We start from the raw sequence: 57,671 nt of genomic DNA, 5'->3' as shown, positions 1-57,671 counted from the left end.
AAATAAGATTTTGATGAATATTCTTTTATTGGAAGACGACCTCATTCTTTCTGCGGAACTCTGCAGGTTTCTGGAATCAAACAGCTTTACCTGTGATAAGATCTATGACGGCGAAACATTTCTTCGCCAGATCAAGAACAATACGTATGACCTGTATCTGCTCGATATCAATGTTCCTAAGATAAACGGACTGGATGTCTGCCAGACGATCCGTTCTTTTGATAAAAATACCCCCATCATCATTATTTCCGCTTACGGAGATATTTCGGATAAAAAAGACGCGTTTACCAGGCTTGCCGATGATTATCTGGTAAAACCTTTCCAGTTTGAGGAGCTTCTGTTGAGGATGAATTCGTTGTTAAGGAGAAAAACCCCGTCTGATTCTGCGGATCAGGATATCATCAGGGTAGATGATCTTATCATCAACAAAACTGAACAGAAAGTATATAGAGCAGGGAACGAGATTGCTCTTACTCTTAAAGAATTTCAGCTGTTGGTTTACCTTGCCGAGGCACAGGGAAGAACGGTTTCCAAGCAGCAGATTACAGAACATGTCTGGGAACATAATTTCAATACCAACACCAACACAGTAGAAGTTTATATCAATTTTTTAAGAAAAAAGATTGATAAGGATTTTAAACTTAAGCTCATTCATACCCGCTCCGGTTTCGGATATTATTTAAGCCCTTTGTAAATGTCATTAAAAAGGAGGATCGCATTAACAATAAGTGTTGCCTTTTCCCTGCTTTTTGCAATGGTGATGGCAGTTATTTATATGTCCTTTAACGATTTCAGGAGAGATGAGTTCAAAGAACGGTTCAGGCAGCGTCTTGAATTTACTTCACACTTCATTTCAAAATCCAGAAATTTTGAAGAAGAGGCTCCTATTTTTTTAATGAGAATTCAGACAATATTCTCCTTAATGAAACAATCTTAATTTTCAACAGTGATAAAGAGTTAATCTACAGTACGATTAAAGACCGGAATGTCACTTGGGACAGCAGCCTTCTCAAAGATCTGGACGAAAAGAAAATTATCTATACTGAAAAAACGGTTCCTGAGATTTATGCGGCACTTCGAAACATTAATGGTAAAAATTATTATATCCTTACCAGTGCTTTTGATTCCAATGGAAAATCCAAGCTTGAATACCTGAAATACCTCCTGATTACAGCCTATGTAATGAGTACCCTTCTGATAGGATTTTTCAGCTACTATTTTATGGGCCAGTTCCTGCGTCCGTTAGAAGACCTGAATAAGGAGATTTCAGAAGTTACCGCCCATAAACTGACCACACAGATTGCTGTTCAGGAATCTGATGACGAGATCAACGTTCTGGCAAAGTCTTTTAATACGATGATTGCAAGACTGGATGATGTATTTCAGTCACAGAAAGATTTTACGGCAAGTGCATCGCATGAGATCAGGACGCCTATTACAAGAATGGCATTCCAGCTGGAAAACCTGATCAAATTTGAAAAACATTCTCCTGAAACACTTGCTTCCCTGAAGCAGATTCAAAAAGATGTCTATCAGCTTTCCGATCTTACCAACTCCCTTTTGCTGCTTACCAAATTTGATAAGGAAAATATCCAGAGTATTTATGAAGAAGTAAGGATTGATGAAGTCATATTTGAGGCTTTCGAAGCTGTAGAAAAAAGTTATCCGGCTCTTAAACTTGATTTCCTGATCTCTGAAGATACTTCCGAAAACGGGCTTCTCACAATAAGCGGCATTCAATCTCTGCTGGTGATTGTCTTTATCAACCTCTTTAAAAATGCGGCAGTTTATTCAGATGATGCGGAAGTAGATGTTTTAATAACAGAAACCAACGATCAGCTAACTGTTGATGTCACTTCCCACGGAAATACCATTCCTGAAGAGGAACAGGCAAAACTGTTTGAAGCTTTTATGAGAGGGCATAATTCTCAGAATATCTCAGGTTCCGGACTTGGCCTTCGGATTGTCAAAAGGATCCTTGAATACCATAACGCAAAAATCAGCTATTCTGCTCCGGCTGATCATACCAATAATTTCAGGATTATTTTTAATAAACATTTTGATTGATTCATTTTTACTATTTCATTTTAATAGTTTAATAAGTGTATATTTTTAATCAATTTTTCTAATAAATACAGTATTTATCAGCATTCCTGAAATAAATTTAATTTTTTTTAAGGCTCCTTTAAGGTCATTTTAATCGTATAAAGGCAATTTTGTATCATAAAAAAGATAGAATGAACAAAATTGCGGGGCTGTTTATTGCCATCTCCTCATTCATGGCGGGACAACAGCAGATGTCACTTTTGGACTGTGAAGAGGCCTTTCAGAAAAACAATCTTCAGCTTCTTGCAGAACAATACAACATCAATATGGCCGATGCAGACATTCTGCAGGCTAAGATTTGGGAACTACCACAGCTGAGCGGACAGATCAATGCATACAATCCGGAAGGTAAAAAAGCCTTCGATATTGGGCATGCCAAAGGAGCAGGGATCACCCAGCTGATCTATATGGGTGGTAAAAAGAAAAACGAGATCGCCTTTGCAAAATCAAATAAAGAACTGGCTCAGCTTCAGTTTTCACAGCTTTTGGTGGATTTAAGAGCACAGCTCAGGGGTGCTTATTTCAATTTATATTACGAAAAGCAGAAACTGGACAATACCAATAAGCAACTGGGATACATGAATGATCTGCTGGATGCTTACCGCGTACAGTCGGCAAAGGGAAACGTTTCCCTTAAAGACGAAGTCAGATTACAGAGCCTGGTTATTCAGCTTAATAATGATAAACTGGGCATTAATAAAAATATCCTTGAATTTGAACAGAATCTGAAAGTGCTGACGGGAATTTCAGATGATATAGAACCGCAGCTTTCCGATGCGGATGCAAAAGAAATTCTTGCTGCACAGCCATTCGGAGACGAAGATGAACTAAAAAGAAAAGCACTGGAAAATAACTCCGATTACCAATATTTTCTAAAGCTGATTGATAATAGCAAGCTGTATGCCCAGTGGCAAAAATCCCTCAATGTTCCGGATCTTAATGTTGGGGCCGGATGGGACCAGAACGGGGGTACTTTTAAAAATGAAGTCAATCTTATGCTTGGTATTCCGTTGCCCTTATGGAAATCCAACCAGGGAAATGTTGAGAAAGCGAATTATGCTATTCAGCAGAACCAGAAAAATGCAGATTACCAAAAGCTGACGCTTGAAACCAAGGTCCAGGCAGCTTACAAAACATGGAAAAGTCAGTATGATCAACTGGCGGAAATCAAAACAACAGATCTCACCAATATGGAACTGGTGTACGACGGAATGCTGAAAAACTTCAGAAAAGGAAACATCAACCTTATTGAATTTACAGACTTCATGGACAGTTACAGACAAACGGCGCTCCAGATATATGATATGAAGAACGAGATTATGCAGTCGGCGGAGCAACTTAATCAACTTATACAAACGAAAATCTTCTATTAAGCAATGAAAAAATATATAATACCTGTACTGATAGCCTTGTCTTTATTGTCATGTGCCAAAAAAGAAGAAGAAAAAACACCACAAGCCAAAAAAGGCTTTGAGCTGAGTAATACGATGCTCAATTCCATTTCTCTGGCTAAAGTTGAAAGAAAAATGTAGAAGATCAATACAGTTTTTACGGGAAAATATCTGCCGATAAAAACAGCTATATCGATGTATATCCTTTGGTAGGCGGAAATGTTCTAAGCGTTAATGCCGAGCTTGGTGACTATGTAAAAAAGGTCAGGTGCTGGCCACGATCAGAAGTACCGAGTTGGCAGAAGTCCAAAAAGATGTAAGTGATGCAAAAACCGATTTAGTGGTTGCTCAAAATAACCTTCGTGTAGCCAAAGAAATGTACGAGGGAAAACTAAATACGGAAAGAGAAGTCCTTGAAGCTAAAAGCGTACTTCAGAAAGCGCAGGACCAGATGCAGAGAGCTACCGCCGTAAGTACCGTTTATAATGTGAAAAAAGGAAATATCTACAGTGTTGTAGCTCCCATCAGCGGGTATATTGTTCAGAAAAACATCAATAAAGATATGCAGCTGAGAAGTGACAGAAGCGAAAATATTTTTGATGTAGCGAATACAACAAACGTATGGGCGATCATGAACGTGAATGAATCGGACATTGAAAAAATAAGTCTTGGAATGAAAGCGCAGGTTTCCACCCTGTCTTATCCGGATAAAGTTTTTGATGGAAGAATAGATAAGATATTCAAGATTATTGATCCCGAAACCAATGCCATGCAGGCAAGAGTGGTACTGGATAATGCCAACGGTCTTTTGATCCCGGAAAGCAAAGCAACCATCAAGGTTTCAAGTTCAGAGAACAATACTGCTCTCACGGTACCTTCAAAAGCCGTGATTTTTGATGATAATAGAAGTTTTGTAGTGGTTTTCAAATCCAGAACAGATATAAAAATCAAGGAAATAAAAATATTAAAACAGGTGGGAGATATTACTTATGTGGACGGAGGGCTGTCTGAAGGGGAAGAAGTGATCACCAACAACCAGCTGCTGATCTACCGTTCCCTGAACAGTTAAATTCTTATTGTCAACCATTAAGATTTTCAGGATTATCTGATTTTGTTTGTGGTGGCTTTATAATTCATAAACCCTTAAATCTTCTTAATGGTTTGGAAAACTATTTAAAATTTAAATGTTCAAAATAAATTTTATAAAAATTTCTTTCAACGGCTTTTTTAGGTCATCAATTTAACCGATCATGAATAAATTCATTAAAAATATAATTGCTTTCTCGTTAAAAAATAAAGCATTTACCTTTATCTGGGTAGCGATTTTGGCCATTGCCGGCTTTATAAGCTTCAAAAATATGCCCATTGAAGCTTTTCCCGATGTGACCAATACCCAGATCGTTATTATAACCCAATGGAATGGACGGAGCGCAGAAGAAGTGGAACGTTTTGTGACTACGCCCATCGAATTGGCCATGAGCCCGGTCCAGAAGAAAACCAGTGTGAGAAGCACCACCATGTTTGGTCTCTCTATTGTTAAAATTCTTTTCGACGACGGGGTGGATGATACTTTTGCCAGAAATCAGGTCAATAACCAATTAAGAACCGTAAGCCTTCCTGATGAGGTGGATCCGGAAGTTCAGCCACCCTACGGGCCTACCGGGGAGATTTTCAGATATACCCTGGAAAGTAAAACAAAAGATTCAAGAGAATTGCTCACTCTTCAGAACTGGGTGATCGATCGTGCGTTGAGAGGAGTTCCGGGAGTGGCGGATATTAATGTTTTTGGCGGGCAGGACAAAGTTTTCGAATTGAGCATTGATCCGAGAGCCCTGGACAAATACAACCTTACACCGCTTCAGGTATATGATGCCGTTACCAAAAGCAATTTAAATGTAGGTGGCGATGTGATTGAAAAAAATGGCCAGGCCTATGTAGTCCGTGGAATAGGATTGGTGAAATCCATAAACGATATCGGAAACATTACGATTCAGAACGACAGCGGAAATCCGGTGCTGGTAAAAAATGTGGCGGATGTTCACGAAAGTTCCATGCCAAGGGTAGGGCAGGCAGGTCTCAATAATCATGAAGATACTGTGGAAGGAATTGTTGTGATGAGAAAAGGGAGAACCCGAGAGAAGTTCTGGTAGGCGTAAAAGCAAAGATTAAAGAGCTGAACGAAAAAATCCTTCCAAAAGATGTGAAAATGGTTACCTTCTACGACCGCGATAACCTGATGGATTTCACAACCCACACTGTAATGCACAACCTTATTGAAGGAATCATCCTGGTTACCGTGATCGTCCTGATCTTTATGGCAGACTGGAGAACAACTCTGATCGTTTCCATCATTATTCCACTTTCCCTGTTGTTTGCCTTTTTATGCTTAAAACTGGCAGGAATGAGTGCCAACCTGCTTTCATTGGGAGCGGTGGATTTCGGGATCATTATTGACGGAGCCGTCGTCATGGTGGAAGGGCTCTTTGTGATGCTCGATCATAAAGCACTCAAATACGGAACAGAAAAATTCAACAAGCTGGCCAAAGGAGGCTGGATCAGGCAGACCGGAACAGGTTTGGGAAAAGCGATCTTCTTTTCAAAGTTAATCATCATCACCTCCCTGATTCCTATCTTCTCGTTTCAGAAAGTAGAAGGGAAAATGTTTTCACCTTTAGCTTTCACTTTAGGATTTGCGCTGATAGGTGCCCTGATATTCACATTAACTCTGGTTCCTGTTCTTTCCCATATTTTATTAAACAAGAATGTAAAAGAAAAAAACAACCCGTTTGTGAATTTCTGGGACAGGATCGTACTGAAAGGATTCAACTATACTTTTAAACATAAAAGAATGAGTTTAGTGGTTGCTATTTCCTTCATGGTCGTTACCTTATTTTCAGGAAAATTCCTGGGAACGGAATTCCTGCCGCAGCTGAACGAAGGTTCCCTTTGGATCACTGCAGAAATGCCGATGAGCTCATCCCTGAAGGAATCCCTGAAAACAGCAGATCTTCTGAAGAAAGACATTATGAGCTTTCCAGAAGTGACCGATGTTCTTGCCCAGACAGGGCGAAGCAATGACGGAACAGACCCGAACGGTTTCGGATTTGTACAGTTTGCCGTAAATCTTAAGCCCAAGGAGGAATGGAAGCGCAGTATCAGCTATGAAGAGCTCATTGAAGAGATTGATAAAAAACTTAGAAGTTACCAGGGGATTACCTTCAATTATTCCCAGCCGATTTCGGATAATGTAGCGGAAGCCGTAGCCGGCTTCAAAGCGGAAAACGGAATCAAGATCTATGGAGATAACCTTGAAACACTGGATAAACTGGCTGATGAGGTTTTAAAACAAATCAAAGATGTAGACGGGGTAAAAGATCCGGGAATCATTAAAAATATCGGTCAGCCGGAAGTAAGTGTAGTTCTGGACAGGGATAAAATGGCAGCTTACGGAGTGATGCCCGATGATGCACAGTCTGTGCTGGAAATGGCCTTCGGAGGTAAAACCGCTTCAGAAATGTTTGATGGCGAGAGGAAATTCCCGATCCGCCTCAGATATTCCCAGGAATACAGGAAAGACGAAAATGATATCGCTTCCCTGATGGTTCCTACCCAGGACGGAACAAAAATTCCTCTGAAGGAGATCAGCAGTATTGTGAAAGATAACGGGGCAGCCTTTATTTACAGAGATGATATTAAAAGGTATATCGGCGTTAAATTCTCCATTCGCGACCGGGATTTGGGAAGCACCATTGCTGATGCACAGAAAAAAGTAGCCAATATTGAGCTTCCGGACGGTTACTCTATCGGTTGGACAGGCCAGTTTGAAAACCAGCAGAGAGCCTCACACAGGCTGGCGCAGGTAGTACCGATCAGTATTCTGGGGATTTTCTTCTTACTGTTCATCCTTTTTGGAAACATGAAAGATTCATTGCTTGTATTGGCAAACGTACCTTTTGCACTGATCGGAGGAATTATTGCCCTGCATCTTACAAGGATGAATTTCGGAATCTCGGCAGGGGTGGGGATGATCGCCTTACTCGGAATCTGTATTCAGAACGGGGTAATCCTTATTACGGAATTCCACCAGAATGTCAAGAACGGATTCAGTTTAGATGATGCCATACTCAATGGAGTGAAATCAAGAACGCGTCCGGTGATTATGACAGCTTTAATGGCCTCAATAGGATTAATGCCTGCTGCATTATCTACAGGAATCGGCTCCGAATCCCAAAAGCCTTTGGCGATTGTAATTATCGGAGGATTGATTACAGCAACTGTATTGACGCTGCTTATTTTCCCGATTATCTTCTGGATCTTCAACAGGACCAGGAAGTCCCAGCAGATTTAATATTTCTTCTATTCTATATTTTTATAAGTGAGGCGCGGCAAACGTAGTTTGCCGCGCTTCCTGCATCTAAATAATGTGTTTTCTTAAAGTCTAGTCCTAAACTTCCTTATATTATCTTCGGATATTATCTTCAAAATATCTCTGCAAAGGAGATCAAAAGGAACTTTATTATACGGGTTTTATAATATATACGGGAAAACAGCGGTTGCGGTTTTGTCTAATGGAATTTAAGGCAAATGAAATATTTTTCCATCCTATACCATTCATAATTAGCCAGATACTTTATGCTGCATCATAAAAACGTTAATATTCATTTTTTTCAATCCGGAAATTTGTGTAAATTTGCAGTCTCAATACATCGAAATATAAGGTTTGTGCTTCTTTGATTGAATATTGAAACTTTTTTAAATAAAAAGGTTTTGGTATTTAAAAAATCATTATATTTGCACACCGAAAAATTGAAAAATAATAAAATAAATAATTTTAAATCATGGCAAAGGAAACGTTTAATCGTAACAAACCACACTTGAACATTGGTACTATTGGTCACGTTGACCATGGTAAAACTACACTTACAGCTGCTATTTCTGCTGTATTAGCTAGCAAAGGTCTTGCTGAGAAAAAAGACTTCTCTGCGATTGACTCTGCTCCAGAAGAAAAAGAAAGAGGTATTACTATCAATACTGCTCACATTGAATACGAAACTGTAAAAAGACACTATGCTCACGTTGACTGTCCAGGTCACGCCGACTATGTTAAGAACATGGTAACTGGTGCTGCTCAGATGGATGGAGCTATCGTAGTATGTGCTGCAACTGACGGTCCAATGCCTCAGACAAGAGAACATATCCTACTTTGCCGTCAGGTAAACGTACCTAAGATCGTTGTTTTCATGAACAAAGTTGACATGGTGGATGATCCAGAATTGTTAGAGCTTGTTGAAATGGAACTTAGAGATCTGTTAGCTACTTATGATTTCGACGGAGATAACTCTCCAGTAATTCAAGGTTCTGCTCTTGGTGCACTTACTGCTGCTACTGAAGGTAACTCTGAAGATAAGTGGTTCAAAACTGTTGAAGCTCTAATGGATGCAGTTGATGAGTGGATCGACGAGCCGGTAAGAGATACTGATAAGCCATTCTTGATGCCTATCGAAGACGTATTCTCTATTACAGGTAGAGGTACTGTTGCTACAGGTAGAATCGAAGCTGGTATTATCAACACTGGTGACCCAGTTGATATCGTAGGTATGGGTGATGAAAAATTAACTTCTACTATTACAGGAGTTGAGATGTTCAGAAAAATCCTAGACAGAGGTGAAGCTGGTGATAACGTAGGTCTATTGTTGAGAGGTATTGAAAAAACTGACATCAAGAGAGGTATGGTTATCGCTAAGAAAGACTCTGTGAAGCCACACAAAAAATTCAAAGCTTCTGTTTATATCCTTTCTAAAGAAGAAGGTGGACGTCACACTCCATTCCACAACAAGTACCGTCCTCAGTTCTACGTAAGAACTACTGACGTTACAGGTGAGATCTTCTTACCAGAAGGTGTAGAAATGGTAATGCCTGGTGATAACTTGGAAATTACTGTAGAATTGCTACAACCAATCGCTCTTAACGAGGGTCTTAGATTCGCGATCAGAGAAGGAGGTAGAACAGTAGGTTCTGGTCAGGTTACTGAAATCCTAGACTAATCATCTTAAAATAAATAAAGCTTCCGGAAGGAAACTCTCGGAAGCTTTTTATCTACGGGCATCGTCCAATGGTAGGATACCGGTCTCCAAAACCGTTGATCAGGGTTCGAATCCTTGTGCCCGTGCAAATATTAATTATGAGTTCATTTGTCGATTTTTTAAAAGGTTCTTATAACGAATTCAGACATAAAGTTGAATGGCCAAAGTGGGCTGATCTTCAGTCTTCTACTATTGTAGTAACTATTGCTACAGTGATTTTGGCATTATTTACCTTTGGAGTTGATGAATTGTTTTCAAAAGCAATCAGCAACATAATAGGAATGCTAATTAACGTGTTCAACTAATAAAAGTGTTTTCCCATAATGAGCGAATTGAAATGGTATGTGCTGAAAGCAATCAGCGGACAGGAAAATAAAGTGAAAAACTACATTGAGACGGAAATCAAACGTTTAGGGTTTGAGCAGTACGTTACTCAGGTGGTTATTCCTATGGAAAAGGTTATTCAGATCAGAAACGGAAAAAAAGTTCCTAAAGAGAAGCCTTACTATCCTGGATACTTAATGATAGAAGCTGATCTGATGGGAGAGATTCCTCACGTGATTAAAAATATTCCGGGAGTAATATCTTTCTTAAGTTTAACCAAAGGAGGTGATCCTGTTCCAATGAGAAAATCTGAAGTAAACAGAATGTTGGGAAGAATGGATGAACTTTCAGAATTTGCAACAGATGTTGAGATCCCATACATTGTAGGTGAAAATGTTAAAGTAATTGACGGACCTTTCAATGGATTCAACGGAACAGTTGAGAAGATTCTTGAAGACAAAAAGAAAATTGAAGTTTCTGTACTGATCTTCGGTAGAAAAACTCCAATGGAGCTTAGCTATATGCAAGTAGAAAAAGTATAATCATTACTTTTAAAATATAAAGACTGCTGAAAAGCGGTCTTTTTTTATGTCCAAATTATAATACTGTGCCCAGCCTTCAACACAGAAGCTACAAATGGTTGTATAATATCTTTGAATTATCAGGCTGCAAGAACAAATCCTGGTGCTTCACATAACTGCAGTTAAAAAAATATTCTGAATTCTTTCTAAAAATCAGTGCATTCCATTTGCTATTTCAAAAATATTTTATAATTTTGCAGTCCGAAAAGTAGATTTACTGTATGTGAGTCGGTAATCTGCTGAATAATAAATGCTTCCAAACTCATTAATTATTCAAACTAAAAAAATTAAAAATGGCTAAGAAAGTCTTTAAAATGGTAAAGCTTCAGGTGAAAGGTGGCGCAGCTAACCCTTCTCCACCGGTAGGTCCAGCATTGGGTTCCGCAGGTGTGAACATCATGGAGTTTTGTAAGCAATTTAACGGGAGAACCCAAGATAAGCCAGGGCAAGTTTTACCTGTAGTAATTACAGTATACGAAGACAAATCTTTTGAATTCGTTATCAAAACTCCACCTGCAGCAATTCAGTTGATGGATGCGGCTAAAATCAAAGGGGTTCCGGAGAACCAAACAGAAACAAAGTAGGTTCTGTATCTTGGGATCAGGTGAAGAAAATCGCTGAGGATAAAATGACTGACCTTAACTGCTTTACAATGGATTCTGCAGTTTCTATGGTTGCAGGTACTGCTAGATCTATGGGATTAAGAGTAACAGGAACTAAACCAACTTTTAACGCTTAAAACTATTAGAAATGGCAAAATTGACTAAAAAGCAAAAGGAAGCTTTAAGCAAAGTAGAAAAAGGAAGAATCTATAACCTTGAAGAAGGTTCTGCTCTTGTAAAAGAAGTAAACACTACAAAATTTGATGCTTCTGTAGATATCGCTGTAAGATTGGGTGTAGATCCAAGAAAAGCAAACCAGATGGTAAGAGGGGTAGTATCTCTTCCTCACGGTACTGGTAAAGATGTTAAAGTTTTAGCATTGGTTACACCAGATAAAGAAGCTGAAGCAAAAGAAGCTGGAGCTGATTATGTAGGTCTTGACGAATATTTACAAAAAATAAAAGAAGGCTGGACAGATGTTGACGTTATCGTTACTATGCCGGCTGTTATGGGTAAATTAGGTCCATTAGGTAGAGTATTAGGTCCAAGAGGTCTTATGCCAAACCCTAAATCAGGTACTGTAACTATGGAAATTGGTAAAGCGGTAACTGAAGTGAAAGCAGGTAAAATTGATTTCAAAGTTGACAAATACGGTATTATCCACGCTGGTATTGGTAAAGTATCTTTCGATGCTGCTAAAATCAAGGAAAATGCTCAGGAATTGATCCAGACTTTGATCAAAATGAAGCCTACTGCTGCTAAAGGGACTTATGTAAAAAGCATTTACTTGTCTTCTACAATGAGCCCGGGTATTGCAATTGATACTAAATCTGTTAACTAATAATAATCCTTAAGACAATGACAAAAGACCAAAAAGTTGTAGCAATACAAGAGATCAAAGATTTGCTTCAGGATGCTAAAGTAGTTTATGTAGCAGATCTAGAAGGTTTGAACGCTGCTAAATCATCTGATTTCAGAAGACAAGCTTTCAAACAAAATATCAAAGTGAAAGTAGTAAAAAATACACTTTTACAAAAAGCAATGGAGCAGATTGAAGGAGTAGATTACTCTGAAATGTTTGATACTTTCAAAGGTAACTCTGCTTTAATGGTTGCTGAAACAGCTAACGCTCCAGCAAAATTAATCAAAGACTTCAGAAAGAAAGATGAGAAGCCTGCTTTGAAATCTGCTTTCGTACAGGAAACTTTCTATGTTGGTGACAACAACCTTGATGCCCTAGTAAGCATTAAGTCTAGAGAAGAAATGATCGGTGAAATCATCGGATTACTTCAGTCTCCAATTCAAAGAGTTGTTTCTGCTCTTCAAAACAAACCTGAAACAGTAGAAGCTAAAGCTGAAGAAGCTGCTGCACCTGCTGTAGAAGAAACTCCTGCTGAAGCGGCTCCTGAAGCTCCTGCAGCAGAAAGCACTGACGAAACGCCAGCTGCTGAATAATTACACTCAAAAAATTAAATAAATAATCAACAAAAACATTACAACAATGTCAGATTTAAAAAATTTAGCTGAAACGCTAGTAAACTTAACAGTAAAAGACGTAAATGAATTAGCTACTATCCTTAAGGATGAGTACGGAATTGAGCCAGCTGCTGCTGCTGTAGTAGTTGCTGCAGGTGGTGCAGGTGAAGCTGCTGAAGAAAAAACTGAATTCGACGTAATTCTTAAGTCTGCAGGTGCTTCTAAATTGGCTATCGTTAAATTAGTAAAAGATTTAACTGGTGCTGGTCTTAAAGAAGCTAAAGATATCGTAGACGGTGCTCCTGCTCCAATCAAGCAAGGTGTATCTAAAGACGAAGCTGAAGCTCTTAAGAAGCAATTAGAAGAAGCTGGTGCTGAAGTAGAATTGAAATAATTCAATTTACCCATAAATAAGAAGCCCGGACAGCAATGTCCGGGCTTTTTTTGTTTTTATCAGTTTTAAAAATCATCAATAATTCATAAATGTATTTAAATATGTTTGATTTTAATAATTTAATATTTAATTATCATTGATGATTATTTAAATTTTAATCCTTTAATGTATTTATTATTCATAGAATTCTTTATTTTTTATAAAAATTTAATATAAAAATTTGTTTTGATTGTAAAATTGCTATATTTGTACTCGAAAAAACACACATAGATAATTTGAAAAGAAGTTACTTTTTCTTCTATGGCTATGCTATAGCATGTTGTATCAATATGTTGCTCGCATGGCAGATAGAAAATTCCAGCAATACGTATTTAACAGTAAAGAGCTCTGCTGTTTCATCGTGGTGCTTTTATTCCTCAGGCTTTAATTGCAAAGCTGACAATTCCAGAAAGTATTCAGAAAAAGATAGAACTCCTGTTTTCAGTAAGGCAACTATAAAGATGAGCAGGCTTTATGTAGGGGTCAGATGGCAGAAATCACTTTGTGATATTGCTGCACAGCCGGGTATATCCGGACCGCATTACAGTAAAGATTCGAAAAAATTGAAGGTTTTAGCAGTATCACCGAATTTCCGGATAAGCTATCTTAATTGAATAAACTGCCGTTCGCTGGCGGGAAAAATATTTCCATTCTTAAAAGAATGATTCCATAAAATAAAACACACAAAAAAAACATATTAACAAAGATGAAAAACAGATTATTTATGATGGCACTACCTTTATAAAATTCAGCATAAGCCCAAATAGGAATCAGTACATGTTTGAAGATCAATATCTTCATACAATTCCCCCTTTGCCTGAAAGGAAAACGGCTCCTCTTCTAAATAAAAACACACACAAAAAATAAAAACACACAAAAAAAGACAAATATCACTAAAAATGAAAAACAGATTATTTACGATTGCAGCTATGTCCATATGTTTTGGCATAAACGCACAAGTTGGAATAAATACTAATCAGGGGCAGGCAACTCTTGATGTAGTAGGATTTCCGACTGATACCAGTAAGGCTGACGGTATTATTGCTCCAAGGCTTTCATTAAGCCAGCTAGCCGCTAAAACGTATGCTGCAGCTCAAACAGGAGCCTTAGTATATGTTAATTCAATTAATGCCACTCCTTCAGGTGTTACGATTAATGTAACAACTCCGGGGTATTATTATTTCGATGGATCTCTATGGCAAAAACAAACAGGCACAGAATGGCAGATTAAAGGTAATGCGGCAGGGGAAATTTCTACTACAACAGAAGTTTTAGGTGCTGCGCCGGCTTCTGCTAATTATCTGGGGCCTAAAGGAGCGGCTGATCTGGTAATGATAAGCGCTAATAAGGTGCATGCCGTTCTTGATGCTACAGGAGGATTGTCAGGAGGAGGTGAAACCACTTCAAGTCTTTCCTGGGGAAGTTCAAATGTTATTAACAATACTTCAAATAATATCGCTCTTGGTAAAGGGAATACAGCTACTACTTCAGCTGTCAATTTCCCGGCTGTTGCTATTGGTTCCAATAACAGTGCAGTAGGAGGAGGTAAGGTTTTTGGTAATAATAATTCAACTTTATCAAATGCCAATTTCGCTTTTGGTGCTTTTAATACCACAGGTAATTCAATTGCTGTAGCAGTAGGGCATACAAATAATGCTACGAATGGAGGATTTGCCTTTGGAGCTAATAACGTTGTTACCTTAAATAATTTTGCTTTCGGAAGCAATAATACAGTTGGGGGACGTCAGGTTCTATTGCGATCGGGATTAGCGGGACGTCACAGGCCAATCAATCAACTTATGCCAATACCAGTCATGTTTTTTCCGGACAGGGAGCTGTAGGTACGGCTATTTCAGATGTAGGAATTAATGTAACTCCTAATTTGACAAACTTTGCAGATTTAGAAGTAAGCAAGGCTGTTCAAATAAAAGCTACAGGCCCGAGACCAACATGTGATGCATCCAATGCGGGAACAATAATATATGAGGTAACTACCACTGCGGGGATAACAACGGGTAATTTTGTTGGCTGCAGGCAGACCGGTAATGCTGTGTTTGGATGGCAGACATTATAATAAGGCACAAACTTTTAACGAAAATAAAACAAAAACAAAAAAATGGCAAAAAAATTATTCGAGAAACTGGCAGTCATGCTGATGATATTTATGATGTCATCGGCGGTATTTGCTCAGAAAGGTTATGAACCTATCCGAGGGATGGGCGTAGAGGCTAAGCCTGTGAACAATTCAGGTATTTGTCTGGCATGTTATAACGGAAGTATGAATCCGGTAATCGATGCGAATCTGGATAATAGTGTAAGCATGGGTAACTTTGCCTCATTGGTAAGCGGAAACGGTATTTCTGTGAAAAATACAAATACCACTTATCCTGCTGGTTATATTACAGGATTTAATGTTGATTTGGGAACCAGCTTTATTACAGTAGATCTGTTAAGCTCATTAAGAATCAGCACGTATAAAGACGGAGTGCTTCAGGAATCTACTACAAGCAGTACTTTATTGTCAGTTCCTGCATTCGGAGGAAGCAAAAACAGGATCTTCCTTCATTTTAAAACAACAAAGGAATTTAACGAAGTAAGATTATACCAAACCAATGTACTGTCTATATTCAGTGCAATGAATGTATATTATGCTTTTGCGTTCGATCCAACTAAAGTTCCTGTGGACAACAATGGAATCTGTGATGACATCATTGCGGGAAGCGGTGTGGATGGAAACGTTTCAGGAAGCAGCAGCTTTATTGCTCCACTTTCTTTTGTTCAAAACAGAGAGAGAATAGGAGATGGAGATAAGAATTCTTACGGATCTATCGTATTGCCGGCCGGACTTCTTGGATCTTATTCAGTGGGAGTTTTAGATAAAAACCAGGTGTATCCTGCAGGAAACAGAGCCGGTTTTGTAATCTCTCCTGACGATGAAGGAAAACTTTTAAGTGCAGAATTCTTAAAAAATATTACAGTAGAAACCTATTTATATGGCCAGCTTCAGGATTCTAAAACGTTATCTGATGGTGGTGGTTTAATTAATATCAAAGTTTTAGGCTTTGGTTCCGGAAAACAAAAAGTGTCTGTTAATACAACGAAGCCTTTTAACGAAGTGCGTTTAAAAGTGACTCAGACTTTAGGAGTTAACATCGGATCTTTAAAAGTATATTATGCATTTGAAGAACCTGCTTCTTGCGACTGTAATGATAAAATTCAGACAAGCGGATCTGCAATTCCCGGAAATATAGTATCAGGTTCCAGCTGGACTTCAGGTCCTGGACTTTTTGGTCTTATCTTGGCAAAAATGGTTAATCCAGGAAATATTGTAGATACCAATACTTCTAACTATGCTACAGCAACTATTCCTGCTGCTTCGCTTTTAAGTATTTTCTCAGCATATACAACAGTAAGTACAAACAGTTTGCTTCCTGCTAACACTTATGCGGGTTTTACATTAGAGAAAGCTGCAAACTTAATTGGAGTAAATGTTCTTCAGAACATTACAGTAACCCTTTACAATGGTAATACTCAAACAGATACTTTCACAAGTACTGGAAGTCTAATCAGCGGAAACTTCTTCACTACGGATTCTAATAAATTTTACGTAGGAGGTAAGGCAACTAAACCTTTTAACCGTATTAAAGTTACTTTCTACAGTGGTACGGGAATAGGTTTTCCTCAAAACTACTATATCTATAATGCATTTGCCAGCAGAGACGATGATAATGATGGAGTGCCAAACTGCTTCGATCAATGTCCTAACGGTAATGACAGTATTGATAATAACGGTAACGGTATCCCTGATTGTGCAGAAGGATGTACAGCAGTAAATGACAAATCTCCTACTATCGATACAGATGGTGACGGAATTATGGATGCATGTGACCTTGATTCTGATAACGATGGTATTCCAGATGCTTTAGAAGATCTTGATAACAATGGTAAATTTGAAGATGATGATTTAGAAGGGGTATTTGGTCCTGTTCAGGTATTAGGTGACGGAATTTCCAGCTATTTGGATCTGGATTCCGATAACGATGGTATTTTGGATTTATTTGAATCTGGTATTCCAACATCAGTAATCAACCAGATAGACACAGACCATAACGGTGTTATTGATGCTGGTGTAGCTGTAGGAACTAATGGTATTGCAGATATTTTGGAAACTTCTCCGGATTCTGGAGTATTAAAATATCCTCTTAAAAATACGGATGGAGATGACAAGCCGGACTTCGTTGACTTAAATTCAAACGGAACTGATTATGACCTGTGGGCTATCGGTAAAGATAATCTGGATGACTTTGGAGTAGGATTTATTTCCAGAATCAATGATGCTGATAAAGACGGTATCCAGGCTGTAGTAGATACAGATCTTGTAAAGAGAGGAGCGCCTAATTCTCCGCTTTCGCCTTATGCTGCATTCGCTAAAAACGGATTGACATCTGCTGCAAAAGGAATTACTGGTTCTGATGTTACTTCAGCTGCAAGCGATATCAATGTATATCCTAACCCGGTAAAATCTGGCGAAAACTTAAATGTTAAGTCTAAAGAGGAGGGAACTTACACACTATTCTCAGCTCAGGGGCAGCTTGTTAAGTCAGGTAAATTCTCAGGGAATGCCGAAATTAGCACAGCTTCACTACCTGCAGGTATTTATATTGTGAAGATAGAAACCAAATCAACAATGAAATCTTACAAGATCATTGTAAAATAATTTCAAAACTCTATATAACTACAGGCCGTCCCTAGGGACGGCCTTTTTTATTTAAATAACTTTTAACGGTCTCAAAATGAATAAGTTTTATTTGTCTATATGATAGAAATTTTGTACCTTTGTCCCTCTTTTGGCGCGAATAATTGTTTGTAAATCTATAAAATATTGAAAATCAGCTCTTTCATGAAAAATAATGAAAGGGGTTTCTTGTATATAGATACTGCGGCGAATTCTGCCTCAAAAGTAAATAAAAATATTTTGCATTACGCTGTGAAAAGATATACCAGCGTTGCAGTTAGAAGTTAGATCAAAGACTTTTTAGAATAAAGAACAAAGAATAAAGACCGATAATTGCGCCAAAATTTTCCCACATATTCTTTTCTCTTTCATCTTTTCTCTTTTTGTCTTCTTCTGATATTTTTGAATAAATCAAAATATTTTTTAACCCTTTCTTAAAAGTTTTATGAGTAAAACAACAGCAACAACAAGGGGGAATCAGAGAATTAACTTCTCATCAGCTAAAGGAAAAATCATCACTCCTGACTTTCTGGACATCCAGCTTGAGTCATTCAGAGATTTTTTCCAGCTTGATACCCTTCCAGAAGACAGAACAGACGAAGGTTTATACAGAACCTTCCAGGAAAACTTCCCAATTACCGATTCCAGAAATCAGTTCGTATTGGAATTTCTTGATTATCTGGTAGATTCTCCACGTTATTCAATTGACGAGTGTGTGGAAAGAGGATTAACGTATTCCGTGCCTCTTAAAGCAAGACTTAAATTGTATTGTACAGACCCTGAGCACGAGGATTTCCAGACTGTGGTTCAGGATGTATACTTAGGCCCGGTTCCTTACATGACGCCTAGCGGATCTTTCATCATCAATGGTGCAGAGAGAGTTATCGTTACGCAGCTTCACCGTTCACCTGGTGTATTCTTCGGACAGACTTACCACGCAAACGGAACCAAACTGTACTATTCAAGAATTATTCCTTTCAAAGGATCTTGGATGGAATTTACAACCGATATCAACAGCGTAATGTACGCTTATATCGACCGTAAGAAAAAGTTACCATTAACTACCCTTTTAAGAGCTATCGGTTACGAATCTGATAAAGATATCCTTCAGATCTTCGACCTTGCTGAAGAAGTGAAAGTTTCTAAAGCTGCCCTTAAAAAAGTAGAAGGAAGAACATTGGCTGCGAGAGTATTGAACACTTGGTTCGAGGATTTCGTAGATGAAGATACAGGAGAAGTAGTTTCTATCGAAAGAAACGAAATCATCCTGGATAGAGAAACCATTCTTGAAAAAGAACATTTAGATCTGATTCTTGATGCTGGTGTGAAATCGATCCTGATCCACAAAGAAAACAGCAATGAATTCTCTATCATCCAGAATACATTACAGAAAGACCCTACAAACTCTGAAAAAGAAGCTGTAGAGTACATCTACCGTCAGTTAAGAAATGCAGATCCGCCAGATGAGGAAACGGCAAGAGGAATCATTGAAAAATTATTCTTCTCTGAGCAAAGATATTCTCTTGGTGAAGTAGGACGTTACAGACTAAACAAAAAGCTAGGTCTTAATATCCCGACTACTACTGAAGTTCTTACAAAAGAAGATATCATTGCTATCGTAAGACACCTTATTGAATTGGTAAACTCTAAAGCAGAGGTTGATGATATCGACCACTTATCTAACAGAAGAATCAAAACTGTTGGAGAGCAGTTAGCAGGACAGTTTGGAGTAGGTCTTTCAAGAATTGCAAGAACGATCAAGGAAAGAATGAACGTTAGAGATAACGAAATCTTTACTCCGCTTGATCTTGTTAATGCTAAAACTTTAACATCGGTAATCAACTCGTTCTTCGGTACCAACCAGCTTTCTCAGTTCATGGACCAGACCAACCCGCTTTCAGAAATCACGCACAAGCGTAGACTTTCTGCACTAGGGCCTGGAGGTTTATCAAGAGAAAGAGCAGGTTTCGAGGTTCGTGACGTTCACCATACCCACTACGGAAGAATCTGTCCGATTGAAACTCCGGAAGGACCAAACATCGGTTTGATTTCCTCTTTAGGTATTTATGCTAAGATCAATAACCTTGGTTTCATCGAAACTCCATACAGAAAAGTAGAAGAAGGTAAGATCGATTTATCGGCTGATCCAATTTACTTAAATGCAGAAGATGAAGAAGACAAAGTAATTGCTCAGGCTAACGTAGAACTGAACGATAACGGAGAATTCTTGACAGACAGGATTATTGCAAGATTGGATGGTGACTATCCGGTAGTTGAGCCTTCTCAGGTTAACCTTATCGACGTGGCACCAAACCAGATTTCCGGTATCTCCGCTTCATTGATTCCATTCCTGGAGCATGATGATGCGAACCGTGCATTGATGGGATCCAACATGATGCGTCAGGCCGTTCCTCTATTGAAGCCACAAGCTCCGATCGTGGGTACAGGTCTGGAACAGCAGGTTGCTAAAGATTCAAGAATCCTTATCAATGCTGAAGGTACAGGTATCGTAGAATATGTAGATGCTGATAAGATCACTATCAAATACGAAAGAAGCGAAGACGAAGACTTGGTACAGTTTGAGTCCGCTACGAAAACATACAACCTTACCAAGTTCAGAAAAACCAACCAGAGTACTACCATTACCCTGAGACCAAACGTAAGAGTAGGTGAAACGGTACAGAAAGGACAGGTACTTTGCGACGGTTATGCAACTGAAAACGGAGAACTTGCTCTTGGTAGAAACTTAGTGGTTGCGTTCATGCCTTGGAAAGGATATAACTTCGAGGATGCGATCGTAATCAACGAGAAAGTGGTTCGTGAAGACTGGTTTACTTCAATCCACGTAGACGAATATTCTCTTGAGGTTCGTGATACCAAATTAGGTATGGAAGAGCTTACAGCAGATATTCCTAACGTTTCTGAAGAAGCTACCAAAGATCTTGACGAGAACGGTATGATCAGAATCGGTGCTGAAGTGAAGCCTGGAGACATTATGATCGGTAAGATCACTCCAAAAGGTGAATCTGATCCGACTCCTGAAGAAAAACTTCTTAGAGCCATCTTCGGTGATAAAGCCGGTGATGTAAAAGATGCTTCATTAAAAGCAGACTCTTCACTAAGAGGCGTTGTGATCAACAAAAAATTGTTCTCAAGAAACATTAAAGATAAAAAGAAGAGAACTGAAGAAAAACTTAAGCTTGAAGAAATTGAAAACACTTACAAGGCTAAGTTTGATGAGTTGAGAAATACTTTAATTGAAAAATTAAATACACTGGTAGGCGGTAAGACTTCTCAGGGAGTTACCAACGACCTTGATGAGGAAATCATCGGAAAAGGTGTGAAATTCACTCATAAATTACTGACTTCAGTTGAAGATTACGTTAACGTAAGCGGTGCAGACTGGACTGTAGATAATGATAAGAATGAATTGGTTAAACAATTGATTCACAACTATAAAATCAAGTACAACGATATCCAGGGAGTTAAAAACCGTGAGAAATTTGCTATTTCAATCGGAGATGAGCTTCCGGCAGGTATCATGAAGTTGGCTAAAGTTTATATCGCTAAAAAACGTAAGCTGAATGTAGGGGATAAAATGGCAGGACGTCACGGTAACAAAGGTATCGTTTCAAGAATCGTTCGTGAAGAAGATATGCCATTCCTTGAAGACGGAACACCGGTAGATATCGTATTGAATCCACTTGGGGTACCTTCCCGTATGAACATCGGACAGATTTATGAAACAGTTCTTGGATGGGCTGGTCAGAAATTGGGTATGAAGTTCGCTACACCGATCTTCGATGGAGCAACTCTTGATCAGATCACTGAATACACAGAGAAAGCAGGTCTTCCTAAATTCGGTAACACCCACCTTTATGATGGAGGTACCGGGGAAAGATTTACACAGCCGGCTACAGTTGGGGTAATCTACATGCTGAAACTGGGACACATGGTTGATGATAAGATGCACGCACGTTCTATCGGACCTTACTCATTGATTACTCAGCAGCCGTTAGGAGGTAAAGCTCAGTTCGGTGGTCAGAGATTCGGAGAGATGGAGGTTTGGGCTCTTGAAGCATTCGGAGCTTCCAACATCCTGAGAGAGATCCTTACAGTGAAGTCGGATGACGTGATTGGTAGAGCGAAAACTTATGAAGCAATTGCAAAAGGTGAATCTATGCCTGAACCAGGTATTCCGGAATCATTCAATGTATTACTTCACGAGCTACAGGGTCTTGGATTAGACGTAAGACTAGAGGAATAATTTTAAATTTTAAATTATAAATGTTGAATGGTAACATTCAAAAATTAATCTAAAATCTAAAATCTAAAATTTAAAATCTAACAAATGTCAAATAAAAATAAATCAAGTAGATTTAATAAAATAACCATCGGTTTAGCTTCACCGGAATCGATTCTTCAGGAATCAAGAGGGGAAGTTTTAAAACCGGAAACTATTAACTACAGAACGCATAAGCCTGAAAGAGACGGTTTGTTCTGTGAAAAAATCTTTGGTCCGGTAAAGGATTACGAATGTGCTTGTGGTAAATACAAGAGAATTCGTTACAAAGGAATTGTGTGTGACCGTTGTGGAGTAGAAGTTACTGAGAAAAAAGTAAGAAGAGAGAGAATCGGGCACATCAACCTTGTCGTTCCAATTGCACACATCTGGTATTTCCGTTCATTGCCAAACAAGATCGGTTACCTTTTAGGAATTCCTTCTAAGAAATTAGACATGATCATCTACTACGAAAGATATGTGGTGATCCAGCAGGGTATTGCTAAAAAATTAGACGGTTCCGACTTTGATGCTATGGAATTCTTAACAGAAGAAGAATATCTGGACATCATGGAAACTCTTCCTGTGGAAAACCAGTATCTTGATGATTCCGATCCGAACAAATTCATCGCCAGAATGGGTGCTGAAGCTGTGGAAGATCTGTTAAAAAGAATCGATCTTGATGCATTGTCTTTCGATTTAAGACACAAAGCTCACAATGAAGGTTCAAAACAAAGAAGAACTGAAGCTCTGAAAAGATTGAACGTTGTAGAAGCATTAAGAGGTGCTAATACAAGAATGATCAACAGACCGGAGTGGATGATCATGCGTGTACTTCCTGTTATCCCACCAGAACTAAGACCATTGGTTCCATTGGATGGAGGACGTTTCGCTACTTCTGACTTGAATGACCTTTATAGAAGAGTTATCATCAGAAACAACCGTCTGAAAAGACTATTGGAGATCAAAGCTCCTGAAGTAATCTTGAGAAACGAGAAGCGTATGCTTCAGGAATCAGTAGATTCATTATTCGATAACACAAGAAAATCTTCTGCTGTAAAATCTGAATCAAACAGACCATTGAAATCACTTTCAGATTCATTGAAAGGTAAGCAAGGTCGTTTCCGTCAGAACTTACTAGGGAAAAGGGTAGATTACTCTGCGCGTTCCGTAATTGTTGTAGGTCCGAACTTACAGCTTCACGAATGTGGTATTCCTAAAGATATGGCAGCAGAACTTTACAAACCGTTCATCATCAGAAAGCTGATTGAAAGAGGAATTGTAAAAACTGTAAAATCTGCCAAGAGAATCATCGACAGAAAAGAGCCTGTAGTATATGATATCCTTGAAAACGTGATGAAAGGTCACCCGGTACTATTGAACAGGGCACCTACGCTTCACAGACTGGGTATTCAGGCATTCCAGCCGAAGATGATCGAAGGTAAAGCGATTCAGCTTCACCCGTTGGTAACAACAGCATTCAACGCCGATTTCGATGGTGACCAGATGGCGGTACACTTACCGTTAGGCCCTGAGGCGATCCTTGAAGCTCAGTTACTAATGCTAGGTTCTCAGAACATCCTGAACCCTGCAAACGGTTCTCCTATTACCGTACCTTCTCAGGACATGGTTCTTGGTCTTTATTTCATGACTAAAGAACTGAGCTCTACAGAAGATATGAAAGTAAAAGGAGAAGGTCTTGCATTCTATTCTCCTGAAGAAGCGGAAATCGCTTATGCAGAAGGTAGAGTATCTTTAAATGCTAAAGTAAGATGTAGACTTCCTGTTAAAGAAGACGGAGAAATCGTTACAAGATTAATCGAAACTTCTGTGGGTAGAATCTTATTCAACCAGATTGTACCTAAGCAGGTAGGATATATTAATGAACTTCTTACCAAGAAATCATTAAGAAATGTTATCGGTAAGATCCTTGCTGATACAGACTTCCCTACAACGGTGAAGTTCCTTGATGCAATGAAAGATTTAGGATATTCAAACGCATTCAAAGGAGGTCTTTCCTTCTCACTGGGAGACATTGTGGTTCCTGTTGAGAAAAAACAGATGATTGCACAATCAATCGAAACTGTAGACGAAATTAGAGCCAACTATAACATGGGTCTGATTACCGATACAGAACGTTATAACCAGGTAATCGACGTTTGGACTAACACCAACGCTGGATTAACTGAAATGATCATGAGCAGAATGAAATCTGACCAAGGTGGATTCAACTCTGTATATATGATGCTTGATTCCGGAGCGAGGGGTTCTAAAGAACAGATCCGTCAGCTATCCGGAATGAGAGGTTTGATGGCAAAACCGCAAAAAGCCGGTTCTACCGGAGCGGAGATCATCGAAAACCCGATCCTTGCGAACTTTAAAGAAGGTCTTTCCATCCTTGAGTACTTTATCTCTACTCACGGTGCCCGTAAAGGTCTTGCGGATACCGCTCTTAAGACAGCGGATGCCGGTTACTTAACAAGAAGATTGGTAGACGTTGCTCAGGACGTTATCGTTACAGAAGACGACTGTGGTACTTTAAGAGGTACTGAAGTAACTGCACTTAAGAAAAATGACGAGATTGTTGAAAAGATCTCTGAAAGAATCTTAGGTAGAGTTTCCCTTCACAATGTATATGATCCTGAAACAGACGAATTAATTGCTGAAGCAGATCAGGTAATCAATGAAGTATTGGCGAAGAGAATCGAAGAAGCAGGTTTAGAATCTGTAGAAGTTCGTTCACCGCTTACTTGTGAAACCAAGAAAGGAATCTGTGCGAAATGTTACGGTAGAAACTTAGCAACAGGTAAGATGATCCATATGGGTGAGGCAGTAGGAGTAATTGCAGCACAGTCCATTGGAGAGCCTGGTACTCAGCTTACGTTGAGAACCTTCCACCAGGGGGTACTGCAGGTAACGTTTCCGAAAATCCATCTATCGTTGCAAGAAGAGACGGTATCGTTGAAATGGACGAAGTAAGAACCATTACTTCTGAAGATGAAAACGGTAACACAGCAGAAGTTGTGGTTTCCCGTTCAACGGAATTCAGATTGGTGGCGGATAACGAAACGAGAACGCCGTTAATGGTTGCTAACGTACCTTATGGTTCAGTATTAGCTGTTAAGCCGGGTGATAAAGTGAAGAAAGGAGATGTAATCTGTAAGTGGGATCCGTATAACGCGGTAATCATTGCAGAAACCTCAGGTAAGGTTGAATACGAAGACATTATCCAGGGTATCTCATTCCAGCTTGAAATTGACGAACAGACAGGATTCGAAGAGAAAGTAATCTCCGAATCAAGAAATAAGAAAGCCGTACCTACCTTGAAGGTGGTAGATTCTAAAGGAGTTGAGCAAAAAGCTTACAACTTACCGGTAGGAGCTCACTTGATGGTAAACGATGGTGAAAAAATCAAGGCTGGTAAAGTCCTGATCAAGATCCCGAGAAAATCTGCAAAAGCAGGGGATATCACCGGAGGTCTTCCGAGAGTTACCGAATTATTCGAAGCAAGAAACCCTTCAAACCCAGCGGTTGTTACTGAAATCGACGGGGTAGTTTCTTACGGAAAAATCAAGAGAGGTAACCGTGAATTGATCGTAGAAGCAAAAACTGGTGAAAGAAAGATTTACCTTGTAAAACTTTCCAACCAGATCCTTGTTCAGGAGAATGACTTCGTAAGAGCTGGTTCTCCGCTTTCTGACGGTTCCATTACACCGGATGATATCCTGAGAATCAAAGGTCCAACTGCGGTTCAGGAATATCTTGTAAATGAAATTCAGGAAGTTTACCGTCTTCAGGGGTAAAAATCGACGATAAGCACTTCGAAATCATCGTTAGACAGATGATGACTAAAGTATCTATCGTGGATGGAGGTGATACTCAGTTCCTGGAAGGTGCGTTAGAACATAAATTTGACTTCCTGGAAGAAAACAACAGAGTATTCGGTCTTAAAGTAGTAGTTGACGCTGGTGATTCTAAAGAATTCAAGCCAGGTCAGATGATTACTGCAAGAGAATTAAGAGACGAAAATTCTAAGCTTAAGCGTGAAGATCAGGCTTTAGTTGAAGTAAGAGAAGCTTTACCTGCTACAGCAACGCCTGTACTTCAGGGTATTACAAGAGCGGCTCTTCAGACTAAGTCATTCATGTCTGCAGCATCATTCCAGGAAACCACTAAAGTTCTTAACGAAGCAGCAGTTGCTGGTAAGATAGACTTCTTGAGTGGTCTTAAAGAAAATGTAATTGTAGGACACAGAATCCCGGCAGGTACAGGTCTTAAAGAATACCAGAATGTAATCGTAGGTTCTAAAAAAGAATTTGAAGACCTTAACTAAAATTAATGATTTGAAATTTGAGGTTTGAATTTATTTTTATATTTTCACAATCTCAAATTTCGAATTTAAAAAACATAATTTATAACAATGGACAACAATCAAAATCCACAAGACGGAAACATCAACATCGAATTAAACGAAATGGTAGCTGCTGGAGTATATGCTAACTTAGCTTTGGTAAACCACTCTCCATCTGAATTCGTTGTAGATTTCATCCAATTAATGCCAGGTGTACAACAGGCTAAAGTAAGATCAAGAATTATTCTTGCTCCTCTTCACGCTAAGAGAGTACTTTCTGCTCTTCAACAGAACATCACTAACTACGAGCAGCAATTTGGAGAAATCAAAGAAGTTGAGCCTTTCGTATTAGGTGGAAACAACGTACAAGCTTAAGATTTTTTCAAAATAAATCAGAATGCCTCAAATTAATTTGAGGCATTTTTTTTGTCTTCATTTAACATAATAATGAATTTTTTATACTTTAAGAGCTGTTATTTTATGTAATTTTTAATTTTTTATTCAAATTAATGCAGTTGATGTTGTATTTAAGTATATTTGTAGAAAATATAAAAAAATGAAAAGATATATTATTTTTGGTGTTATGTTGTGCACATCAGCAGGTCTCTATGCACAAGATAATACACTTCATGCTAATCAAAAACACCTTCAGGAATTATATTCTAAATATGATAAGAGTGTAAAAAAGCAGCATAAATTGGGAAAAGCTGCAGGAATCCCGCCTAATCCATATAATGAAGAAGATTACAAAAGGACAATGGATCCTGTTACAGGGCAAACAAATTTTCAAGAACTTGTAAAAGTAAATAAAGACATTACTGCAGGAAAATATGCCCCTACCAAGCAGATGTCTTTTATTTCCGGCAATAATTCTTCTACAGGAAAAATAGTTAATGAACCTTGGGTCGAAAGAGGGCCTTATAGTGTAGGCGGAAGAACCAGAGCGATTATGTATGACCCGAATGATACCACAGGGAAAAGAGTTTTTGCAGGCGGAGTGTCTGGCGGTCTTTGGGTAAATCAGGATCCGTCTGTAGCCAGCAATGAATGGCAACCACTAAGTACATTTTGGGCAAATACTTCCGTTTCATGTATTACGTATGATCCAAATAATCCGCAAATCATCTATGTAGGAACAGGGGAAGCTTCAACGACGGATGCAATAGGTTCGGGAATCTGGAAATCGGCAGACGGAGGAAATACTTGGACACAAATCTTCACCATTCCGGTAACGTATTCCAACGGTGTCCGAGTAGGAAATTTCTATATTAATGATATTAAAGTAAGGAATAATGCAGGGGTTTCAGAAGTTTATGCAGGAGTAAGCGGTAATTATAATGATGGAGTATTTCAGGGATTAAACCAGGCCGGGTTATATAAATCTATAGACGGCGGGGTGACGTTTACTAAAAATACAAGTTTACTGGCACTTAATACAACTACCAATACGACAAGTAATACAGGATATTCTATTCAGCAAATAGAGATTGGGGCAGATAATTCTGTCTGGGTTTCTACAAGAAGTTCAAGATTTACGAGTATAGATTCAGGAGGTCGAATTTTGAAATCGGCGGACGGAAATACTTTTAATCAGGTTTATAATGTTGGAAGTGCTAGTGCAAGGGTAAACTTTACTCTTTCCAGAACAGACGCGAATAAAGTGTATGCTCTTATGCAGGGAGCAAACAGTACTTCGGAGCCGGTACGTATTGCAAGATCTACAGATGGAGGAACTACGTGGCAGGCTACCAATGATACAACACCAACTATTACACTTCCTACAGCTGCTGATACCAGTATTCCTGCCAATGACTTTACAAGGGGGCAGTCTTTCTATGATCTTATTATTGCTACGGATCCTTTAGATGATAATATAGTTTATATCGGAGGTATTGATTTGTATAAATCCACCAACGGAGCAGCAAGCTGGACGCAGATTTCAAAATGGTCGAATAATAATAATATGGCTGCATTACAGGTTTCAACGGTACATTCGGATCAGCATGAAATTATTTTTAATCCTTTTAATAATTATTCTACCAACCAAATGATGTTTGGAAATGATGGTGGAATTTATTTTGCAGCTAATAAAAATAATATTGCAACAACTTCAGGTTTTGCAGCAAGAAATACAAGATACAACGTTACCCAATTCTACGGTGCAATGCTAAATCCTATTAAAAACCCTGCAAATGAAGAACTGTTAGCAGGAGCACAGGATAATGGTTCGTGGTGGTTGTATGGCGTTCCTCAGGCGAACAATTTCTTAACGAGCCAACTTGCAACTTCCGGAGACGGAATGTATACAGAATATGATGATCAGGATAATTACGAAATTGCAAGTTATGTATACAATAATCACTACTTATTAACAACCAGCACGTATTACCTGATTTCAAGTGCGAATAGAAATGCTTACGGGCACTTTGTTAATGAAATTGCTTTAGATAGAATTAATAATGTATTCTATTCTTATCGTTCAGGACTTACATTATTCAGAACGAGTGGATTATCGGCTACAGCTACATCATTTACCAATAATACCGTTACAGTAGGAACCGCACAAACTAACGAGCAGATTTCCTGGATGAAAGTTTCTCCTTATACAACAGCTTCTACAACTCTATTTGTAGGAACGAACTTGGGAAGAATTTTTAAAATTACAAATGCCAATACAACGTCTTATACTTCTACGGCAATTACTTCACCTGCTACAGGTACCATTTCTGATATTGAATTTGGAGCCAACGAAAATGAAATTATTGTAACATTATCCAATTATAACCTTACAAGTATTTTCTATTCTACAGATGGAGGAACAACATGGCAAAACAAAGAAGGAAATCTTCCGGATATGCCTGTAAGAACTGTTCTAAGAAATCCTGATGATGCCAATGAAGTAATTATAGGAACCGAAATGGGAGTTTGGGGAACGACGAATTTTCTTGCTTCATCACCAACGTGGGCTTCAATTACAGGAAATATAGGCAATATCAGAATTACTAATTTAGATTACAGACCTACGACAAGAACAGTTTTGGTATCTACGTACGGAAGAGGAGCTTGGACTAATCAAAATACAATAGTTGCATTAGCAACAGGAGAAGTAAAATCTAAAAAAGACGAAATAAGAATATATCCAAATCCTTCAAAAGGTATCTCTCATTTAAGATTTGATGCTGCTAAATATAATGCGGTTGACATCAGTATTTTTGATGGATCAGGAAGGTTGGCATACAGCAAGAAAAATGTGAAGCCTGACGAAGAATTTGGTCAAAGATTAACTCCCGGAAACTATGTGCTTAAAGCTGAATTCAAAGGACAGATTATTTACAATGGAAACTATCTGGTTTTGGGAAAAGTAAGTGATGACGGTGATGATGATTAAAAAATGAATAATCAGTTATTAATAATGATATTTTGGATGCTGGCGTTTTCTTGTAAAGCGCCGGTTTCCTCATTATATCATGGTAAAATATCTTTGGTTTCTGCAGAAAAAACAGATTGGTTTGGCGGAAGACCGGGTGTGAAAGGAACGGTTTATACCATCAGGTTAAAATTAAAAAACAATAAAGATCTTTTTACTGTAAAATCTTTAAGAGCCGAAGGAAATACCATCAATTTTACGCAAACCATTTCTGGAAATATGATTACTGTAAGGGGTAACCTGCAAAGTACACATCAGCTTGAAAATTTTGGAGATCCACCTTCTAAATCATCTTCTGAAAATCCGAAATTAAATCCTAAAGATAGCTGGATAGAATACACAACAAAAGATTCTAAAAAAACATATAAAATAACCATTCCGGAATTCGTTTCGGTAGAACCTGCCGGGGAATTAATTCCTCAAAGACAATAATCATCTTTTTTGCACAAAAAACTATTCTTTATATTTTTATTTATTCCTTTAATGATCGTATTTCTCAATATGATCCATCCTTTTATTTCCTATATTAAAATTGAGGTTTACGAAAAGACACAATACAATATTTCAAAAAATAAATTTGATAAATCCCAAACAATCTGTTTTTCAGAAAAAGATTTAACAAAAGCAGAATGGAAGGAAGAAAAAGAATTTACACTGAACGGATTTTCTTACGACATTATCAACATTAATGTTATTAACGGAACTAAATATTTTTATTGTTATTTGGATAAAAAGGATTTAGTCATCAATTCAATATTAAAATTCTCAGGATTTTTTACATCTAAAAAAGTATATACATGGCGACATTTCGACTTGCCGATGCATGGAAAAAAATTGATTAAAACATCCAATTCTTTCGCAATATTTGATTACAGGGAATTTAATTTTAATGATTCATTGTATTTAAAATCAAAATCAGATTATTCTAGAAGAATAGAAAATACGTATGATTTGTCGATAATAATTCCGCCACCGGAAAGGAGTTTTAAAATTGAGTCTGTTTAAACTAATTTAAAATTTAACTGCAAAAGAGATTTAAAGCATCTCCAAAAGTCTGTAAATTAAAAAATTTACGTGTTCTTCTTTGCGGTTTATTATTAAACTTAAAATAACTAAAGTGCTAAAATCTTTTGTGTCTTTTGTGGTTAAGTAAAAAGTTTAGACAGTTTTCTTTTATAAAAATTCTTAAACGACAAATAATTAATTTAATCAATGAAAAAATATATATGTGTTGCCGCTTTGTTAGGCTTTGCCATTGCTAATGCGCAACAATCACAGGAAAACACTATCGAAGAAGTGGCTATCCAGGGAAGAAAAAAATAAAACAGGAACGTGCAGAGTTCAAAAGACACGCACAATCTGTAGAAACACTTTCAGAAGAGGAGCTGAATAGAAATAATCCTGCTGCAATAGACCAGACTTTATCCACAATGTCGGGCTTGCAGGTAGATAAGAGAACCAATTTTGGTGGACAAAGACTGGTTGTTCGTGGATACGGAAACGATCAAAAATTCAATAACTGGGGCGTAAAAGCATATTGGAATAATATGCCTTTGACAACCGCGGAAGGAGTTACCATTCTTGATGATATCGATTTTGCGTATGTAAATAATGTTGAGGTAATCAAAGGACCGGCTGCGACGATGTATGGCGGCGGCGTTGGTGGAGTAGTGCGTTTCTACACACGCCCTGATTTTACGAAGGGAGTTACCGTTTCAGAAAATGCTTTGGTTGGAGCTTTCAAGACTTTCCAGTCACGAACGCAATTGAATGTGGCTGACGAAAATTATTCTGTGAATGCAGCTTATGGCCACCTGGAAACTGATGGTTATCGGCCAAACGGAGGTGGGTTGAAAAACTTTTTTAATGTAAACGGAACGGTTAAGCTTGGAAAAAACGATCAGTTAAGTTTCTTTGGAAGTCAGGCATATTCTTACGAACATACTTCGGGACAGATTTCTTACGATGATTATTATGCAGGAATTGATAATGGAAATCCAGCTTATATTCGCAAAAATTCAGGTACAAAAATAAAATCGACTAGAGTAGGATTGAGCAACTCTGTGAATATTCTCCCGAACCTTAGAAACTACACGACATTGTTTTATTACAATGGAAATATAGAAAGTATTTCAGCCGGAGCTTATGGAGTGACAAGTGCACCGAATGTGGGATTACGTTCTACATTTACCTTGAAAAATGATTTCAAAGATTTCGAGAACAGATTGGATTTCGGTACAGAGATTCAGAATTCGATGTCTACTGCTTCAAGTTATCGCTTCACGGGATCAATTACGAATCCTTTAGAAACTACGGGGATTTCCGGAGCAACATATTTTAAGTATAATAATAATCAGGCAACGTATTTTGCAATAGATTACTTAACTTACAAACCTTGGGGTTTAACTTTACTTGCAGGAATTAGTGCGAATAGAACCAACTACGACAGAAAGGATTTGTATGCAATCCCTGCTTTAATTCCGGGTAAAAAAGATCAGTCGTTCGGGAAGCAATACGAAACAGCTTACACACCACACTTTGCATTGCAAAAAGAATGGAAGCATCAGATTTTTAATTTGAGTTATAGTGAAGGATATAATGCACCTACTGCAAGTTCATCTTTTATCAATTATACCAATACAGCTAATAATGATCTGAAACCGGAACGTGCAAAAATGGTAGATTTCAGTGTACATGGATTGCTATTGGATACCAAATTAGATTATCAGGTTTCTTTATTCAGAATTGATTATTCCGATAAACTAACGCAATTAACGATACCAAATTCCGGTAATCAAACGTATTGGGCAAACACAGGAAGTCAGAAAAATAGCGGTTTGGAAATAAGTATCGGCTATCAGTATAAGAACGATAATTCATTCATCAACAGGGTTGTACCGTTTGTGAATTTATCTTATTATGATGCGAAGTATAAGGATTTTAAAACAAGATTATTAGGAGCAGATCAAACCTATGACCATGAAACTGTAGTAGGAGTTCCGAGAAACAAATATGCAATTGGTTTGGATGTATACACAAAATCAGGTTTCTATCTTGTAAATACGTATAATTATTTAGGAAATGTATATACAGATTTTGCCAATACTAATCTTGTAAAAGGTTTTGGATTGCTTAATTCAAAATTAGGGTATAAAAAATCTTTCGGTAAATTTGATCTTGATGCTTACATTATGGGGAATAACTTAACGAATCAGATCAATTATACATTCTTATTTTTAGGAAATAGTATCAACGATGCAGATACGGGAAATGGTTATCCGAAAGGGGTCGCGACGGATCTCAACCCCGGACCGAGCAAAGCGTATTTCTTTTATGGTTTGAATTTAAAATACAGATTATAAATACTCACAAAAAACTGTTTCATGATAAATGAGGCAGTTTTTTATTTAATTCATTAATTGTTAAATGTTTTTACGTATTCTTATATTGATTTTTTTAAATTTGTTTTAGATATGACATAGAGGATATGGTAAATAATCAATTCATTCTTGATAAATTTGGTTTTTTAGGAGAAGATTTTTTAAATGAATTGCATGCTAATGCAATTATTACTGAAATAAAATCAAAAACAGAGATTGTCAGAGAAGGACAGAAAAACAAATATGTCCCTTTTCTTATTAAAGGCTCTATAAAAGTTTTTACACTTAATGACGGCAGGGAACTTATCTATTATTATATAAGACCCAATGACAGCTGTCTCATGACTTTTTCTTCTATATTTACAGATTACACCAGCAGGGTATATGCCGTTGCTGAGGAAGAGTCTGAGGTTATCCTGATTCCGGTTTCTGTTATTCACGGCTGGCTCATCCGCTTTCCGGAGATCAACAGGATATTTTATCATGAATATGATAAACGTTTTTCAGACGTCATGAATATGGTAAATGATGCCGTATTCCACAGACTTGATAAGCGGGTCCTGAATTACATCAAACAACAAATTTCGGTTACGGGAAACCATCCTCTAAAAATTACCCACCGCGAAATAGCCAACAATCTGGGAACTTCAAGGGAAGTAGTAAGCAGAGTCTTAAAAAAATTGAAAGTGATGGCGAAATTCTTCAGACCAAAGAAGGAATCAAAATTGCTGTAAATGAAAATGTTAGACCTGTCTAATATATGATGTTTTAATTCTTTTGTCTTTATCATTGATAAAAACAATTTCTATGGTGACTTTTATCACCGGATTTTGAATGTATAACTCGATAAGTTTGTCATATCATAATTTAATTCAAATTGTATATGACAAAAACTCTCTTATTTTTGTCGGTATTAGCCTCAGGTTTTGTTTCAGCGCAAGAAGACCTGTTGAAAGATATTGACACCCTTAAAACAACTTCAGAAATTTCCCAGCCGGCCTTTAAAGCTTTACAGATTGTCACGGGCCAATCCACAAAACTCTCTGCCAAAAATGAATGGTACATCGTGGTTGCCCACCGCTTTGGAGACATCAGTACCGGATTTAAAAACTTTTTTGGTCTTGATGATGCTTCTACCAAATTAGGCGTGATTTATGGTATTACCGACAATGTTTCAGTCAGTCTTTCCAGGGAAACCAATATGAAAACATTTGAAGGTGCCGTAAAATACAAACTTGTAAAGCAGAGTGAAAATTTCCCGGCAGATATTGTAGGCTATAATGTGATGGCCCTGAATACAGATCTGGATAAGGACAATTATCCCCACCTCAGGTTCAGTGACAGGCTTTCTTATCTTACGCAGGCCTTAATCTCAAGAAGATTCAACGATAAGTTTTCACTGCAGCTGTCACCTTCCTATGTTCACAAAAATCTTTACGATCCGGCTATTGAAGACAAAAATCAGTTCCTGACCGGATTGGGCGGGCGCTATAAAATCTCCAAAAGAATCTCTGTAAATGCAGAATATTTTGTGAATTTTGACAGTCACAGTTTCTACAAGAACCCACTTTCGCTGGGTATGGACATAGAAACCGGGGGACATGTTTTCCAGCTTTTATTCACCAATTCCCAGATCAATTCAGATATAGGATACCTTACCAATGCGGTAGGCAAATGGGGGAAAGGACAGATTTTCTTTGGGTTTAACCTTTACAGAGTTTTTTAAGATGAAAAAGATACTATACATACTATCATCGGCTGCCCTGTTTACTGCCTGTGACAGCAGAACCTACGAGGAGATCTCAGATCAGACCCCTATCACAGTGACTGTTAAATACAATTCCGAGGTAAAATCTATTGTAGACAACAACTGTATCGGGTGCCATTCCACAGGAAGCTTTAAGCCCCTTACAACTTACACCGATGTAAAAAACAATATTGACGGTATTCTCGACAGAATACAGAGACCCAACGGAGACCCGGGAAAAATGCCTCAGGGCGGATCTTTATCCCAGACCCAGATTAACACCTTCATCAAATGGAAAGCCGACGGGCTTGCTGAAAATTAAAAATATTTGATATGAAAAAATTAGTATTAATAAGCAGTATGCTGTTCTTCACAGGCTTCGTTTCAGCCCAGAAATACAGTTCCAAAACAGGTACCGTAACCTTTGAGGCCTCCGTGCCCCTGTTCGAAGATGTTTACGCTAAAGATGACAATAACGTTGTTGTACTGAATGCGGATAACGGTGAAATGGCCTCCGTTTCCGCTGTCAAAAACTTCCATTTTAAAACCAAATTAATGGAAGAACACTTCAACGAAAGCTATGCAGAAACCGCCAAATACCCTAAAGCTACCTTCAAAGGCAAAGTGGTAAATTTTGATAAGACAAAACTCACGGCTTCACCACAGAAATATACCGTTCAGGGAACCCTGAATTTTCATGGAGTAGATAAGGCAGTTACTTCTTCAGCCTCCATTTACGCTAAAGACGGGAAAATATATATGCAGGGAAGCTTTGTGGCAAGACCTGCCGATCACAATGTGACAATTCCGAAAATGGTCACCAAGAAGATTGCCGAAAGTGTTAATGTAGAATACAATTATGTAATGACAAAACAATGAAAAATATCATCTTCATCGTAAGTCTTTTTCTCGGCTTTTCTCTTACGTCTGCCCAGGAAAAAGTGAAAACCATATTTGATATTGCCAGAAGCGGAACAGTAGCTGAGGTGAAAGAACTCATGAAAAAAGATCCGGACATTATCAACAAACCGAATGAAAATGGTTTTTCTCCACTTATTCTGGCCTGTTACAGAGGCAACGATCAGGTAGCTGATTTTTTGATGGATAAAGTAAAAGATATTAATTATGGCAGTGCTCAAGGCTCCGCACTTACGGCTGCTGTTTTTAAAAGCAACAAGCTTCTCACCCAAAAGCTACTGGCCAATGGAGCTGATCCCAACCTTGCTGATGCGAACGGAACTACCCCTTTGATCTATGCAGTTCAGCTCCAGGATAAAGATTTGGTAGAAAGCCTGCTGAAAAATAAAGCCAATAAAGAATTGGCCGATAAAAAAGGCAAAACGGCATTTGAATATGCCATATTCTCTAAAAATCACGAAATCATTAACTTATTAAAAAATTAGGCATGAAAAAAGTACTATCTTCTTTACTATTAATCGTAGGATTTTTAGCCTTTTCACAGCAAAAATCCACAGGAGTTATGACATGTACGGTGGGAACAAGAACAGTAACAGGCAAAATTACCCTGAATAATACAACAAACAAAGTACGGCTGGACCTTACGGGACCTTCGGACCGATGGTTCGGGTTTACATTCAGAAGCGCTGCCAATTCCGGGATGTCAGGAGCTCCCACAGATGCTCTGACATACAGTAGTGAAGGCTTCGTTGACAGACATCTGGGCGGAATCGGAGTGTATGATGCAGATACTCAGGACTGGACGGTAATCAATGCGCCGACAATATCAGGATCCACAGTTTCAATGGCTTATGAACGTAATATGACAACAGCAGACGGCGCTAATGATAATCAGTTTAATTATGCCACTGCAACCAGTATCAGTGCCAAATGTGTAATTACCGGAACGGCAGGTTTAACAATAACCCCACACGGAGGAGCTGCCAATACATCTGTTACCAGCGGATCTTTTGCCGTGCTGGGAACCAATGATGTAGAAGCTGTAAACCATAAAGTCGTTCTTTATCCAAACCCTGCCAAAGAAACCGTAACCATTAAAAATGCAGATAAAATAAAATCTGTTGACATCTATGAATCCGCAGGAAGAAAAATAAAATCTGTAAAACCTGACGGGGAAACCATCAATGTGAGAGATCTGAAGCCAGGAATTTATTATTTTGAGATCACCCTGAAAGATGGAAACCTTTCTTATGAAAAGCTGATTAAAGAATAATTAAATGTAAATATTGCTTATCAATACCTCCGATATCCGGAGGTATTTTTTGTGTCTAAAATGAATAAAGAATCTGATTTCAAAATTTCTATCTGTTTTTAATATACTTTTAATCTTATAAACTTTTCCGGGAGAAATTTAGACCGTAACTTTGCCAAAATTTCTATAATGAAGCGAGGACTGCATTTTTTACTGCTTATTTTTTCTTTAACACTTTTTGCCCAGAAAGCACCGGTGGATACCGCCCAGATCGTTGTTCCCAACCGGTATAACAGTGTTGACGCCCAGACGAAACCTTATGTAATCATGATCTCAACGGATGGCTTCCGCTATGATTATGCTAAAAAATACAATGCAGAAAACCTCTTAAAGCTTTCCAATGAAGGAGTTAAGGCAAAAGCAATGATTCCAAGCTATCCAAGCATAACATTCCCTAACCACTGGAGTCTTGCTACCGGTTTATATCCTTCACATCACGGGTTAATCGATAACTTTTTTACGATTACAAGAGAAAAGAATTCTATGCCATGAACGATAAAAAAAATGCTGAAGACGGAAGCTGGTATGGCGGAACACCTTTGTGGGGACTGGCCGAAAAACAGGGAATGATCTCGGCTTCTATGATGTGGGTAGGCTCTGCCAGTGATGCCGGAGGAAAAAGACCTACTTACTACTATCCTTATCATGAAAAATTCACCCCTTCTGAAAAGGTTGATAAAGTGATCGACTGGCTGAAATTGCCGATGGATAAAAGACCTCATTTTATTTCACTGTATTTTCCTGAAGTGGATGGAAGCGGGCATCACTTCGGCCCCGAAGCTAAAGAAACAGAAGACGCAGTTCATCTGATAGATAAGGCAATAGGTGATCTGGTTCAGAAAGTCAATAACCTGGGATTGAAAAATGTAAATTTCGTTTTTGTTTCCGACCATGGAATGATAAAAGTAGATGGTGGAGCTCCTTTAGAGATTCCTTCCATACTTTTTAATAAAGACAGATTCGATTTTTATAATTCCCAGACCTTATTAAGGGTAGTGGTGAAGAATCCTGATGAGGTACAATCAGTATACAGAGAACTAAAAGCAGGAAAAACAGATGATTACGATGTGTATTTAGATAAGAGGCTTCCTAAATATCTGCATTTCGGCACTAAAGATGATCAGTACGGCAGAATAGGCCAGATTCTCCTTGTTCCAAAGGCTCCTAAGATTTTCCTTGAAAAAGGAAAGAAAACTTCGGTAGGAAAACATGGTTATAACCCAAGGCTGGTTCCTGAAATGAAGGCTACTTTCTTTGCCTGGGGACCACAGTTCAGAAATAATGTAGTGGTGGATGAATTTTCCAATGTCAATGTTTATCCCCTGGTTGCTGAAATCCTGGGATTGAAGATTGATCAGCCTATCGACGGGAAAATCAAAGTTTTAAAAGGGACTTTGAAAGAGAAAAAATAGTTTTATTCAGGCTTTTTTATTTTGAATAGCTTGTTGAAGATAAAGTTTCGGCGGACCTTTGGTCCGCCGAAACTTTTTATAGAAATCCAAAATTAGAACTTGGAAGCAAATTCTTTGGCAAAATCCTCTAATTTAATTTCGCCGTCAACCGGAGATCCCTGCTCAATAAAATCCTTCTGAATGACACCGGTTTTCATTCCTCTGCCCATTTCAACATACAGTTCGGCCATCTCTTTTGGGAGCCCTGCCTGCACCATTCCGTCAAAAGATTGTTCATCTGTAAATTCAACCCACGGTAATTCCGGATTTCCGGTAGCAGTACCTAAAACTTTCGCGAAATCTGCCGGCGGACGGGAATCGCTTATCACATAACGGACATTTTTCCCTGTTGTATTGTTTACCAGTTCTTCAGCTGCAGCTTTGGCAATATCTTTTGGATGGGTTAATGGAATACTGACATTCGCAGGATAATTTCCACCGATGATTCCTGCATTTTTGATTAACGGAATATCATTGAAAAAATTAATATAAAAATAACCTGCTCTCAAAAAAGAAACAGAAGTATTTTCCAGTTCATTATAAATTTTTTCAATATGATAAAGTCCTTTAATCGGACCGTTCTCAACAGGAGAATCAGCACCCACGCTGCTTAGCATGACAACCTTTTTTACATTGTTTCTTCTAATGGCTTCAGCGTAATTTTTTCCTGCTTCAGCTGTATTTTCTACAATATGATTTTCACCCATAACTGGAGGAGTCATGGCAAATACGGCATCGGCACCTTCGAATGTCTTAGTCAAAAAATTAATATCTGTAATAGAACCGATGGCAGCCTTTGCTCCCAAGGCTTCAATTTCACTTTTCTTTGCTTCACTGCTGCTGATTACAGTAATATCATGACCTTCTGCAATCAGTTGCTGTGCTAATGGTTTTGCTGTATTCCCTAAAGAACCTGTTACAATAATTTTCATATTAAATGTTGTTTGTTTACTGATACAAAGTTATATTTGTACTTACTTTTGTACAAGTACTTACCCTAAAGTATGTATCATGACAGCAATTAAAGAAACCTCTACCATCCAGCAGAACAGAAAAAGTGTATTGGAACAGTGTCCCGTAATGTATGTTATGGAAAAAATAGGCGGTTTCTGGAAGCCGATCATTTTGTTTAATCTTTCCACAGGAGAAAAAAGATATAGCGAATTAAAAAGAGCGATTCCGGAAGTAACGGAAAAAATGCTGATCCAGCATCTTAAGCAGTTAGAAGCTGACGGATTGATCATCAGAACTGCAAAACCTGTAGTTCCACCTCATGTTACTTATGAACTGAGTAATGCTGGTCTCAAGCTGGCTCCGGTAATTGATGCAATGGCAGACTGGGCTTTTCAGGATATGAAAAAAGCGTATTAAATAAAAAAAGACTCTTCGTATGAAGAGTCTTTTTTTATTTGATCGAAAAAATGCTATAAAGACTGCATGTCAATAACAAAACGGTACTTCACATCACTCTTGATCATTCTTTCATAAGCCTGATTAATATCCTGCATCTTGATCAGCTCAATTTCCGAAACAATATTATGTTTTCCACAGAAATCAAGCAGTTCCTGAGTTTCAGCGATACCTCCGATTAACGATCCGGCCACAGAACGGCGCTGGAAAATCATAGGTCTTGTGCTTACTTCCGCATTCTGGAATTCCCCCACAAATCCTACAAGAACAAGAGTTCCGTTCAGACTAAGTGTCTGCATATAAGGGTTAATTTCATGCTCATAAGGAACTGTATCAATGATCAGGTCAAATTTACCTTTTACAGTATCCATTTGCGCATCATCAGTAGAAATAACGACGTGGTCAGCTCCCAGCTGTTTGGCATCCTCAGTTTTCCCCGGAGTTCTTGAAAATAAAGTAACTTCCGCTCCTAATCCTTTTGCTAATTTGATCGCCATATGTCCCAGTCCACCCAAACCTACTACCGCAACTTTAGAGTTAGGACCAACATTCCAGTGTCTTAGTGGAGACCATGTCGTAATACCGGCACAAAGAAGTGGTGCTACTGCCGCCAGATCCAGGTTTTCCGGTACGCTCAAAACAAAATGTTCATCTACAACTACTTTCTCGGAATATCCTCCAAAAGTATGACCTCCCAAATGTTTGTCTTTTCCGTTATATGTTCCTGTAAATCCGTTCAGGCAATACTGCTCAAGATCCTCTTTACAGCTGTCGCAATGTCCGCAGGAATCTACCATACAGCCTACTGCTGCAAGATCTCCCACTTTAAATTTGGTAACTTCACTTCCTACGTTGGTAATTCTTCCCACAATTTCATGTCCCGGAACTACAGGATATAAAGATCCGCCCCAGTCGTTTCTGGCGGTATGAAGGTCAGAGTGGCATACTCCGCAGTATAGAATCTCAATTTCTACATCTTTGGGCGTAGCTGCTCTTCTTTCGATGTTCATTTCTTTCAGATCTGCCGTGGCTGATTCAGCGCCATAGGCTTTTACTGTTAATGTGCTCATTGGTTTATTTAATTTAAGTTAATAAGATATTTAATAGTCAGTATTCATAACGGTACAAAAATCGATACTTTTAAATAAATGCAGCTTATACAGATTACCGAAATACTTACCAATTTTACAGACATTATACAAGGTACGCAGGAAAGTGGTAATTTTGAATAAGATTAAAATGAAATTCATGGAAGATCAGGAAGTTGAAATTTACAACAGTGTATCCGAATACAATAAAATGGCCAGGCAGGAAACCCTGCATCCGCTGGTAAGTGTGATTGATTTTTCAAAATCCGGTCCTGTTTGCCAGCATAAAAGAACGTTCGGCTTTTATACCGTTTTTTTGAAGGACGTGATGTGCGGAGATATGTTTTATGGAAAAAACAGTTATGATTATCAGGAAGGAACACTGGTTTTCATCGCACCTGGCCAGACGTATGGAATTTACAATAAAGGAAAATGGATTCAGCCGGCAGGGTATGCCTTAATCTTTCATCCGGATCTCATCAAAGGAACCAATTTAGGGAAGAACATAAAAGATTATTCATTTTTCTCTTATGAAGTGCATGAAGCATTACATCTTTCTGAAAAAGAGAGGAAATCATTTTAGAGTGTTTTAAAAATATAAAGTTCGAGCTTGAGCAGTCTATCGATAAACATAGCAAGTCATTGATTGTTAATAATATCGAATTGTTCTTAAATTACTGCATGCGATTCTACGACCGTCAGTTTATCACAAGAGATCATATCAACCAGGGAGTTATCGGGAAGTTCGAAAATCTCGTCGATGATTATTTGAAATCAGACAACCCGAAAAATATAGGCTTTCCAATGGTGAATTACTTTGCAGAAAAGCTAAACCTGTCCGCCAATTATTTCGGAGACCTGATCAAAAAAGAATTAGGCATTTCCGCCCAGGAATTTATTCATAATAAACTGATCGACGTGGCTAAAGAACAGATTCTGGATCCTGCAAAATCAATCAGCGAAATTTCTTATGACCTGGGCTTTAAATATCCGCAGCATTTTACCAGGTTATTCAAAACTAAAGTCGGCATTTCTCCAAGTGAATACAAAACTTTGAACTGATCTTTTTGAAAATAAACAGTACATTTTTATACAATATCATTCGTGAAAATTAGTGCTAAAATTAGTGTCATTTGTGTTTAATATTAAGTATTAAAACTCAGTCAAAAATTTTCTCATTCCAAAAAACTGAGTTAATTTTAATAGATTGAATTTTCAAAGCTTCTCAATGACAGCCGGACAAACCACAACCCATATTTTTCAGACTTCTTTCGGTAAAATTATAGCCTTAAAAAGTAACGGCATCATCAAGGCCGGAAGCATCCGCTATGCCCACTCTGAAAGATTTCAGAAACCTGTGGCAGAGCAGCCGTCTCCTTCCGAAATCATTTTTCCGGATAAAACTCCTGTTTGTCCGCAGGCCATCAGTCCGCTGGTAGAAAAAATGATTGGTCCCACCCACATTGAAAACTTTAATCCGGATGAATCAACCCAGTATCTCTCCATCTTTCGTCCCGTCCACTTTACAGACCACGGAAAACTTCCTGTAGTAGTATGGATTCATGGAGGTTCTCATGAAATCGGATGTGGTGATCTTCCTACTTCTGATCCCAGTGAATGGGTAAAAGAGCAGCAAATCATCGTGGTAACTGTTTCTTACAGGCTCGGGCTTTTCGGTTTTTTGGGAGGTGACGATAACAGACCGCCGAATTTAGGGCTGTTTGATATGATTGAGGCATTAAAATGGATCAAAACCTATATTGCGGAATTTGGAGGTGATCCTGAAAATATTACCCTGTTAGGCCAGTCGTCAGGAGGTGATGCTATTGCCCATCTTATGATTTCCGAAGGCGTTGATGGCTTGTTTAAGAGAGTGATCATTCAGAGTGCGCCGCTGGGATTACGTCATAAAAGACAGAAAATGTCCGCCGAATTCCTGAAAAAAACCGAAGGATTAAAAGATGAAACCGATGTTTTAAAAATGATGGATGAGTATGGAAAATTCGTACCTTCTGTCATCAGGTATGGTTTAAAAGCGGCTATGCCTTTTGGCGTTCAGTATGGCTTTCCGCCCTTATGCAAAGAAGAGGAATCGATAGATAAATGGAACGCCGCTGCTGAAAAATATGATGTGCTGATTGGTTTGAATAATGATGAAACTGCTTTTTACCTTAAAACTTCGGATGCCTTAAACAAATACTTTGGAAAAGGTTTAGGGTTGAAGATCATGGATAAAACCGTTGAAAAAACTACTGAGCTCATCTATGGAACCCCTGCAAAGGTATTTGCAGAAAATTATGCAAAAGCAGGGGGAAATGTGTATTTATTCAGAATTCATTCCGGTTTGGAAAACAGTCATGTCGGGGCTCCGCACTGCATTGATCTTCCTCTGATTTTCGGAAATGAATCAGCCTGGAAATCCTCCGGCATGCTCAAGGATATTCCCTGGTCTTATATTCATGAAAACGGCAAAAAACTGAGAGCGCTTTGGGCAGAGTTTGCCCGAAGCGGACATATTTCCGATCATTCGGAAAGGCCGGAAATTCTAAAAATCCGGAAAATAAGCTTTCAATAATAAATTACTGATTTTAAGGTTCAGCAATCCATACACTTACATTTCCTGCAGGAACCGGAAAATTTCCCCATCCGTTTTCATCAATGGTTACTGTTTCCTCTGATCTTTTGAGGAGGTCTCTGAAATTCTTGCCTGCATATTGTTTTCCCATTTCCATTGGTTTGTTATACGCCTCCTTATTACTGAGGACCACAGCACATCCTGAATGCTCGTCATCTCCCTCACGGGTCCATCCAAGGCAGTTGGCATCTTCGAAATAATCTCTTTGCATACCGTAGGCGTGATCTTTTCTTGCTTGAAGCAATTCCTCGATACCATCCACTTTCTCAAGGAAAATCTCCTGATCGTTGCCTTCTTTATCCTTATCGATGTAATGGGCGCCATACAGGTCAGGATAAAAAACACATGGATAGCCGTCCTCGCGAAGCAGGATCAGTGCATAGGCTATGGGCTTGAACCAGGCTTCTACCGGAGCTTCAAGGTCCTGAAGAGGCTGGGTATCATGGTTATCCACAAGGCTTACGGAATGCATGGGATCCGCCTGTGTAAGAGCTTCGTCGAAGATTCTGCGGAGGTCATAAGAGCCACCTTCCCTGGAGGCGGTGTAGAAATTATTCTGTAGTGAGCTGTCAAAAAGACTCATGCAGCCTTCGGTTACCTCAATATACTTCTGAAGAAGATTAAGCTGTCCCGGAGCCCAGTATTCGCCTACGGCAAAAATATTTTTACCGGAATTCGAGCGGAGCATGGTGAGCCATTCTTTATAAAAGTCAAATGAAATATGTTTCAGGGCGTCCAGCCTTACCCCGTCAAAATCAGTCAGTTTAAAATACCATTCTGCCCAGGTGTTCAGCTCTTCGCGTACAAAAGGATTGCGGTGCTCGATATCGTTGTACATCAGGTAATCATAATTTCCTTTCTCGTCATCAATCATTTCTTCCCAGTCATTACCGTATTCCGACTGTATCTTAAAAATATGGGAATCCATGCCTTCGGCATAATCCACCCCGCTGAAGCAGGTGAAATTCCATTCAAAATCAGAATATTTTTTTCCTCTTCCGGGAAATGTGAATTTAGTATAAGATTCTATTTCGATGACATCGGAAATGACTTTTTCCCTGTTGTTTTCGTCTACTTTTACAGCTTTGAATTTTTCCAGCTCGTCTCCTCCGGCTTTGTGGCCCAGGACAATATCTACTATGATCTCTATATTCTCCTTCTTTAACGCCTTGATAGCATTAATATAATCCGTGTTGGTTCCGTATTTGGTAGGAAGGCTTCCTTTCTGGTCAAATTCACCGAGATCATACAGGTCGTAAGCATCATATCCCACTGAGTAGCCTCCGTTGGTCCCTTTATAGGCGGGGGAAACCATACGGATGTGATTCCTAATTTTGCCAGATATGCAGCCTGTTTTTCTGCTTCTTTCCATAATTTTCCTTCGCCTTCAGAATACCAGTGGAAAAACTGAATCATTGTTTGGTTCATAAAAATAGGGTTTGGTTCCTACAAGATAGTGAAAAATTTTCACCTGTCAATTCTCAAATTCTTCAAACGGGATTTTTAGTTGAATGGAAACCTGTTTTTTTTCTTCCGTATTGAGATGGGAGAGAGAAAGCCCGAGCAACCTTACAGGCTTATCGAAAGGTCTTAGCTCCCATAATTTTTTTCCGGTATTAAAATACTGCTCAGGTGAGGTAAAATACTCTTCCTTGGTAAAGCTTCTTGTAAAAAGGAGAAATCTTTATACTTGATCTTTAAAGTTAAAGCCCTTCCCAGGATATTGTTTTTTTGCAGCCGCTGGTGAAGTTCCTGGCTCAGGTGTTCCAGCTTTTCATTAATGGCCTGATCGTCAAAAAGATCTTCAAAAAAGTTCTTTCCACAGCAACGCTTTTCTGGATGCGGTGTGGTTTTACTTCAGAATGATGAATACCGCGTACAACATTATAATAGTAAGAACCGGATTTTCCAAAAAGCTTCACTAATTCTTCCAGTGTTTTTTTCTTTAAATCTTTTCCTTTATAAATCCCTAAACTAAACATTTTGTTCGCAGTAACCTTACCTACGCCATAAAATTTTTCTACCGGCAGCTCCTCAAGAAAACCTTCAATTCTATCTGGATGAATTGTTTTCTGGCCATTCGGTTTGTTGATATCTGATGCTACTTTTGCCAGAAATTTGTTTACGGAAATTCCTGCTGAAGCGGTCAGACCGGTTTTTTTAAATATTTTCTGGCGGATTTCCTTCGCAATCTGATTGGCAGATTCTATGTCTTTCTTATTTTCAGTGACATCAAGGTAGGCCTCATCTAAGGAAAGAGGCTCTACAAGATCGGTATATTCATGAAAAATTTCCCGGATCTGTTTTGATATTTCCTTATACCTTGCAAAACGGGGATGTACAAAAATAATGTGCGGGCATTTTTCTTTAGCTGTTTTACTGGGCATGGCAGAACGGACCCCATATTTTCTGGCTTCATAACTTGCCGCCGAAACCACGCCACGGTGTTCTCCCCTACAGCAATAGGTTTTCCCTTTAACGAGGGATTGTCATGCTGCTCCACAGAAGCATAAAATGCATCCATATCCACATGAATAATCTTACGGATGGGAAAAGAAGAATCCATACCGCAAAGATATGGATTCATTTATTTTTGAATTGAGTTCTGATTATATTTTCATCCTCATCGTGGTAAGTAATGAGTCAAATCCGGCTTTTTCATAAGCCTTTACAGCAGATTCATTGTGGGAATAAACATCCAGTCTTACTTCTGAAATATCTTTAGACTTTGCCCATCTCATCAATTCATCAAGAATCAATTTATTGACTCCTTTTCCTCTGTGTTCAGGTTTTACATACATAAAGCCCAGATAAGCATAACAGTCGAAATTAGAGTAATTATTATCCGGCTTTTTAATCCTTGCATATCCGGAGGCTACGATTTCATCATTTTCTTCAGCAACGATTACAAATGCATCTTCAGCCTGTATCAGCTTAAGCAGATCATAATAATGAATTTCTCCATCAATAAGCGTGCTGTTGAATGGTCTTTCCGCAGTAACAATTCCCTGTTCAAATTCAAGAAGGACCTTCAGATCCTGTTCTGTGGCTTCTCTTGTAATCATTATTGCAAAAGTCGGTTGATGGTTTGCTGAAGTTCCGGATCTTCCGGGGAAATAGCATAATATTTTGCGATAGATGATTTCTGATCTATAACCATATATCTTGGGATCCAGTTGAGGTCGATGTAATTATTGAAATCATTTTTCCAGCCGGAAGCAAACCAGTAATTATCCTTATCCTTCATATTGAATCTTTCCAGGCTTTTATCAAAACCTTCTTTCGATCTTTCCAGGGAAAGGAATACGAAATCTACATTCGGGTTATTCTTTTCAAGTTCTTCAGCTTTTGGAAGTGCTTTTAAACAGTCTCTGCACCATCCGGCCCAGAAATCAATCACTAAAACTTTTCCTTTATGGTGATCAAGAATCTGCTGGATGGTAATGCTTTTTCCTTCCTCGTCTTCAAGTTTCTGTACCAGGGCTTCTTTTGTGAAGCTGGTTTTAAGCACTTTCGGCTGCTGCTGTGCAAAGCTCAACCCAAAAATACTGATCGTAAGAATTAATGCTAACTTTTTCATTCTTTCAGTTTCATGTATACAAATCTAAACAATGAAACGCAATTTATAATTGATTTCTTGTGAATTAGGAAAAATTTAAGAGATTGAGAATTTCTATAGAACTCTATTGGTAGTTTCTGATCAGACCTTTTACTACGGCAATCACATTTGGCATTGCTTTATTAGCCGCATTCAGAACTTCTTCATGGGAAACGGAAAAGGCAATATCCGGCCCGCCGAGATCTGTAACCACCGAGATGCAGAAAACATCCATGCTCATATGTCTGGCAACAATTACTTCGGGTACGGTGCTCATTCCTACCATGTCACCACCAATAGCTTTAAGCATACCATATTCTGCGGGTGTTTCAAAAGTCGGTCCCTGCAGTGCTACATAAACTCCCTGATGAACTTTAATATGATGATCAGCGGCAGCTTTTTCAGCGGTTTCGATCATTTTTTTGTTGTACGGTTCACTCATATCCACGAAACGCGGCCCGAATGATTCGATATTTTTACCACGAAGCGGATGTTCAGGCATCATATTGATATGGTCTTTCAAAATAACAAGGTCTGCAATACGATATGCGGGGTTGATGCCTCCACAGGCATTGGAAAGTATGAGGTTCTTAATCCCCAGCAGATGAAAAACTCTTATAGGAAAAGTAACCGTTTCCATAGAATGACCTTCGTAATAGTGGAAACGTCCGCTCATCATCAGGACTTTTTTGCCTTCGAGGATTCCGTAAATCAGTTTTCCTCCGTGTCCCGCAACGGTCGTTTGAGGAAAATGAGGGATTTCAGGATAGTCTAAAATGTGAATAGCTTCTACTTCATCCTGTAGCTTTCCCAGTCCGGATCCCAAAACAATCGCAAAGTCCGGAGTTTCTTTGATAATATTGTGAATGAAATCTGCAGTCTGCTTAATTTTTTCTAACATAATCTAAGATGATTTGGTTGAATTCTTCCTTTTTATCAATAATGACATTGATAGGCCAGTAGTAAACAATTTCTCTAAGATAGTCAAAAGTTTTCAGACGTACATAATCTTTCTCTGTGGTCAGGATCAGTTTGTATTCGCCCAATTTTTTATATTCTGCAGTAATTTTTTTGATGTCATCATCTGTAAAATTATGATGATCCCTGAATTTTAAATGGGTAACTCTTTGGGAAAACTTGGCCAGATGCTCAAGAAGCGGCTTTGGATTGGCAATTCCCGTAATCAGAAGGATATCGTAATAGTTCAGGTTGTTGTCCGGAAGCATTTTATCTTTTCCGTACACATTTTCGTCATAACCGATGGATGAAAAGAATACTTTTTGGTTATAAGAAGGTCTGATCCTTGAAATATAGTAACGTTTGGTTTCTTCGGTGAGCTCATCAGGACATTTGCTAACCATGATGATATCTGCCCTTTTGGAGCCGTTTCTGGATTCTCTCAGATCTCCAGCAGGCAGAAGGTGGTCTTTAAAATAAGGATCATTAAAATCCGTCATCAGAATATTGAAACCTGCCTTGATGGCCCTGTGCTGCATGGCATCGTCCAAGACAAGGACACCAAGATCCATATCTTCGATCACCTTTTTTGCTCCGGGAACTCTTTCTTCCGAAACTGCAATAACGAAACGGTTTTTGAAGCGTTCAAAAAGCTGCATCGCCTCATCGCCTACAATTTTATAATTGCTTTCGTAATTCGTTACTTCATAACCTTTCGTCAGCCTGCCATAGCCACGTGAAAGAACTCCTGTTCTGTAATGTTTAGACAGGAATTGGGCAAGATACATCACCATAGGCGATTTTCCGCTTCCGCCCACAGAGAGGTTGCCGACATTGATTATCGGAGTTTTGAATTTTGTCGTTTTAAAAACGCCCAGATCATACATTGTGTTTCGGATACCCGTTACCAAATGATAACCAAGGGAAAAAGGATAAAGGTACCATCTTTTCATACGTTTGCAAAAATAGGGAATTTCATAAGGATTTTGAGTAATATTCTCAAAGACTTTTCAACAAATATTTCATTAAATTAAAGTATTTTTGTTGAGTTATTATAATACATTGAGATACTTTATTGAATTTTCTTACAACGGGAAAAATTATTTCGGTTATCAGATACAGCCGGATGCCATTTCTGTACAGGAAGAACTGGAAAAAGCACTTTCCACCATACTAAGGGAAGAGATCAAAACCACTGGAGCCGGCAGAACGGATACAGGAGTTCATGCCAAAAAGATATTTGCGCATTTCGATACGGAAAAAGCAGCGGATCAGATGAACCTGCCTTATAAACTGAATAGTTTTCTGCCTCCGGATATTGCCGTAAAAAGAGTCTTTCAGGTGAAAGATGATTTTCATGCCCGTTTTGATGCCACTTACAGAACGTATGAATATTATATTTCCCTCGCGAAAAATCCTTTCACCCAGGAATCGGCATGGCAGCACTGGAAAAGACCGCTGGATATCCACAGGATGAATGAGGCCTGTAAAATTTTATTTGAATATGAGGATTTTACAAGCTTTGCCAAATTAAAAACTGATAATAAAACCAATATCTGCAAGATATACAAAGCTGAATGGGAACAGGAGGGAACAGAACTTAAATTTACGGTTTCCGCCAACCGTTTTCTCAGAAATATGGTTCGTGCTATCGTGGGAACAATGGTAGAAATTGGAAGCGGTAAAATAAAACCTGAAGACCTGCGAAGAATTATTGAGGATAAAAACCGTAATGCTGCCGGAACTTCAGCTCCGGGACACGGATTGTTCCTTGTGGATGTAGGCTATGAATTTTAGTCCCGTCATAAAATTTCCGTGATTTTACGGATGTTCTTTTGTTTTACAGAATTGAAAAAAAGGTATTTTAGCAATCGATGGCTATCCGCGAAAATATTGTATTATTTTCATACTGGATCGCTGAATGTTAAATATATAAAACACAAATTATGTTATCAATTTTTATTCTTATTGGGGCTTACAGATATTATGCCCAACTGGCAGAAAGATTCGGGAAAACAAAATGGCATTATGGGCTTCTGGCGATCGGGATATATCTTGGAACTCAACTGTTTTTTGGTTTTTCTTATGGAATTTATGAGGGACTTACGGATCCTTATGCCGCAGAGAATGTTGACTATACAGGCTTTTCCCCGATCAGTATTGTCAGCTGGATCATTTCAATTGCCGCCGTATATGGAGTTTATCAGTTTCTTGAAAAGAAATTTGTGAAAGAAAACATCAATAAGCCTTCCCTGGAAATTGAAAAAATCGGGGATAAGGATTTGTAAGTGGTTCCGGTGACTTCGGGAGCCTCAGCCACCAATCATATAAAGATATTGGTTTCCTGACCGACAATTCTAAAATCTTTCTAAAACCTCGGGAAAAGCAGTTGAAGAGTGTTTTAAATAAATAGAATACAGCTCACTATATTCATTGTATAAATAATCCTTATCTGAAATTTTCTATGACGATTTGATGAAGTTCTACAGAATGTCAAATTTTAAAGTATTATTTTTGCATAGAATTTTAAATTCTTTCTTCAACTCGTACAATGAAAAAACAAGATACCTGGGGGATTGTTAAGAGGCTGTTCTTTATAGGAATGAAATTCCGGTCCTGGTTCATCCTTACTTTAATCATTTCCGTTTTACTGTCCGTAGTTTCTACCTACAGGCCATACCTTACTATGGAGGTGGTGGATAACGACATCACCAAGCTGAAGGATAAAGCGTTGATGATGAAGCATATCTACATGCTGGTAGGTTTGGTTTTTGCAGAAACTATTTTAAACTTTTTCCTGGTTTATTTCTCAAATTATATTTCGCAGAATGTTATCAGGGATATCAGGGAAAGGCTTTATGCCAAGCTGATCTATTTCAGGACTTCATTTTTCGACAAAACTCCGATCGGGCAGCTTGTCACCCGTGCTGTGGGAGATGTGGAAACCATTGCTACCGTTTATACTGACGGTTTTCTGATGGTGTTCGGGGATATCCTGAGAATTGCCTTTGTTTTGGTCATGATGTTCAGTACGAACGTGCATTTAAGTTATATCACACTTGCAATCCTGCCGTTAATGGTAGTCATTACCAGATTTTTCCAGAAAAGGCTGAAAAAAGCATTTGGAGATGAAAGAACATGGACAGCCAATCAGAATTCTTTTGTTCAGGAACGTTTGGCAGGAATGTCGATTATCCAGGTATTCAACAGGCAGGAAGCTGAATTTAAAAAGTTTGATGATATTAATATTACCCTGAAAAGTGCTTTGCTGAGAACGGTTTTCATTTTTTCATTATTCTTTCCCGTAGTAGAGCTTATTTCTTCCCTATTTATCGGGTTTATCCTGTTTTATGGAGGTTATATTACGATCAGTGCGGGGGTAGTTATTGCATTTATCCAGTATATTTCCATGCTGATCCGTCCGCTAAGGCAGATTGCAGACCGTTTCAACAATATCCAGAGAGGAATTGTAGGAGCGGAAAGAGTATTGGGTGTGATGGATGAAGATTATGCGATGCCTAATACGGGAACGGTAAAGAAAGATCACTTTGACGGTAAAATTGAATTCGAAAAAGTGCATTTTGCTTACGATGAGAAGCAGGAGGTATTGAAGGGAATCGATTTTAAAGTAAATCCGGGAGAAACAGTAGCCATTGTGGGTGCAACCGGAGCAGGGAAATCTACGATTATCAGCCTTATCACGAGACTTTATGATATTAATTCCGGGAACATCAGAATTGACGATGTTGATTTAAAAGATTATGAACTTTATAACCTGAGAAGCCATATCGGGGTCGTTTTGCAGGATGTATTCCTTTTCCACGGCAGTATTTTTGAAAACCTTGCCTTTGGGGATGAAAGCATTACGCTGGAAAAAATCAAGGCGGGAGCAAAAGAAATTGAAGTAGACCAGTTTATCGAGCAGCTTCCGGGAGGTTATGATTTTGTGGTGAGTGAAAGAGGCTCTTCTATTTCTTTAGGTCAGAGACAGTTGCTATCTTTCCTTAGGGCTTATTTATCAGACCCTAAAATCCTGATTCTGGACGAAGCTACATCTTCTATAGACCACGAAAGTGAAAAGCTGATCCAGAGAGCAACAGAAAAGATCACCAAAAACAGAACTTCCATTATTATTGCCCACAGGCTTTCAACCATTGAAAAGGCGGATAAAATTATTGTCATGGAACATGGTAAAATCGTAGAAGAAGGGAAGCACCTTGAACTTCTTGACAAGAACGGATATTACTCAACCCTTTATAAAGCGCAGCTGAGACATGAAGTGGAGATGGAAGAAGAGAAATAGAAATAAAACGATATAATAAAAGAGAGCTTTGGGAATGAAGCTCTCTTTTTTATATTTTTTAACCACGGATTTATATCTTTTTAAAGCTACAGAAAATAAAATTCTGAACCGTTCCAAAGGGAGTCGTATGATCCTGAGTGAAACATTTTATCTTTGTAAAATCTGATCCGAATTTTTCAGATAATTCAGCTTCATCATATTGCCGGATATCCAGTCCGCTGCATTTCTTCGGACCGTCTTTTGAAAAAGTTCCCAGAATCATAAATCCTGTTACCCATTTCCCGGCTGTACTTACGTATTTTGAAACCTGTTCTGCATTTGTCAGAAAATGAAAGGCAGCGCGGTCGTGCCAGATATCGTAAGTTTCTGAAGGTTCAAACATTGTAATATCTGAATGAATCCATGTCACCTGATCCGCTTTTTCTCCCAACCTTTCCTTTGCTTTTTCCAGAGCTTTGGCAGAAATATCAAGAACGGTAATGTTTTCGTATCCTTCCTCAAGAAGAAAATCAACCAGATTACTGTCTCCGCCGCCAATATCAATGATTCTGGCTTCCTTTCCTAATCCGAAAGACCGGATGAGGTCAAGGGATACTTCCGGTTTTTCCTGTGTCCAGCTTACTTCGTCCGGATTTTTGGTTTCATACACGTTTTCCCAGTGCTTTCTGCTGCTATCGTTCATAGGTGGATTACTCTTTTAACTGATTGTTTATTTCTTCAAATTTATCAATTAATCCGTTAATTTTTGCCTGCTGCTTCTTAATAGTTTTTGGTCTTAGGTAGAACCAGTTGAGAGCTATCCATGCAAGAGTAACGACATAGGCTGTTACTGCATAAATAAACTGCATTCTTGATGTATATTCGTACATGTAAAGGCAGATTCCTATGAAAAGAAGGATGAAGTACAGGTTCAGCATGGTGGTTTGCATAAATTTCTGCTTGTTTTTCAGCAGATACAGATTTTGTAGATATTCACTGTTGGTCAGGTTATTGTCAAGCCTGTAAAAGTTCATAAACAGTTGATTGTAGGCCGCTAAAAAAATAACCATAGCCAGGATAACCAGTACAATCCCGATTTTCGTTGTCAGCATCTGGGGTTGATAATGATACCATACCAATCCAATGAATATACAGGTGATGATCAGTAAAATATTGGTTACAAGAAGTTTTCTTATATTTTCCTTTTTAAAACTCTTCAGTTTTACGAGCAGTTCTTCTATACTGGGCTTCTCGGCCGTCTGCTGTTTCCAGAGGTTTTTAAAATCTATATTAGTAGCCATTTTCTTTGAATCTTTTAGTTAATTTTTCTTTTATCCTGTGAATCTTTACCCGTATGTTCGATTCTGATAATCCTACGATACCTGCAATTTCTGCCTGCTTTACCTCTTCCAGTTCCAGGGAGATAATAATCCTATCCGTTTCCGGCAGCTCTGAAATAAACTGGTAAAGGAGCTGTATCTGCGGTTCCAGGGATTCCTGCTTTTTTCTTCAAGATTGACCGGAAGATCTGCTTTACTGAATTTCTTCTCTTTTTCAATCTGCTTTAAACAGTTATTCGAAGCAATTCTAAAGATCCATGTCCCGATACCGGACTCATGCCTGAATTTTGGAAGCTGCTGCCATACAATGATGAATGTTTCCTGTGCGAGATCCTGTGCCAGCTCGGAATTGTTTACATATCCCATGCATAAACGGAATATCTTCTGCCAGTACAGTTCGTATATATCCTCAAATACCATTATTTGGATGATAAGAAGTTGTTTAACTGTTCCAGGTACCATTCCTTATCGTCGTACATGATAAAATGGAGCCCTTTTGTAGCATATCTCATATCGGCGTTTTTTAAATTTTTATATTGATTTTCAATAGCCGGTTTAAAATTAACAAAATAAGATTCCAGAAGCACAAGGTTAGGGCACTGTATATGCTGGATTTTTTCCCTGAGATCAGTATTGGAGAAATCACAGTACATTTTTGCGAACGTTGTCCTGTCCGATTTCATACTCCAGCCTACCACTGTTTCCTGTTTGGAAGGATCTGCTACAAGGCGTGGAATGGCATTGTCTTGCATTTGCTTAAATTGTTCATCCGTCATGGCTTTTAATGTATTTACAGTGGCGATACAGTCATTATTCTCTTTAGCTTTAAAGTTGGGATCTGATAATGCTGCCAGACAGGGAAGGGCGTCTACAATAACTATTTTTGAGATGAGTTCCGGATAGTCTGCGGCCAGTGCCATGGCCAGACCGCCTCCCATGCTGTGCCCGATAATAATGGGCTGTTCAATCTTCTGATCTTTGATGTAAGCTGCAATTTCGTTTTCCCAGCTCTTAAAACTGGCATCAGCCTGTGGTTTTGTTCCTGCGAACCCAGCCATAGTAAGCGTATAACAGGTAAAATCTTTTTCAAATCTGGCTGTCGTATCATTCCATACCTCTCCTGAAGAGGCAAATCCGGGAATAAAAAGAATGGACTGTTTCCCTTTGCCTGATTTCTTTACTTCAAACGGATAATTCTTAGTTTGTCCGAATATATTGCATGCTGCAGCAAAAACTAACATCAGGATAAAGAAAATTCTGTATTTTTTCATTTCTATAAATTTTTAAGGTGAATGTGTCTTTTAGAGATCTTCTTTTTTAAAATGTTACAGAATATTTTAAAATATTTATAATTATTTGAAAATTCATGATTTCATTACGTTCTGTAATTTATTTGCAATAACGTCTGTATATGATTTTTAATAACATTTCCGGAAAAAAAACATCTGCCAAATAAAGTTGATGTTGTTTATTGAAAAATTATTATTTTTTCCTTTACTGTAAGGGTTTTCGGACATTTTTTCGACGAAAAATGTTGGGCTTGAAATCATTTGATAACCATGAAAAAATGTAAAATCGCTACAAAATCATTAAATTGAATAAAAAAATAGCATTTACCTTGTGATTATATTGAAAAATTCACTAATTTTATTACAGATTTAAAGTGTGCCCCGCTTGACTGAAGGGGGCTAAGTGTAAAGTTGATTTTTTTAACTTAAAATCCAAAAATATAAATGAGTGATATACAAGATGAATTTAAAGTCTTTAAAGACGAGCTGAAAAAACTGAATATCGACGTACAGAAAGTAGTAAAAGTAGGGAACGGAAGTATGGATTTCCATGAGGTTTTTTACAAATCACCAAGATATCAGGAAATAAAAAGTGTGTATGTCCAGCGTCATAATCTGGATAGTATGGTGGAGAAATTTAAAAAGGCTTACCATTAAAATATAAAATGTGGCGCCGCAGAGAATCTGCGGCGCCTAATTTTTATGCTTGTTTGCTAATCTTTATCCAGTGCTGAGGTTTTCTTCGTGTCCTTCATTCCGGCATAAACAATCAGCGAGAACAAAATACATCCGGTAATATACCAGTAGAAGTACGGTTCTGATCCGGACTGCTTGAACCAAAGGGCAATATATTCGGCCGTACCTCCGAAAATAGCTACTGTAAGAGCATACGGAAGTCCTACTCCCAGAGCTCTGATCTCAGAAGGAAAAAGTTCAGCTTTTACCACTGCGTTAATAGATGTATAACCGCTTACAATAATCAAGGCGGCCATGATCAGGAAAAATGCAGTCCACATCGATGTTGTAGTGCTTAAAGCGGTGAGAAGCGGAACGGTAAACAGGGTGCCAAGAATACCAAAACCCAGAAGCAGCGGTCTTCTTCCGATTTTATCAGAAAGTGCTCCGAAAGCGGGCTGCAGGCAGGCAAATATAAATAATGAGACAAATGAGATCAGCGTCGACTGTTCTTTGGTGAGATGAACCGTATTGACTAAAAACTTCTGCATGTAAGTGGTGTACGTATAAAATGCCAGAGTTCCGCCTAAAGTCAGTCCCACTACCGTAAGCAGGGCTTTAGGATGTTTCAGAAGCTCTGTAACGGTTCCTTTTTTCTTTTCGTTAACCTCTTTTTTGTTTTCAAATGCTTCGGTCTCATGAAGATTGGCTCTTAAATACAAAGCAATTACCGAAAGTAATGCACCGATCACAAAAGGAATTCTCCATCCCCATTCCTCAAGCTGGGCTTCTGTTAAAAGCAGTTTCTGCAGAATCAACTGAATTCCTAACGCGATCAGCTGTCCGCCTATAAGCGTTACATACTGGAAGCTTGAATAGAAACCTCTACGGTTTTCTGAGGCCATTTCGCTTAGATAAGTGGCAGAAACCCCATATTCACCACCCACACTTAATCCTTGTAATAACCTTGCAAGAAGCAATAGGGCGGGCGCTAAAATTCCTATGGTTTTGTAAGTTGGGGTAAGTGCGATAAGAAGTGAGCCAAAAGACATCAGCAGGACAGAAAGTGTCATCGCCTTTTTTCTTCCGATTTTATCGGCAATACTTCCAAATACCCAGCCACCGATTGGTCTCATCAAAAAACCTACAGCAAAGATACCTGCTGTATTCATCAGCTGGGCATTAAGATCCGAATCCGGAAAAAACGAATTGGAAAAATAAATGGCAAACGCAGCATAGGCATACCAGTCATACCATTCAACGAGGTTTCCGATAGATCCGCCTACAATGGCTTTGATTCTTTGAGCAGTAGTTATAGATGATGAATTCATAAATAATAGAGATAATGAGCCAAGATACAAAATTCAGGAAATTATTAAACCGTCCTTAAAAGGACGGTTTTGGTACCATTTAACTATCATTTTAAAACCTGTAACCAATAGACAACCCGCTTCTGAAGCCGGCCCATGGCCCGTCAACTTTTACTTTTGCACCATTGGCATTGGTTTCTACCGTGTAATCTACAAAAGGAATATCAAGGTTTTCAATTTCTTTTTTGAGCTGGGCCTGCATTTCCGGCGTTAATGTATAATTGCTGGTCATGGTGAAATCGCCTTTTCCACTTCCGTAATGAGCACCCGCAATCCAGAAATCAAGAACCAGATTCTGGCTTCGCGTAAGGAAGAATTGTACACCTACCATCAGGCCGCCGCTGTTTCCACTTGTGCTTCCCTGGCCTTTAAGAGGGATTTGGTACGTGTTTCCATCAATGGCATCATAATCGTAATAAAAATCAAAG

General features: G+C 38.5%; 43 protein-coding genes, 1 tRNA gene and 8 pseudogenes (1 of these 52 cut by a window edge). 38 read left to right on the top strand and 14 right to left on the bottom strand.

Translation table 11 applies throughout. The features are described 5' to 3' along the window. Positions 1-13: 13 nt before the first annotated feature. The 31 genes and pseudogenes from N4G44_RS18065 to N4G44_RS17915 all read left to right on the top strand — a co-directional run bounded on the left by N4G44_RS18065 (position 14) and on the right by N4G44_RS17915 (position 38,560). A complete protein-coding gene (locus N4G44_RS18065; RefSeq protein WP_474928656.1) occupies positions 14-694 on the top strand; it encodes a response regulator transcription factor in 681 nt (226 codons plus the stop codon). After that, positions 695-937 carry a hypothetical protein gene (locus tag N4G44_RS18060; RefSeq protein ID WP_474928654.1) on the top strand — a complete coding sequence of 81 codons (243 nt, stop codon included), beginning with the start codon at positions 695-697 and terminating at the stop codon, positions 935-937. A gap of 245 nt (positions 938-1,182) precedes the next feature. Next, on the top strand, positions 1,183-2,067 hold the full coding sequence (locus N4G44_RS18055; protein ID WP_474928652.1) for a HAMP domain-containing sensor histidine kinase: 885 nt from the start codon (positions 1,183-1,185) through the stop codon (positions 2,065-2,067). A 170-nt stretch (positions 2,068-2,237) separates the two neighbouring features. After that, positions 2,238-3,479 carry a TolC family protein gene (locus tag N4G44_RS18050; RefSeq protein WP_474928650.1) on the top strand — a complete coding sequence of 414 codons (1,242 nt, stop codon included), beginning with the start codon at positions 2,238-2,240 and terminating at the stop codon, positions 3,477-3,479. 3 nt (positions 3,480-3,482) lie between these two features. Next, a pseudogene (locus N4G44_RS18045) lies at positions 3,483-4,566 on the top strand (efflux RND transporter periplasmic adaptor subunit). Positions 4,567-4,747: 181 nt separating this feature from the next. After that, positions 4,748-7,845 (top strand): annotated as a pseudogene (locus N4G44_RS18040) (efflux RND transporter permease subunit). A 490-nt stretch (positions 7,846-8,335) separates the two neighbouring features. Further along, positions 8,336-9,541: an elongation factor Tu gene (gene tuf, locus N4G44_RS18035; RefSeq protein ID WP_040997418.1), complete on the top strand. Its 1,206-nt coding sequence runs from the start codon at positions 8,336-8,338 to the stop codon at positions 9,539-9,541. Positions 9,542-9,595: 54 nt separating this feature from the next. After that, positions 9,596-9,666 (top strand) — tRNA-Trp (locus N4G44_RS18030). A 12-nt stretch (positions 9,667-9,678) separates the two neighbouring features. Next, positions 9,679-9,885, top strand: coding sequence for a preprotein translocase subunit SecE (secE, locus tag N4G44_RS18025; protein ID WP_034702507.1), 207 nt, complete (start codon positions 9,679-9,681; stop codon positions 9,883-9,885). Between the two features lie 18 nt (positions 9,886-9,903). Further along, a complete protein-coding gene (nusG, locus tag N4G44_RS18020) occupies positions 9,904-10,446 on the top strand; it encodes a transcription termination/antitermination protein NusG (protein WP_040997417.1) in 543 nt (180 codons plus the stop codon). Positions 10,447-10,778: 332 nt separating this feature from the next. Continuing rightward, positions 10,779-11,224: pseudogene (rplK, locus tag N4G44_RS18015) on the top strand (50S ribosomal protein L11). An 11-nt stretch (positions 11,225-11,235) separates the two neighbouring features. After that, positions 11,236-11,928 (top strand): 50S ribosomal protein L1, encoded by a 693-nt coding sequence (gene rplA, locus N4G44_RS18010; RefSeq protein WP_040997412.1) that lies wholly within the window; start codon positions 11,236-11,238, stop codon positions 11,926-11,928. Between the two features lie 17 nt (positions 11,929-11,945). Continuing rightward, entirely contained in the window at positions 11,946-12,542 is a 597-nt protein-coding gene (gene rplJ / locus N4G44_RS18005; RefSeq protein WP_040997410.1) for a 50S ribosomal protein L10, read from the top strand. 46 nt (positions 12,543-12,588) lie between these two features. Further along, the gene (rplL, locus tag N4G44_RS18000; protein ID WP_027375534.1) at positions 12,589-12,957 is read left to right on the top strand and encodes a 50S ribosomal protein L7/L12; all 369 of its coding nucleotides are present in this window, start codon (positions 12,589-12,591) and stop codon (positions 12,955-12,957) included. A gap of 275 nt (positions 12,958-13,232) precedes the next feature. Next, entirely contained in the window at positions 13,233-13,610 is a 378-nt protein-coding gene (locus tag N4G44_RS17995; protein ID WP_474928649.1) for a hypothetical protein, read from the top strand. A 285-nt stretch (positions 13,611-13,895) separates the two neighbouring features. Then, positions 13,896-14,837 (top strand): hypothetical protein, encoded by a 942-nt coding sequence (locus tag N4G44_RS17990; RefSeq protein WP_474928648.1) that lies wholly within the window; start codon positions 13,896-13,898, stop codon positions 14,835-14,837. Positions 14,838-15,112: 275 nt separating this feature from the next. Next, the gene (locus tag N4G44_RS17985; RefSeq protein ID WP_474928647.1) at positions 15,113-17,713 is read left to right on the top strand and encodes a T9SS type A sorting domain-containing protein; all 2,601 of its coding nucleotides are present in this window, start codon (positions 15,113-15,115) and stop codon (positions 17,711-17,713) included. A 463-nt stretch (positions 17,714-18,176) separates the two neighbouring features. Beyond that, positions 18,177-21,998 carry a DNA-directed RNA polymerase subunit beta gene (gene rpoB, locus N4G44_RS17980; protein WP_474928646.1) on the top strand — a complete coding sequence of 1,274 codons (3,822 nt, stop codon included), beginning with the start codon at positions 18,177-18,179 and terminating at the stop codon, positions 21,996-21,998. A gap of 84 nt (positions 21,999-22,082) precedes the next feature. Further along, positions 22,083-26,346: pseudogene (gene rpoC, locus N4G44_RS17975) on the top strand (DNA-directed RNA polymerase subunit beta'). A gap of 87 nt (positions 26,347-26,433) precedes the next feature. Beyond that, on the top strand, positions 26,434-26,739 hold the full coding sequence (locus tag N4G44_RS17970) for a DUF3467 domain-containing protein (RefSeq protein WP_034702050.1): 306 nt from the start codon (positions 26,434-26,436) through the stop codon (positions 26,737-26,739). Positions 26,740-26,920: 181 nt separating this feature from the next. Then, a complete protein-coding gene (locus N4G44_RS17965; RefSeq protein WP_474928645.1) occupies positions 26,921-29,752 on the top strand; it encodes a T9SS type A sorting domain-containing protein in 2,832 nt (943 codons plus the stop codon). A 36-nt stretch (positions 29,753-29,788) separates the two neighbouring features. Next, the gene (locus N4G44_RS17960) at positions 29,789-30,223 is read left to right on the top strand and encodes a hypothetical protein (RefSeq protein WP_474928644.1); all 435 of its coding nucleotides are present in this window, start codon (positions 29,789-29,791) and stop codon (positions 30,221-30,223) included. A 69-nt stretch (positions 30,224-30,292) separates the two neighbouring features. Further along, positions 30,293-30,796: a hypothetical protein gene (locus N4G44_RS17955; RefSeq protein WP_474928643.1), complete on the top strand. Its 504-nt coding sequence runs from the start codon at positions 30,293-30,295 to the stop codon at positions 30,794-30,796. Positions 30,797-31,062: 266 nt separating this feature from the next. Continuing rightward, positions 31,063-33,153: a TonB-dependent receptor gene (locus tag N4G44_RS17950; RefSeq protein ID WP_474929043.1), complete on the top strand. Its 2,091-nt coding sequence runs from the start codon at positions 31,063-31,065 to the stop codon at positions 33,151-33,153. A gap of 125 nt (positions 33,154-33,278) precedes the next feature. Further along, positions 33,279-33,905 carry a Crp/Fnr family transcriptional regulator gene (locus N4G44_RS17945; protein ID WP_474928642.1) on the top strand — a complete coding sequence of 209 codons (627 nt, stop codon included), beginning with the start codon at positions 33,279-33,281 and terminating at the stop codon, positions 33,903-33,905. A gap of 149 nt (positions 33,906-34,054) precedes the next feature. Then, a complete protein-coding gene (locus N4G44_RS17940; protein WP_474928641.1) occupies positions 34,055-34,897 on the top strand; it encodes a DUF5777 family beta-barrel protein in 843 nt (280 codons plus the stop codon). A 1-nt stretch (position 34,898) separates the two neighbouring features. After that, positions 34,899-35,240, top strand: a complete 342-nt coding sequence (locus N4G44_RS17935) for a c-type cytochrome (protein WP_474928640.1) — start codon at positions 34,899-34,901, stop codon at positions 35,238-35,240. Between the two features lie 11 nt (positions 35,241-35,251). Further along, positions 35,252-35,797, top strand: a complete 546-nt coding sequence (locus N4G44_RS17930; RefSeq protein WP_474928639.1) for a YceI family protein — start codon at positions 35,252-35,254, stop codon at positions 35,795-35,797. After that, the gene (locus N4G44_RS17925; protein WP_474928638.1) at positions 35,794-36,321 is read left to right on the top strand and encodes an ankyrin repeat domain-containing protein; all 528 of its coding nucleotides are present in this window, start codon (positions 35,794-35,796) and stop codon (positions 36,319-36,321) included. The genes N4G44_RS17930 and N4G44_RS17925 overlap by 4 nt, the downstream gene beginning before the upstream one ends. A gap of 2 nt (positions 36,322-36,323) precedes the next feature. Further along, positions 36,324-37,109 (top strand): T9SS type A sorting domain-containing protein, encoded by a 786-nt coding sequence (locus tag N4G44_RS17920; RefSeq protein ID WP_474928637.1) that lies wholly within the window; start codon positions 36,324-36,326, stop codon positions 37,107-37,109. A 168-nt stretch (positions 37,110-37,277) separates the two neighbouring features. Next, positions 37,278-38,560: pseudogene (locus tag N4G44_RS17915) on the top strand (alkaline phosphatase family protein). Positions 38,561-38,652: 92 nt separating this feature from the next. Here the strand turns inward: N4G44_RS17915 and N4G44_RS17910 are convergent. Continuing rightward, a complete protein-coding gene (locus N4G44_RS17910; RefSeq protein WP_474928636.1) occupies positions 38,653-39,531 on the bottom strand; it encodes an NAD(P)H-binding protein in 879 nt (292 codons plus the stop codon). A 79-nt stretch (positions 39,532-39,610) separates the two neighbouring features. Here N4G44_RS17910 and N4G44_RS17905 point away from each other — a divergent pair, with 79 nt between their 5' ends. Further along, complete coding sequence (locus N4G44_RS17905; protein WP_474928635.1) at positions 39,611-39,970, top strand: winged helix-turn-helix transcriptional regulator; 360 nt, start codon at positions 39,611-39,613, stop codon at positions 39,968-39,970. Between the two features lie 53 nt (positions 39,971-40,023). Here the strand turns inward: N4G44_RS17905 and N4G44_RS17900 are convergent, their stop codons facing one another. Continuing rightward, positions 40,024-41,079: an NAD(P)-dependent alcohol dehydrogenase gene (locus tag N4G44_RS17900; protein WP_474928634.1), complete on the bottom strand. Its 1,056-nt coding sequence runs from the start codon at positions 41,077-41,079 to the stop codon at positions 40,024-40,026. 178 nt (positions 41,080-41,257) lie between these two features. Here N4G44_RS17900 and N4G44_RS17895 point away from each other — a divergent pair. Together N4G44_RS17895 and N4G44_RS17890 are read left to right on the top strand one after the other, a co-directional pair. Continuing rightward, positions 41,258-42,159, top strand: a pseudogene (locus tag N4G44_RS17895) (helix-turn-helix domain-containing protein). Positions 42,160-42,325: 166 nt separating this feature from the next. After that, positions 42,326-43,672: a carboxylesterase family protein gene (locus N4G44_RS17890; protein ID WP_474928633.1), complete on the top strand. Its 1,347-nt coding sequence runs from the start codon at positions 42,326-42,328 to the stop codon at positions 43,670-43,672. 13 nt (positions 43,673-43,685) lie between these two features. Here the strand turns inward: N4G44_RS17890 and N4G44_RS17885 are convergent, their stop codons facing one another. The 6 genes and pseudogenes from N4G44_RS17885 to lpxK form a co-directional block, all read right to left on the bottom strand. After that, on the bottom strand, positions 43,686-45,104 hold the full coding sequence (locus N4G44_RS17885) for an alpha-amylase (RefSeq protein WP_474928632.1): 1,419 nt from the start codon (positions 45,102-45,104) through the stop codon (positions 43,686-43,688). A gap of 102 nt (positions 45,105-45,206) precedes the next feature. Beyond that, positions 45,207-46,298 (bottom strand): annotated as a pseudogene (gene dinB, locus N4G44_RS17880) (DNA polymerase IV). A gap of 43 nt (positions 46,299-46,341) precedes the next feature. Beyond that, positions 46,342-46,797, bottom strand: a complete 456-nt coding sequence (locus tag N4G44_RS17875) for an N-acetyltransferase family protein (protein ID WP_474928631.1) — start codon at positions 46,795-46,797, stop codon at positions 46,342-46,344. Beyond that, positions 46,797-47,312 carry a TlpA family protein disulfide reductase gene (locus N4G44_RS17870; protein WP_474928630.1) on the bottom strand — a complete coding sequence of 172 codons (516 nt, stop codon included), beginning with the start codon at positions 47,310-47,312 and terminating at the stop codon, positions 46,797-46,799. Before N4G44_RS17870 ends, N4G44_RS17875 begins: the two co-directional genes overlap by 1 nt. A 103-nt stretch (positions 47,313-47,415) precedes the next feature. Further along, the gene (locus N4G44_RS17865) at positions 47,416-48,231 is read right to left on the bottom strand and encodes a purine-nucleoside phosphorylase (RefSeq protein WP_474928629.1); all 816 of its coding nucleotides are present in this window, start codon (positions 48,229-48,231) and stop codon (positions 47,416-47,418) included. Beyond that, a complete protein-coding gene (gene lpxK / locus N4G44_RS17860) occupies positions 48,215-49,240 on the bottom strand; it encodes a tetraacyldisaccharide 4'-kinase (RefSeq protein ID WP_474928628.1) in 1,026 nt (341 codons plus the stop codon). The genes N4G44_RS17865 and lpxK overlap by 17 nt, the downstream gene beginning before the upstream one ends. An 88-nt stretch (positions 49,241-49,328) precedes the next feature. On the opposite strand from lpxK, the gene truA reads away from it, so the two are divergent. The 3 genes from truA (at position 49,329) to N4G44_RS17845 (ending at position 52,590) form a co-directional block, all read left to right on the top strand. Then, positions 49,329-50,084: a tRNA pseudouridine(38-40) synthase TruA gene (gene truA / locus N4G44_RS17855; RefSeq protein ID WP_474928627.1), complete on the top strand. Its 756-nt coding sequence runs from the start codon at positions 49,329-49,331 to the stop codon at positions 50,082-50,084. A gap of 149 nt (positions 50,085-50,233) precedes the next feature. Next, positions 50,234-50,575 (top strand): hypothetical protein, encoded by a 342-nt coding sequence (locus N4G44_RS17850; RefSeq protein ID WP_474928626.1) that lies wholly within the window; start codon positions 50,234-50,236, stop codon positions 50,573-50,575. Between the two features lie 263 nt (positions 50,576-50,838). After that, positions 50,839-52,590 (top strand): ABC transporter ATP-binding protein, encoded by a 1,752-nt coding sequence (locus N4G44_RS17845; protein ID WP_474928625.1) that lies wholly within the window; start codon positions 50,839-50,841, stop codon positions 52,588-52,590. A gap of 70 nt (positions 52,591-52,660) precedes the next feature. Here N4G44_RS17845 and N4G44_RS17840 read toward each other — a convergent pair whose 3' ends face one another. From N4G44_RS17840 to N4G44_RS17825, 4 genes and pseudogenes are all read right to left on the bottom strand, one after another. Further along, on the bottom strand, positions 52,661-53,272 hold the full coding sequence (locus tag N4G44_RS17840) for a class I SAM-dependent methyltransferase (protein ID WP_474928624.1): 612 nt from the start codon (positions 53,270-53,272) through the stop codon (positions 52,661-52,663). Positions 53,273-53,279: 7 nt separating this feature from the next. Then, positions 53,280-53,870: a hypothetical protein gene (locus N4G44_RS17835; RefSeq protein ID WP_474928623.1), complete on the bottom strand. Its 591-nt coding sequence runs from the start codon at positions 53,868-53,870 to the stop codon at positions 53,280-53,282. Continuing rightward, positions 53,860-54,329: pseudogene (locus tag N4G44_RS17830) on the bottom strand (RNA polymerase sigma factor). The gene N4G44_RS17835 and the pseudogene N4G44_RS17830 overlap by 11 nt, the downstream one beginning before the upstream one ends. Beyond that, complete coding sequence (locus N4G44_RS17825; protein ID WP_474928622.1) at positions 54,329-55,180, bottom strand: alpha/beta fold hydrolase; 852 nt, start codon at positions 55,178-55,180, stop codon at positions 54,329-54,331. Before N4G44_RS17825 ends, N4G44_RS17830 begins: the two are co-directional and overlap by 1 nt. Before the next feature lie 462 nt (positions 55,181-55,642). Here N4G44_RS17825 and N4G44_RS17820 point away from each other — a divergent pair, with 462 nt between their 5' ends. Then, positions 55,643-55,855, top strand: a complete 213-nt coding sequence (locus N4G44_RS17820) for a hypothetical protein (RefSeq protein ID WP_474928621.1) — start codon at positions 55,643-55,645, stop codon at positions 55,853-55,855. A 56-nt stretch (positions 55,856-55,911) separates the two neighbouring features. Here N4G44_RS17820 and N4G44_RS17815 read toward each other — a convergent pair whose 3' ends face one another. Continuing rightward, the gene (locus N4G44_RS17815) at positions 55,912-57,204 is read right to left on the bottom strand and encodes an MFS transporter (protein WP_474928620.1); all 1,293 of its coding nucleotides are present in this window, start codon (positions 57,202-57,204) and stop codon (positions 55,912-55,914) included. A 91-nt stretch (positions 57,205-57,295) separates the two neighbouring features. Next, positions 57,296-57,671, bottom strand: the 3' end of a protein-coding gene (locus tag N4G44_RS17810) for a DUF3575 domain-containing protein (protein ID WP_474928619.1). Its footprint extends 377 nt past the window's final position; the window shows 376 of its 753 coding nt (coding positions 378-753); its start codon lies off the right edge, out of view; it ends in the stop codon at positions 57,296-57,298.

This window comes from Chryseobacterium sp. GTID13 (genome assembly GCF_056172655.1).
This window is presented reverse-complemented; position numbering and strand designations above follow the sequence as displayed.

What these genes read in the sequence shown, in the direction of transcription:
- N4G44_RS17945 (WP_474928642.1), top strand. Translation starts at nt 33,279, where the DNA reads ATGGTAAATAATCAATTCATTCTTGATAAATTTGGTTTTTTAGGAGAA.
- N4G44_RS17825 (WP_474928622.1), bottom strand. Translation starts at nt 55,180, where the DNA reads ATGAAAAAATACAGAATTTTCTTTATCCTGATGTTAGTTTTTGCTGCA.
- N4G44_RS17990 (WP_474928648.1), top strand. Translation starts at nt 13,896, where the DNA reads ATGAAAAACAGATTATTTACGATTGCAGCTATGTCCATATGTTTTGGC.
- N4G44_RS17925 (WP_474928638.1), top strand. Translation starts at nt 35,794, where the DNA reads ATGAAAAATATCATCTTCATCGTAAGTCTTTTTCTCGGCTTTTCTCTT.
- N4G44_RS17885 (WP_474928632.1), bottom strand. Translation starts at nt 45,104, where the DNA reads ATGGAAAGAAGCAGAAAAACAGGCTGCATATCTGGCAAAATTAGGAAT.
- N4G44_RS17875 (WP_474928631.1), bottom strand. Translation starts at nt 46,797, where the DNA reads ATGATTACAAGAGAAGCCACAGAACAGGATCTGAAGGTCCTTCTTGAA.
- N4G44_RS17955 (WP_474928643.1), top strand. Translation starts at nt 30,293, where the DNA reads ATGATCCATCCTTTTATTTCCTATATTAAAATTGAGGTTTACGAAAAG.
- rplL (WP_027375534.1), top strand. Translation starts at nt 12,589, where the DNA reads ATGTCAGATTTAAAAAATTTAGCTGAAACGCTAGTAAACTTAACAGTA.
- N4G44_RS17920 (WP_474928637.1), top strand. Translation starts at nt 36,324, where the DNA reads ATGAAAAAAGTACTATCTTCTTTACTATTAATCGTAGGATTTTTAGCC.
- N4G44_RS17960 (WP_474928644.1), top strand. Translation starts at nt 29,789, where the DNA reads ATGCTGGCGTTTTCTTGTAAAGCGCCGGTTTCCTCATTATATCATGGT.
- N4G44_RS17930 (WP_474928639.1), top strand. Translation starts at nt 35,252, where the DNA reads ATGAAAAAATTAGTATTAATAAGCAGTATGCTGTTCTTCACAGGCTTC.
- N4G44_RS17865 (WP_474928629.1), bottom strand. Translation starts at nt 48,231, where the DNA reads ATGTTAGAAAAAATTAAGCAGACTGCAGATTTCATTCACAATATTATC.
- N4G44_RS17845 (WP_474928625.1), top strand. Translation starts at nt 50,839, where the DNA reads ATGAAAAAACAAGATACCTGGGGGATTGTTAAGAGGCTGTTCTTTATA.
- N4G44_RS17910 (WP_474928636.1), bottom strand. Translation starts at nt 39,531, where the DNA reads ATGAAAATTATTGTAACAGGTTCTTTAGGGAATACAGCAAAACCATTA.
- rplJ (WP_040997410.1), top strand. Translation starts at nt 11,946, where the DNA reads ATGACAAAAGACCAAAAAGTTGTAGCAATACAAGAGATCAAAGATTTG.
- N4G44_RS17985 (WP_474928647.1), top strand. Translation starts at nt 15,113, where the DNA reads ATGGCAAAAAAATTATTCGAGAAACTGGCAGTCATGCTGATGATATTT.
- N4G44_RS17940 (WP_474928641.1), top strand. Translation starts at nt 34,055, where the DNA reads ATGACAAAAACTCTCTTATTTTTGTCGGTATTAGCCTCAGGTTTTGTT.
- N4G44_RS17850 (WP_474928626.1), top strand. Translation starts at nt 50,234, where the DNA reads ATGTTATCAATTTTTATTCTTATTGGGGCTTACAGATATTATGCCCAA.
- tuf (WP_040997418.1), top strand. Translation starts at nt 8,336, where the DNA reads ATGGCAAAGGAAACGTTTAATCGTAACAAACCACACTTGAACATTGGT.
- N4G44_RS18055 (WP_474928652.1), top strand. Translation starts at nt 1,183, where the DNA reads ATGAGTACCCTTCTGATAGGATTTTTCAGCTACTATTTTATGGGCCAG.
- N4G44_RS17970 (WP_034702050.1), top strand. Translation starts at nt 26,434, where the DNA reads ATGGACAACAATCAAAATCCACAAGACGGAAACATCAACATCGAATTA.
- N4G44_RS17905 (WP_474928635.1), top strand. Translation starts at nt 39,611, where the DNA reads ATGACAGCAATTAAAGAAACCTCTACCATCCAGCAGAACAGAAAAAGT.
- N4G44_RS18060 (WP_474928654.1), top strand. Translation starts at nt 695, where the DNA reads ATGTCATTAAAAAGGAGGATCGCATTAACAATAAGTGTTGCCTTTTCC.
- lpxK (WP_474928628.1), bottom strand. Translation starts at nt 49,240, where the DNA reads ATGAAAAGATGGTACCTTTATCCTTTTTCCCTTGGTTATCATTTGGTA.
- N4G44_RS18065 (WP_474928656.1), top strand. Translation starts at nt 14, where the DNA reads ATGAATATTCTTTTATTGGAAGACGACCTCATTCTTTCTGCGGAACTC.
- N4G44_RS17840 (WP_474928624.1), bottom strand. Translation starts at nt 53,272, where the DNA reads ATGAACGATAGCAGCAGAAAGCACTGGGAAAACGTGTATGAAACCAAA.
- N4G44_RS17890 (WP_474928633.1), top strand. Translation starts at nt 42,326, where the DNA reads ATGACAGCCGGACAAACCACAACCCATATTTTTCAGACTTCTTTCGGT.
- N4G44_RS17835 (WP_474928623.1), bottom strand. Translation starts at nt 53,870, where the DNA reads ATGGCTACTAATATAGATTTTAAAAACCTCTGGAAACAGCAGACGGCC.
- N4G44_RS17870 (WP_474928630.1), bottom strand. Translation starts at nt 47,312, where the DNA reads ATGAAAAAGTTAGCATTAATTCTTACGATCAGTATTTTTGGGTTGAGC.
- N4G44_RS17820 (WP_474928621.1), top strand. Translation starts at nt 55,643, where the DNA reads ATGAGTGATATACAAGATGAATTTAAAGTCTTTAAAGACGAGCTGAAA.
- secE (WP_034702507.1), top strand. Translation starts at nt 9,679, where the DNA reads ATGAGTTCATTTGTCGATTTTTTAAAAGGTTCTTATAACGAATTCAGA.
- N4G44_RS17900 (WP_474928634.1), bottom strand. Translation starts at nt 41,079, where the DNA reads ATGAGCACATTAACAGTAAAAGCCTATGGCGCTGAATCAGCCACGGCA.
- N4G44_RS17935 (WP_474928640.1), top strand. Translation starts at nt 34,899, where the DNA reads ATGAAAAAGATACTATACATACTATCATCGGCTGCCCTGTTTACTGCC.
- rpoB (WP_474928646.1), top strand. Translation starts at nt 18,177, where the DNA reads ATGAGTAAAACAACAGCAACAACAAGGGGGAATCAGAGAATTAACTTC.
- rplA (WP_040997412.1), top strand. Translation starts at nt 11,236, where the DNA reads ATGGCAAAATTGACTAAAAAGCAAAAGGAAGCTTTAAGCAAAGTAGAA.
- N4G44_RS17965 (WP_474928645.1), top strand. Translation starts at nt 26,921, where the DNA reads ATGAAAAGATATATTATTTTTGGTGTTATGTTGTGCACATCAGCAGGT.
- nusG (WP_040997417.1), top strand. Translation starts at nt 9,904, where the DNA reads ATGAGCGAATTGAAATGGTATGTGCTGAAAGCAATCAGCGGACAGGAA.
- N4G44_RS17815 (WP_474928620.1), bottom strand. Translation starts at nt 57,204, where the DNA reads ATGAATTCATCATCTATAACTACTGCTCAAAGAATCAAAGCCATTGTA.
- N4G44_RS18050 (WP_474928650.1), top strand. Translation starts at nt 2,238, where the DNA reads ATGAACAAAATTGCGGGGCTGTTTATTGCCATCTCCTCATTCATGGCG.